Here is a 57671-nt window from a genome sequence, read left to right as displayed (position 1 = left end):
GGTTTAAGAATTTTAAATTGTAATTAATAGGTAATGGAAAAAATAGGATTTATCGGTTTGGGTATCATGGGAAAACCGATGGTATTGAATTTATTAAAAGCCGGTTTTGAGGTTAATGTTTTGAGTAAAAGCAGTTCTTCCGGGACTGTTCAGTCTGCCGGGGCAAAGGTATGTGAAAGTATTGCAGATCTTTCTGCAAATTCAGATGTCATTATCACGATGTTACCTGATTCACCAGAAGTAAAACAGGTTGTTTCAGAAATTCTTCCGGGAATCAAAAAGGGCTCTCTTTTTATAGACATGTCTACCATTTCGCCGGGTGTGAGCATCGAAATTTATAATAGTCTCAAGGAAAAGGGAGTTTCCGCGTTGGATGCCCCTGTTTCTGGTGGACAGGTAGGTGCCGAAGCTGGTACTTTATCGATTATGGCAGGAGGAACTGAGGAATCTTTTAACAGAGCCCTTTCGGTTTTGCAGGCAATGGGCAAAAATATTGTGCTTATTGGAGATGCCGGTGCTGGTCAGGTGACGAAGGCATGTAATCAAATGATTGTTGGGATTACGATACAGGCAGTGGCGGAGGCCTTTTCAATGGCCAAAAAAGCAGGGGTTAATCTCGAGAAAATGAGAGAAGTGCTTTTAGGAGGATTTGCACAAAGCCGCATTTTAGACTTACACGGCAAACGCATGATAGACGGGAATTTTGTTCCCGGATTTAAAGTAAAATTACATAAGAAAGATATGGGAATAGCCCTGCAAACCGGAGCTAATCATCAGGTTTCTTTAAAAGCCACTGAATTAGTAGCCGGATTAATGGAGCAGCTGCTTAATGAGGGTCATGGGGAGTTGGATCATAGTTCCCTTTTTCTGCTACAAGAAAAAAAGTAAATCATTTTGTTTAACCGAACTTAATAAAATTAAAATTATGCAACGTAGAAATTTTGTTAAAACAATTGCTGCCGGATCCATAGGTGCATCCGTTTTGTCTCCAATCGAGTCAATGGCAGAAGTAAAACCAAAACCGAGAAAGGTATTGATGAAAGTTGGATGCCAGTCTGGTGGAACTACCGAAGAGAACCTCCAATTGAAAGGGCGCTGCGGGGTTTATAATATTGATGGGGGAGCTCCTAAAGTTATTCCTGGAGTGGGATGGGATCTCGAAGATTCACTCCGGAAAAGAGAGGCTTGTGAAAAGTATGGAATAAGCCTGGATGCCTACCACTGGCCATTGACTTCTGCCGGTATTGACAAAGTGATTTTCCCTAACGTAATGCTTGGTAAAAGTCCGGAAAGAGACCGCGAAATCGAAATGCTCAATCAAATGATCATGGTTTCAGGGAAAACAGGAATTAAAGTAATTAATTATAATACTACCATCCTGCCAGTACTTAGAACCGGAAGAACAATTGATCCGAAACGGGGCAATGCAGAATACAGTACCTGGGATCTGCCTGAAGCATTGAGAAGGAATGACCCAAAAACCATTGCCGGGGATGTAAGCATCGATGATATGTTTGAACGGATCACCTATTTATTAGACAGAACTCTGCCGGTTGCTAAAGAATATAATGTAAAACTGGCTAACCATATTGCTGATCCACCTGCTCCTGTTGGCTACAGGGGAATCACCCGTTGGAACAGTCCGGATGTATTTGAAGGAATTAAGCGCTTCGCTCAACTTTATGACAGCAAATATCATGGCTTTAACTTCTGTATCGGTTCTATTGCTGAAGGTTTAAAGGATCCCAAAAATGATATCATTCCAATCATCAGATGGGCCGGAGAACGGAATCAGATATTTAACATTCACCTGAGAAACATCAAAGGTGGATGGGGAAATTTCCAGGAGGTTTATCCTGATAATGGGGACATGAATTTCCTTCAGGTTGTTAGGGAATTGCGTGAAGTAGGTTTTGATGGTATGGTTATGCCTGATCACGTACCTTATCACAAAGATCCTGTTGCCAGCTGGCAGTCCTTTGCATTCTGTTATGGATATATTAAGGGCTTAATTCAGGCTGTAACTGAGGAGGCCGAAGCGGCGAGCTAATATTATCTAACACAACAATATGCTCAGACAAAGAGGTCCAAGAATAAAGGATATCGTTATCACACCCATAGCGATTGTTGACCCGCCATTATTAAATGCGGCAGGTCTGCATGCCCCCTATGCCCTGAGAATTATATTGGAAATTATTACCGATGATCAGATTTCAGGTATCAGCGAGATACCCGGAACCTCTGACATTGAGCAGGCACTTTATGAAGCAAAAGAGCTTCTGATCGGACAAGACGTATTCCAGCTGAATCAGATCAGGGCGGTATTGTCTGAACGATTTGGTTCCGAATCTCCTCTGGCAAGAGGGGAAGCACCATGGGATCAAAGGAAATTGGTACATATTTTCAGTTCAGTTGAAGTTGCCTGTATGGATATTATGGGCAAAGTGCTGGGACGGCCGATAGTTGATTTGCTTGGAGGTAAAATGCGGGAAAGTGTACCCTTTTCCGCATACCTCTTTTATAAATACGAAGGTGCAGGAGGAGAATATGGGTTCAATCTAGACCCAACTGCAATTGGATGGGAGGCAGCCAAACAAAAACAGGCTATAAATCCTGAAGAAATCGTATTTCAGGCCAAAGCGATGTGCAAGGAGTTTGGTTTTAAATCCATCAAACTAAAAGGAGGTGTATTTGAACCCAGAATTGAAGTGGATACAATACTGGCACTTTATAAAGAATTTGGTCCATCTGTTCCCTTGCGTTTTGATCCCAATGCCATTTGGGCTCTGAATACAGCGATTCAATATGGAAAAGAACTTGAAGGGGTATTGGAATACCTGGAGGATCCTGTTCGTGGACAAGAAAATATGGCTGCTGTCCGTAAGGTTTTAAAAACCCCGCTCGCAACCAATATGTGTACAACCTCATTCGAGGAGATACCTGCCAGTATAAAAATTGGTTCGGAGGATATAATTTTGAGTGATCATCACTTTTGGGGCGGTTTGAAGGCATCGATGACCCTTTCGGGAATTTGCGAAACCTTTGGCCGGGATTTATCCATGCATTCTAATAGCCATTTAGGTATTTCATTAGCTGCCATGGTACATTTGGGCGCTGCACTTCCCAAGATGCCCTATGCTCTGGATACACACTATCCATGGCAATCGGATGAAGTTATACTGGGTGGCCGGATTAAATTCACCGATGGTTCGGTTCAGGTTCCGGATGAGCCGGGCTTAGGCGTTGAACTGGATAAAATTGCACTGGCAAGATTGCATCAAAACTATATTAATTGTGGCCTCAAAAAGAGAAATGATGAGATTGAAATGCAGAAGAAAGTCCCGGGTTGGAAATTTCAAGCCACCAGATGGTGAATTAATATAGTCAGCGTTTAATCACAATGTCAGGTAAAAATAAAATTTATAATTAATAATAAAATTAGTCAGCCTTTGCGGCGGAAGGGCAATCCTTTTCCCTGCTGCCCGTCCGAATGGGTTCATCCTAGCGGACTGCCAATGTAATTATTTAGTATCTTAAATATCTAATATACAGTATGTTATATCTATTCAGGGTTATAATTATTCCGTGTGATTTCAAATTTATACCGCTCATAGCCGCGGAGGCCTATTTACTTTTTCCTTGATGAAAAAGTAACCAATGCCGAACCGCCCTTGCGGTGAGACCACGAAGACCTATAAAAAACAATAATAAAAACTGAGTAAAATCAAGACAAAACGAAGCTCCCACTACTAGAGGCCATACACCCGGCCCGCCGTTTTGTCCTCCCCCCGCTCGGAAAATCTTGGTTCATTTTAAATGAATTTCTCATTATCGAGATTTAAAGGTTACTAAGATTAACGTTAAAAGTTTAGGAATGTTCATCCATCAACGGCTGCGTACAGGGCTGTGAAAGTCAGTGCGATGGCAATTTTGAATTGCCCGCCCTGTCCAATGCCGCAAAAAAAGTATATGAATGTCATTGCAAGGCGATACGCCTAGGATCCTGATAATTAATCTCAATATTTTTTTTAAACGCCACGCTAGCAGCCCCCATTAATAAGCTTTCTTCCGCATTGGCTGGTGCGGCAACTACTAGCCGGGCCTAGGCAGAAACCTTCAAAGCATCAGACGCAGCGGCGGCATTTTAATCCTTTCCTGCTGCAGGAAAAGGACTAGGCCCCGCGGCCATGAGCGGAAAATATTTCCCATAAATTGAATTGTTCATTAAAACCCAAAAAGGAATAAACTAATTCGTGACTTGCTATTTTGGATTTAGTATGAAATCAACTCTTAAATAATGACAGTGGTCGGAATGCAGGAATCTCCCGAAGGAAAGCTTGAGCACAACAGAAAAACAAAAAAAAGCGATAAAAGAGAATAATTATGAGTTAGTAATAAGATCATTATTCCTATTATCTCAATTTTTACCTGACACTACTAACTTGAATTAAATTAATTCATTCCTGAATATTTTTTCAAATTCCCCTCATCCAATAAATTTTTAAACTTAAATTGAAATGAATTTCCAGGTAATGGAGTTTATTAATATTTGAGTTCGGAAAAGTATGCGTAGTGATACCTTGATCTTTCAAAAAATAAGCACAAAATCTGGTTTGTGGCTTATTTTATTCCTGTTTATTAGTTCAGCCTGCCAGACAACAAATCAGAAACCCACTAACTGGAGCACATATAAATCAGACTCAAAAAGCAGCAGTTACTCAGCCTTAAAGCAAGTCAATAAAGCGAATGTTAATCAATTGGAACTTGCATGGACCTTTCGTTTTAAGGATGCATTGCCGGGTGCGCGAACATCCAGAATCCAGGCAAATCCTGTAATAGTTGAAGGGATCATGTATATTCCATCCAGCAGGAACAGAATTTATGCAATCAATGCGATAACAGGTGAACAAATATGGTCATTTGACCCTTTTTTTGGAGCTCAGGGTGGAGGTGTTAGCCGCGGTGTAACTTATTGGGAGGATGGAAAGGATAAAAGAATCCTGTTTACAGCTGGGAGTAATCTTTTTGCATTGGATGCGCTGAGCGGGAAATTAATTTCCGATTTTGGAAAGGACGGCAGAGTGAATCTGAACACAGGTATGCGTGGTGATCCTGATAAAATATCCGTTGTTCCTTCCTCACCAGGGATTGTTTATAAAGATCTGTATATCCTTGGCACTGCAGTTTCAGAGTTATATGGAGCAGAACCGGGCTATCAAAGGGCTTATAATATCAGAACAGGAAAACTGGTATGGACTTTCCATACAATCCCTCATCCGGGTGAGTTTGGTTATGAAACCTGGCCAAAAGAAGCCTGGAAATATGCCGGTGGCGTAAATAACTGGGCTGGAATGAGTCTCGATGAGAAAAGGGGAATGGTATTTCTTGCATTGGGATCACCTTCGTACGATTTCTACGGTGGAGACCGAAAGGGCCAGAATTTATTTGGTAACAGTGTGGTGGCCCTTGATGCTCAAACCGGTAAATATATCTGGCATTATCAAACCATCCATCATGACCTGTGGGACTATGACCTGCCGGCACCTCCCAATCTGGTTAGTGTTGTGCATGATGGAAAAAGAATTGATGCAGTAGCCCAAACATCCAAAATAGGTTTCCTTTATCTGCTTAACCGGGATACGGGTGAACCATTATTTCCAATTGAGGAGCGCCCTGTACCTGCTTCGGATGTGCCTGGTGAAGAGGCATGGCCTACTCAGCCATTTCCATTAAAACCAAAGCCTTATGCCCGCCAGCATATTTCATTGGATGATCTTAGCAATTTTTCAAAGGAGTCAAATGATGAACTATTGAAAAGATTTAAGTCCATAAGATATGAAGGACTTTTCACTCCACCTTCTATAAAGGGCAATGTCAATCTTCCCGGAACAAGTGGTGGCTCAAGTTGGGGAGGGGGTGCTTTTGACCCTGCAAGTGGGATAATTTATGTCAGGGCTACAAACACCCCCGGAGTGAGTCTCATGAAAAAAATGGAACCTGAAAATGACTCAGGCACACCATTTAGTCAGGGGAAAGCACTTTATGCTACTTATTGCCAGGCTTGTCATGGTGCAGATAAGAAGGGGGATACTGATTATCCATCATTAATTGGCCTTCAGGGCAGAATGAATGAGGAAGAAGTGCTGGGTAAAATCAGAGTTGGATCCGGTAAGATGCCCTCATTTGCCAGTATCATTGCCGGTAAAGAAGAAGCGATTATTTCCTTTTTGTTTGATATAGATACAAGGCCTGCCAGGGAGATCAATTTTTTGAAAGAAATAGCAAAAAGTGAATCAGCAAATAAGGATGCGGATAAATTCAAACTGGAAGCTCCCGTCAGGTACCTGGATATTTTATCCAATGGTAAGTTCCGTGATTCGGAAGGGCGTTTTGGAATTAAACCCCCATGGGCAACCTTAAATGCAATTAACCTCAACACAGGTGACTATGTATGGTCAATTCCTTTAGGCAATTATCCTCATTTACAGCAAAAAGGTGAACCGGAAACGGGTTCCGAAGGGAATACCGGTCCAATTGTAACTGCAGGTGGATTGCTGTTTATCGGAGCCAATATGGGCGGTTCTGATTTCAGGTTCAGGGCATATGATAAAGATTCCGGAAAATTAATATGGGATACCCCAATCCCGGGCAGTACAACTTCGAATGCATCAACCTATAAGAGTGGTAGGAAGCAATACATTGCTGTATCGGTTGCAGGTGATGCTGAGAATCCCGGAGGATATGTCATGGTTTTTGCATTACCTGATAGCCAATAATTTGAATATAATTTGTTAACATTTGAATTCAAGGATTTAATTTGACTGAAATTTCTCTTAATTTAAAAGAAATTTATACCTAATGCTATGAAAAAGATTCTCCGTGAACAGGCTAAAAAGTTTGCTTTCAATTACCAGGATACCCCATTAATTCATATTAAACCGGGCGAAGAATTTGAAATCGAAACCTGGGATGCAGGAATTGGGTTTTTTAAAAGTTCAGCAGACAAGGCTATTCCTGCCAATCGACCGGGGTTCGACCGTACACCACCTTTAGTAAACCCAATTGCAGGTCCGATTTTTATTGAAGGGCTCGACCGTGGTGATACACTTGTTGTTAATATTCTTCAGATTGAGGTTGAAAAGACTTCCTGGATTGCTGTGGGGCCAAATCGTGGGCCATTGGGCGAATCTTCCCGCTGGAATGAAATTTCTGGTGAATATAGCACGATGGTTTTTGAACATAGTCCGGGTCCAAGCGGGACTACAGTTGATGGAACACTCCATTTTAATGATAAGATCTCCTGGCCAATTACCCCGTTTATCGGTACTTTGGGTGTAGCCCCCGACAGGGATGTGGCAAACAGCCTGGATGGGCAAGGTGACTGGGGTGGAAACCTGGATATTCGTGATTTCAAACCCGGGAATAAAATTTTCCTTCCGGTATACCATCCCGGTGGGCTTTTTTATCTGGGCGATGTACACGCTAGTCAGGGAGATACCGAATTCACCGGAACTGCAGCAGAAACCCAGGCAACTGTCAGGCTTTCATTTGAGGTGATTAAGGGAAAGCGTTCTCCCGGAATCCGAATAGAAACTCCGGATTCCATTATTGCGATTCATGCTTTCAGACCGCTTGAGGATGCAGTCCATCAGGCAACGGTTTATATGATGGATTGGTTGGTTAGTACTTATGGTTTTACCCAGGTTGAGGCATATTGTTTTGTGAGTACATGCCCTGATTTCAGAATTAATGTTTATCAGATGTGTAAAATTGGCAAGCTTAATTATGTTGCCGGTGCTGAGGTTCCCAAGAAGTATCTAAAAGAGATTTAACAGAAACAAAGAAGGCGCAATAAATTGCGCCCTCAACCCTAAACTAATTATTCTTAAAAGTGGAACTGTACACCGATTTGTGGAGCGAAGAAATTTGTTCCGAATGAGAAATCTTCTCTTCCTGCACCAATTACATCATTATCATTGGCATCTTTTACTTTGTAGCTATTGTACGAAATGCCTTTTAAAGCAAACTCAATTCCAAGCTTTTTAGTTGGAAAGTAAGCGAATCCCGGAGATAAAGCAACACCTATAGATGTTGATGTTCCTGCCTTAGCACCCGCATCACCATTTGCATCAACAGCTTTTACATTACCGAAAGCCATTGGAACAGATGCCTGTCCGAAAAATTTAAACTGATCACTTAATCCGGCATAATAGCGTCCAAACGGACTTACAATTACTGCATTGTTGATTCCTGTAGGACTTGCAACAGCAGTCTTTGAAAAGCTATACCCAATGCCGGTACCTATTGCGAAATCATCAGAAACAAAGTAACCCAGATTTGGCACAATGTTAAGGTTCTCTGTTGATTTTGCATTTACCGCATCAGTTTTTGAAGTTTCATATGAAGCAGTCCCACCTAAAATGTACTTACCTTTTTCTGTTTGTGCATAGCTTGCTAATGAAAGACTGCTTAATGCAACAATTGATAGAATTAATTTTTTCATTTTCTTTAGAATTTTAGTTTTTATAATTACTTGTCTTTCGACTATAATACAAAATTAGTCTAAAAGTTTCATTTGCCAAGTTCTTGCTAATTTATAATTCAGCTTCTCATTTGCAAGTCACTGATTATCAATCGAGAGGATTTTATTGATATTTATATCTTGACAATCAGATGATTTTTAGAGTGTAAGGCAGACAGCCGGCTATAGTATTCAGTTAATAAATTAGACTAAAAGTTAAAAATAGTTTATGAAATGTCCTTTTTAATTGATATTAAGATCGAGAGCAAGGATTATGGTGAACAAAGTTCAGTTGATTGAAGTCCATGATTACACCGGTGGTTTTGTAAAGACTTCTTATTTAAGGAGTTTCATAAAAATTTTTATAGCCCCATATTTTTAATTGATTAGCTTTTAGACTATATTTAAACAATGGTCGATATGTTTTTGTGATAAATGTTGAAAGACGAATTAATCATACGAGATATACTGGAGGGCGCAAAACGTCTGTTTTCACATCATGGATTAAAAAAAACCACGATGGAGGATATTGCCGAGGCAGCCGGTAAGGGTAAAAGCACGCTCTATTATTATTTCCCTGGCAAAAATGAGATTTTTGAGGCGGTTGTCGATGATGAAATGAAGAGTCATATACAGAAAGTTAGAAAAGCCATAAATAGTGCTACAACAGCTAAGGAGAAGTTGAAAGCATTTCTCGGGACCAATCTTTCTTCAATTATTGGTTATCAGAATCTTAGCAAGATTGTCAAAGAGGAAATCTTTGATGGTATGAAGAAACTTCATGAGCTCAAGCAAAGGTATGATCAGACTCAGGTTGATATGATGAAGGAAATTATTATTGGTGGCGTGCAATCCGGTGAATTCAGGGAATTGTCGCCAGAAATGATAGAAAAGTGTTCTTTTGCTTCTATTGCAGCTTTCAGAGGATTGAGCTTACCTCTCAGCGTTACTCTATGCGACTTCAAGTCGGAAGAATATTTTGATGTACTTGTTGATATACTTGTAGATGGTATCGGGAACCGAAATGGAGGATCCCGATAAATAATCCAATTTAATTTCCCGGCTCAATATTTGAGATTCCTTATTAATAAATATCAGTTTTTTGCGATAAACACATCTTATATGTTGTTCATAAGCCTGAAAATCCGCATTTCACTATGATTAACTTGAAAAATATCCAGACAGAGGTAGATACATGCTTTCTGTATAAGATCCTCGCAGAAAACGAAAAGGATCCTAATGTGGCCAGCGTTTTCAATGAAATGAGTGAAATTGAGTACAGTCATGCACTGGCCTTTCTGAAGAAACACAAGCTGGATAGTTCTCATTTACCCCCGCCTTCAGGCCGGGCAAAGGTTTTGAGTTTTATAGGTAAAGTATTCGGGTATGATTATATACTTGGGGTATTGCTGGATACCGAAAAGAGCATTTCATCTTCAATTGTCAAGGTTAAAGGGAAAAGTAATGCAGCCCCTTCAATATCCGATACCTCGCATGTAACAATTCTTAAAAATATCTTAAATAATTATCAGGATATTTCCGGTTCAAATCTCGCCAGGTTCGAAAAGAGGCATAGGTCTGTAGGTGGCAATGCGCTCAGGGCAGCAGTTCTTGGAGGGAATGACGGACTGGTTTCAAATTTCAGTCTGGTGATGGGTATCGCTGGTGCAACAAGCGGTCAAAGTGAGGTCTTGTTAACAGGTATTGCCGGACTGATGGCGGGTGCACTTTCAATGGCCCTGGGGGAATGGATTTCGGTAAAAAGTTCTCAGGAACTCTATGAAAATCAAATGCAGCTGGAGATGGAAGAACTGGAAGCAAATCCTGAGGGTGAAGAAAAAGAACTGGCTTTGATTTATATTTCAAAAGGAATTCCGGAACCGCAGGCAAGGTCTATGGCCAAGGCCATCATCTCTGATAAGGACCGGGCTCATGAAATGCTGGTACAGGAAGAGTTAGGCATTAATGCAGAAGATTTGCAGGGTTCAGCCATGGAGGCCGCAATTACTTCCTTCATTTTATTTGCTATTGGTGCGATCATTCCAGTCATTCCTTTTTTCTTTCTTAGCGGACTCAATGCTGTATTGCTTAGTGCCGGTTTAAGTGCACTGGGTCTGTTCCTAATTGGTTCGGCTATTACTTTATTTACAGGAAAAAGTATCTGGTTTTCAGGATTCAGACAAGTATTTTTTGGCCTTGCTGCAGCTGCAATAACCTATGGAATTGGTACAATCATTGGTGTATCTCTTGGCTAAGCTGGATTTTGCTTCTGATTATGATCAATTCAGCCTGCGTATTTAATTTTACTGTTATTGCTAAATGTAACTTTTGTAACCATAAATCGGGTTTGCTATTGAGACCTTTGTGTTCAAATAAAAAGACATTATGGAAATTTTAGGTTATATATTGGCAGTACTCGTTGGGGTTTCACTAGGCTTGATTGGAAGCGGTGGTTCTATACTTACAGTACCGATTCTGGTTTATGTAATGGGCGTTAATCCTATATTGGCTACAGCCTATTCTTTGTTTATAGTCGGTTCAACCGCTTTTATCGGAGGTATTCAAAGTGCAATTCAGAAAAGAGCAGATTTTAAAACTGTTCTGATCTTTGGAATTCCATCCATTATAGCAGTTTATCTGACCAGGATGTGGCTCCTTCCTTTAATTCCATCTGAGCTCTTCACAATCGGATCATTGGTTATTACCAAATCCATCGGTATTATGGTTCTGTTCGCCATTGTCATGATTCTGGCTTCTGTAAGTATGATCAGGCCTTGTATTGATTGTGATAAAGAAGACGATGCACCCTTGAAATATAATTATCCTATGATATTGCTTGAGGGAACTTTGGTAGGTTTACTTACCGGTTTGGTAGGTGCTGGTGGTGGATTTTTGATCATTCCGGCATTGGTACTTCTGGCTCATATGCCAATGAAACTTGCAGTGGGAACTTCACTGTTTATCATTGCTGCAAAATCATTGATTGGTTTTATTGGAGATCTTCAGGGCGGCCAGATGATTGACTGGAAGCTGCTTGGAACATTTACAGGGTTGGCGGTAATAGGGATATTCATTGGTATATATCTGGCTAAGAAAATCAGCGGAGAAAAACTAAAAAAATCTTTTGGTTGGTTCGTGCTGGTTATGGGTATTTACATTTTTGTGAAAGAATTATTCTTCCCATCAGCAGGAGGAGGTCATTAGGATATTTAAAAATTCAGCTTAGATGAACAAAGACCTTAATCTTGACGAAAATTTCTGGAATGAACGTTATTGTTTAAATGACACTGGTTGGGATTTGGGTCAGGTTTCTCCCCCTTTAAAAGCCTACATAGATCAGTTAACTAATAAAAATTTAAAGATTCTCATTCCGGGATGCGGCAACTCGTATGAGGCAGAATACCTATTGGAGAAGGGTTTTAAGAACATCACTATCCTTGATATTGCACCTGATCTGGTAAAAAGATTAAAATCTAAATTTCAATTAAATCAGAATATCAAAATAGTTTTGGGAGATTTCTTTACTCACAAAGCTGAGTATGATCTGATATTAGAGCACACCTTTTTTTGTGCCCTCGACCCAAAACTTCGTAAAAATTATGTTGAGACCATGAAAGGCCTTCTTACTGAAGGGGGAAAACTTGCCGGAGTTTTTTTAATAAGGAGTTTGAAATGCAGGGCCCTCCATTTGGAGGAAGAGATACTGAGTATCTGACATTATTTCGGGATGCCTTTAATTTCAAAACTTTTGAGTCATGCTATAATTCTTTCTCCAAACGTGCTTGTTCAGAGTTGTTTGTAATTCTGGAGAATAAATTAATCTAATCAAATTTGGTTGATTGTAACCAATGTTACCAACTGTTTTTAGATTAGTCCCGACCTTTGTATAAGAAATTCAAAGAAGATAGAAACTAACTAATTAATTAAATTAAAAAATAGAACATATGTTTTTTCAACACATTTATGACAAGAGCCTTGCGCAGGCAAGTTATTTCATCGGCTGTCAGAAAGCCGGAATAGCTGCAGTTATTGATCCAAAGCGTGATGTGGATACTTACCTGGAAATTGCCCAGGCAAATAACATGAAGATCACTCATGTCTTCGAAACGCATATCCATGCTGATTTTCTTTCAGGTTCACGTGAGCTGGCCAAATTGACCGGGGCTGATATGTACCTTTCGGATGAAGGTGGTGAAGGTTGGGAGTATGAGTTTGATCATATCGGTTTAAAAGATGGGCAGATTGTAAAGATGGGTAATCTGATATTCGAGGTGATGCATACTCCTGGGCATACTCCTGAAAGTATCAGTTTTCTTTTAACGGATACTCCTGCTTCAAAGGAACCTGTGATGTTATTTACCGGAGATTTTGTATTTGTAGGCGATATCGGCCGTCCTGATTTGCTTGAAAAAGCTGCAGGTATGGTAGGTACAATGAATGCCGGAGCCATAGAAATGTACAAGTCGATCAGTAAGTTCTCAGCATTGCCTGATTATATTCAGGTATGGCCGGGTCATGGTGCAGGATCAGCTTGTGGAAAAGCTTTGGGAGCTGTTCCAAGTACAACTGTTGGGTATGAAAAGGTAAGAAACTGGGCATTTCAATATGATAATGATGAGCAGGGATTCGTTCAGTACCTATTAGAAGATCAGCCTGAGCCTCCAAAGTATTTTGCAATGATGAAGAAACTTAATAAAGTTGATCGTCCATTATTGACAGAAGTACCTGCTTTGAAAAAACTATCATCCTCAGAATTGAAAGAAGCGATGAATCAAGGTATGAAAGTTCTGGATGCCAGGGATAAAGTTGATTTTGCTGCAGGATTTATTCCGGGAAGTATGAATATTCAGGGCAACAACTCTTTTGCTACCTGGGCAGGTTGGTTCCTGAAGTATGATGAGCAATTTATTATTCTGGCTGATGAATCAAATCTGGATGATCTGACCAGAAAACTGATGCGTATTGGCCTGGACAATATCTACGGATATGTTCCATCAACTTCAGTATGGACAGAGTCTGGCGGGAAACTTGAAAAAGCAAATGTGATCTCGATTGAAGAAGCTAAAAAGCTGATGAAGGAGGATGTACAGATTGTAGATCTAAGGGGTGCTACCGAATTTAATTCGGGTCATATTGCAAATGCTGACAATGTATTTGTGGGAACATTACCACAGAATCTGGATAAGATAAGTAAAGATAAAAAGGTAGTGATTCACTGTCAGAGTGGAGACAGAGCCGCAATTGGCTACTCAATTCTCGTCAAAAATGGCTTTACTAATATCGCCAATTATTCAGGTGGTATTAATGAGTGGGTGAATAGAGGGGAACCATTAGTTTCATAATCGGGGGTTCTTTAAGGTGAGTGTTAGAATTCGCCGGATTCATTTCCGGCGAATTTTTTATTTGCAACAAATGTTACCGTTATGACTGCTAATATTCACGATTTTTGTAGTATCAAAATTAACAAAATGAATGTAGAGCAAATTTACACCGGATGTTTGGCACAAGGTGCGTATTACATCACCAGCAATGGCGAAGCTGCCATTATAGATCCACTGCGTGAGGTGGAACCTTATCTTAGCAGACTTAGCAAGGATGGGGTTAAACTAAAATACATTTTTGAAACTCATTTTCATGCCGATTTTGTCAGTGGCCACGTTGATCTGAGCCGCAAAACCGGAGCTCCGATTGTTTATGGTCCTAACGCAACCTGCGAATTTGAATGTATTTCTGCAAGCGACGGACAGGAATTTAAAATAGGTGATATTACGATCAAAGTTTTGCATACTCCGGGGCATACGATGGAAAGCACAACTTTTCTGTTGAAAGATGAGACTGGAAAAGATCATTGTATTTTCAGCGGTGATACACTGTTTCTGGGTGATGTAGGTCGTCCGGATCTTGCACAGAAGGCAGCACATATGACACAGGATGAACTTGCAGGTTTACTTTACGATAGTCTGAATAACAAAATAATGCCTTTGGCAGATGATGTGATAGTCTACCCTGCCCATGGTGCCGGTAGTGCCTGCGGCAAAAATATGATGAAAGAAACCGTAGATACTTTGGGTAACCAAAAGAAGGTCAATTACGCATTGAATCAGCCGGATAAAGAATCTTTTGTGAAAGCTGTTACGGAGGGTCTGCTTCCACCTCCGGCTTATTTTGGTCTGAACGTTGCCATGAATAAGAAAGGATACGAAAGCTTTGATACCGTTTTGAATAATGGCATGAGAGCACTGAGCTCTGATGAGTTTGAGGCAGCAGCCGAAAATACGGATGCTTTAATCCTTGATACCAGGGATAATACAATTTTTTACAAAGGATTTATCCCGCAATCAGTAAATATTGGCCTTGGTGGCGATTTTGCACCATGGGTTGGAGCACTGATTGTCGATGTAAAACAAGCAATTTTATTGGTTACTGATGAAGGAAATGAGGAAGAAGCAGTGACCCGTTTGAGCCGTGTAGGTTTTGATAATATTCTTGGACATTTAAAAGGCGGATTCAAAGCCTGGTTAGATTCAGGTAAGGAAGCTGATGTAGTTGATCGTATTACTGCTGAACAGTTTGAAAATGAATTCCGACCTGGTAAGGATATGGTACTTGATATACGCAGAGAAAGCGAATATGCTGCAGAACATATTGAAAATGCCTACAACAGGCCTTTAGCTTATATAAATGATTGGATTAAGGACGTAAATCCTAAGCAGCATTTCTTTTTACATTGTGCAGGTGGTTACCGCAGTATGATGGCGGCATCAATACTTCAGGCAAGAGGTTACAGAAACTTCACAGAAATAGCCGGTGGATTTGGAGCAATCACCAATACCAATATTCCAAGAACAGATTTCGTTTGCCAGACTAAGGTGATGCCTGCCTGATCTGTTGTATAAATTCTAAAATTTTTAAAGGGAGGTGTTTTTAAATACCTCCTTTTTGTTAATAATACATCTGAGTTTTTGAATTTATCCTTAAATTGAATTATGCAGGGTTTACATAAAAACAGGTATCAATTTGCTTTACTGGTGTTAGTGAATGCATTTGTTGGTGCAATGATTGGCCTGGAAAGATCAATCATGCCCAATTTCGGGAAACTGGAATTCGGTATCAATGCCAACACTGCCTTAATGTCTTTCATTGTTGCATTCGGTATCAGTAAATCCCTGAGTAATTATGCTGTAGCACAGCTTTCCAAAAAGCTAAGCCGTAAAACTATCCTGATCATTGGCTGGATTGCCGCACTTCCGGTACCATTTTTATTAATGTATGCTCCAGACTGGAACTGGGTTATCGCTGCTAATATTTTATTAGGGATAAACCAGGGTCTGGCCTGGAGTGCAACTGTAATTATGAAAATTGATCTTGTCGGATCAAAGAACCGCGGTCTGGCGATGGGGATCAATGAATTTGCAGGTTATCTCTCGGTAGGCCTTGCTGCCTGGCTGGCAAGTTCAATTGCACTGGATTATGGCTATGCATTTTTCCCATTTATCCCCGGAGTTATATTTTCAATAGCAGGATTATTAACCACAATTTTCCTTGTTAAGGATACTACCCATTTCGTAAATGCAGAAAGTCTGACTAGTAAAGTACCGCTGCTGGAGAATGTTTGGAAGGAAACAAGCTGGAAACATCAAAATTTGGGTTCAGTAACATTAAATGGTTTAGTAAATAATCTTAATGACGGGGTTGTCTGGGGTTTATTGCCAGTGCTGCTCATGCAAAAAGGTTTTGGAATAGGCCAGATTGGAATTATTGCAGGAATTTATCCTGCAGTATGGGGGATTTCGCAATTATTTACCGGAAAACTTGGGGACAGTCATTGTAAAAAACAGATTATCACTTCAGGTATGTTTTTGCAGGCTCTTGCCATCATCATCATGGCACTGGCAACTTCCTTACCCTTTTTAATTTTCGCATCGGTTTTGCTTGGATTCGGTACGGCACTGGTCTATCCTAACTTTCTATCGGTTGTAGCCGAAGGGACCCATCCATCACAGCGCGCCGAAAGCCTGAGTATCTTCAGATTATGGAGGGATAGTGGTTATGTTTTTGGTGCCATTTTAAGTGGGATATTAGCAGATGCCTTTGGAATTGTCAATGCCCTTTTCATTGTGGCGGTTATAACAGCTACAGCAGGAACGATAGCGAACCGGCGGATGTGCTGCACAAATAAGTTATTCTGGAAGAGTGATTATTGTGTGCCGGTTTATTAATTAAAGAGATATGAAACCGAATGAAATTTTAAACAGGGATCTTATCCTTCGTGAAAATCTGGCGATTGAAAGGACTGATATGGCCATTGACAGAACCCTTTTGGCTTTTGTGAGAACTTCCTTATATTTTGCTATCGCAGGTATGACGCTCAATAGCCTGCTAAATCTTAGCTACGGATGGTATCTGGAAATCGCTTTCTGGATAATCGCTTTGCTGATATTTTTTATCGGACTATACAGGTTTTATCATCAAAAACGAAAACTCAGAGATAGTCGAAAGCATATTGGGAATTATATCCCGGAAGACAAAAGCTAAATCTGAAATTTCATTTGTAACCTTTGTTACCCAAATCGCCGCAAGCAGTCCTTACTTTTGTTATATAATTTAGCATAACAACATATTCACATGAAAGAGATAATTTTTAGTAACTGGAACATCATCAGATTTCTACGTTTGGGAATTGGACTGGTGATCCTGGTTCAGGCCGTGATGGCTGCGGATATATTGTTTGGTCTGATAGGTTTACTTTTTACAGGAATGGCCGTTTTTAATGCCTCTTGTTGCGGTGCAGGTGCCTGTGCTGCTCCACCTGTAAAGAAGGATAATGGATCACAAGACATTAGCTATGAAGAAGTTAAATAAACAGCTATGACATTCAACGAATTAATACAATCAGACAAGCCGGTGCTTGTTGATTTTTTTGCAGAGTGGTGCGGACCATGTAAGGTTATGGCACCAATCTTGAAAGATGTAAAACAGGAAATAGGGGATGCCGTAAGCATCCTGAAAGTTGACGTCGATAAAAATCCCCAGGCAGCTGCTGCATATCAGGTACAGGGAGTTCCAACTTTGATATTATTTAAGCAGGGAAAGGTTTTATGGCGACAAAGTGGAGTCGTTCAGAAGAACGGATTAGTTGGAGTGATTAAAAAATTTACAGTTTAAAATAAGATAATGGGTATATTTAGTTGGCTATTTGGAAGATCTGCAAAGCAGGATCTTACCGGAATAATAAATGAAGGGGCATTTTTGGTTGATGTCAGATCTCCCCGTGAATTTTCTCAGAATCATGTAAAAGGTTCCGTAAATATTCCTCTTGACAGCATACCATCACAGTTGGCAAAATTCAAAAACAAGAAGCACATCATAGTCTTTTGCCGCAGCGGGAACAGAAGTTCTCAGGCAAAATCATATTTAGAGCAAAATGGTTTTACTAATGTTGTGAACGGTGGGACTGTAGAAATTGTTAATCAGTTTGTAAGTTAATTCTGAGTATCAGTGTACAGGTTTAAACACCAGACTGAAAGAATTTTAAAAAAAATAAAAAAATTATAATGAAAACAGTAATAGTTGATGTAAGAACAGCAGATGAGTTTAATCTGGATGGACATGCAGAAGGTAGTGTAAATTATCCTCTTGATAAAATTGAAACCTATGTAGATAGTTTGCGTGAGTTTGATAAAGTAATTTTGGTATGCAGAAGTGGTAACAGAGCCAATATTGCAAGAAGTATCCTTTTACAATCGGGTATTTCCAATATTGAGAATCAGGGAGCCTGGCAGAATGTTTCACTGAATTAATTTAATATTTGATCACAATGGAGACACTAAAAATTATAATTCCAACAGATTTTTCTGTTCAGGCAGAATTTGCTTACCTGATGGTGCAAAGGCTTGAAGAAAAAACCACAATAGATATTCATTTTTTGCATGTCTTGAACGTACCCGATACCGTTACATTAGATTCATCAGGAACTATTCAAACTTGTGGTGAGATTGATATTAACTATGTAACAAAGCAGAAGGATATTGCAGAAAGAAAACTTGCAAATCTGAAAGTATTGTATGGGGATCATATAAACACCCACCTGGTACTTGGAAAAACAACTGATGCGATTTTAAGATTTACAGAGTCGAATCACTTCGATCTGATTGTAATGGGGACCAAAGGTGCCACTGGGTTAAAAGAAAAACTTTCGGGTTCCGAAACTCAGATCATATCCCGTAAATCTAAGACACCATTACTTTCTCTGATGTGTGATCGCTCTGATCTTCAGATCCGGAATATTCTGCTGGTCCATAACTTTAGTCAGCCGGCTAAAGAAAATATGGATTTAATGCATAAACTAATAAAAGCATTTGATACCAAAATACACCTCCTGCAGATCACTTCGGGAAATGTTGATGCAGAAAAGGCAAAAGTTGAGTTTGAAATGGTTCAATTTGCTGAATTAAATGGTATTTCAAACTACCAATGTCATCTGATCAATGATAAAGATGTGGAGAAAGGTGTTATCCATTTCAATCAGATGATTAATATGGATATTGTTTGTATTGGTACTCATGGCAAAGGTGGTCTTTTCCATCAAAGCGCCACAGAGAAATTGATCAATCATCTCTTCAAGCCGATTATTTCTTTTCACTTAAACAACTAAAAAAAAGATAATGGAATTTATATTACAACCATGGTCCTGGTGGTTCTCGGGGATAATGATAGCAGCTATCATGTTCTTTTTATTGTATTTCGGTCAATCATTTGGATTTTCTTCAAATTTAAGGACGATCTGTGCAGCTGCAGGTCTGGGCAAATCAGCTAAATTTTTTGATTTCAACTGGAAAGCACAAACCTGGAATCTGGTTTTTCTTGTAGGTGCAATTCTGGGTGGTTTTATTACAAGGGAATTCCTTTCAACGGATGCTCCGGTTCTGATTTCTGAGGCAACTATTCAGGATTTATCCAAATTGGGTATTGCTGCTCCTGTATCCTTGCAACCTGTTGAACTTTTCGGACTTGATGCGGTTTTATCCATCAAAGGGTTTCTTCTCCTGGCTTTCGGAGGATTAATGGTTGGCTTTGGATCACGTTATGCCGGGGGATGTACTTCCGGCCACGCAATCAGTGGTTTATCGGATCTTCAGGTTCCATCATTGATAGCCGTAATGGGTTTTTTTATCGGGGGTTTGCTAATGACCTATTTATTTCTTCCTTTAATATTTTAAGATATGAAGTTTGTAAAATTTTTATTGCTGGGTATAGTTTTCGGTATCGTAATGACAAAATCTGAAGCAGTTTCCTGGTATAGGATACAGGAAATGTTCCGATTTCAGGCTTTTCATATGTACGGAATCATTGGAACTGCAGTTACCCTTGGAGTGGCAGGAGTAGCCTTAATCAAAAGGTTTCGTATGAGAGATTATCATGGTAACCCAATTATGTTCAATCCGAAAGAAAAATCCGTTTCACGATACCTTATTGGCGGATCGATCTTCGGACTCGGCTGGGCTTTGAGCGGTGCTTGTCCGGGACCTATGGTAGTGAATATCGGCTATGGTTACTGGGCGATGGCTATTGTGTTTTTCTTTGCAATAGTTGGAACCTACCTGTACGGACTAATCAAGAATAAATTACCTCACTAATATTTTAGGAAATGTCTCAGAAGCATGATGATGGCGATTTAACTAAGGATCTGTTTTCTGTTATAAGAAAGCTCATTAACTTATTGGTAATATTGATTGTAATTATTATTGCTCTTCCATTGGGCTCTTATCTGATCAATCTGCCAAAAAGACCTAAAGTCAAGCTAGAGGATACCCAGGCTGTAATAGCTGAAGTTAAATCTGTTGTTCAGGAATTTTGGATTGCACCTGAGGTCAATACTATCACTGATGCGGATCAAAAAGCAGAGGTTGAGTATGGAAAGCAACTTATCGCCCATACATCTCAATACCTTGGTCCAAATGGGTCTGTTATGCAGATCAGTAACGGGATGAATTGCCAGAACTGTCATTTGAAGGCTGGAACAGCAGTATTTGCAAATAATTATGGTTCAGTAGCTTCATTATATCCAAAATTCAGGGCAAGGAGTGGAACGGAGGAAAGTATTGAAAAGCGGGTGAATGATTGCTTTGAGAGGAGTTTAAACGGTTCGGCATTGGATACAGAAAGTAAAGAAATGAAGGCTATTGTTGCCTACATTAATTTTCTCGGTAGCAATGTAAAGAAGGGTGAAAAGGCTGCCGGTTCGGGCTTCAGGGATCTTGCCTATCTTGACAGGGCTGCTGATCCGGCTAAGGGCAAGGCGGTTTATACTTTAAAATGTGAGAGCTGCCACCAGTCAGATGGGGAAGGTTTTTTGAACTCTGATAAAACAGAGTACGCTTTCCCTCCACTCTGGGGAAAGAACAGTTATAATGATGGTGCAGGTTTATACCGCATATCAAACTTTGCTAAATATGTGAGAGATAATATGCCGCAAGGTGCTACTTATGAAAACCCGATACTGAGTGATGAAGAGGCCTGGGATGTTGCTGCCTATATTAATTCGCAAGCCCGCCCGCACGTAAATGTTCCAACTGACTGGCCCGATAAATCCAAAAAACCAATCGATCATCCTTTTGGACCTTATTCAGATAAGTTTACAGAAGAGCAGCATAAATTCGGACCATTCAAACCCATAGTGGAAGAACAAAAGAAGAGTGCAGAATTTTTAAAAAAGAATTTAGCCGTAAAGAATTAACAATATTAATTGAATTCCCAAACCAGGCAATATGGAAAATAACAGGAGGGGCTTTTTAAGAAAAATGGGTGCCATGAGTGCCGGTGCTGCTCTGGTTTCTGCAAATCCGCTTTTTGCGATTGCAAACGAGGCGTCAGAGAGTCTTGCAGTAGCAGAAAATCATGGGGAATTTACCCTTTCGATATTGCAAACTACGGATGTGCATTGTCAGATTCATCCACATGATGAACTTTTTTGGGAAAATGATCAGGCTGTTTTTCGTAAGACAGGAGGCTATGCTCATCTGGCAACTTATCTTAGAAAAGAGAAAAAAAAGAATCCAAATACCTTTATCATTGATACCGGGGATATGTTTCAGGGTAGTGAACTAGCTGTAAAAACCTCCGGTAAAGCAATGGTTCCGGTCTTAAATGAACTTGGTTACGACCTTTATTTACCGGGTAACTGGGAGGTGGTTTATTACAAAAAAGTCATGCAGACTTTATTGGGGGCATTAAATGCTCCGAAAGTTTGTGCCAATATGTATCATGATCTTGGAAATGGAAAAAAAGGGGAATTAATTTTTCAACCCTACCATATCTGGAATGTTGGAGGTGTTAAAATTGGTTTTCTTGGATATACAGATCCATTGGTTCCTGTACGTCAGTCGCCAAGTTATAGTAAAGGAATTATTTATACAAAGCCTGAAGAAAACCTGGCTCATTTTGTCGATGTTTTGCGTAATCAGGAGCAATGTGCCTATGTATTATTACTTTCCCACCTTGGCTTATCACAACAGATTCATTTGGCTAATCTGCCCGAATGTGAGGGTGTTGATTATATCTTAGGTGGCGATACGCATGAAAGGGTAAGAAAGCCAATTCAGTGTCGCTATTCAAAGGTAGTTGAACCGGGAGCTTTTGGTTCTTTTGTTGGAAAACTTGATCTCCGGATAAAAGATGGAAAGGTGATTGGGGATACCTATTCACTCGTTGAAATTGATTCACAAAAATATAAAGCTGATAAGGGGATTTCTAAATTAATAGATATTCATGAAGAGCCATTTGAAGATGATATCAATCATATTGCTGGCTATAGCACATTGCCGCTATATCGTTATTTTGTAATTGAAAATACAATAGATACCCTGATACTTGATGCCTTAAAATGGAAAATTAAAGAAGCTGATATTGTTTTATCCAATGGTTTTCGATTCTGTCCGCCGAATGCGAGTCCTGATAAAACAGGAAATATCCCGATTACAAACGGTTATATTTTTGATATGCTCCCTGTGGACAGTGTGGTTCGAACCGGCTCAGTTAGCGGGAAGCAAATATTCGATTGGCTTGAAAAAGAACTGAATAATGTTTTCGCCAAAGATGCTTCACAGCGGCTTGGAGGCTGGGTAATCAAGTTTAAAGGCATGAAAATTAGTTTTATGGCTTTTGAGGAATATGGACGTAGAGTTAAAGATGTGGAAGTTAACGGTATGCCATTGGATCTGGCTAAGACCTATAGAATCTGTGCATGTGAACGTGAAGGGGATCCTGAAGATATGCTCTGCCGTATGAGAGGGGTGGCCAACCCGATAAATACCAAATTTACATTACACTCTGTATTAAAAGAATATTTAAGTGTAAATTCACCGGTAACTCCTAGCCCTCCATTGTCTGCCAAGGTTTTAGATGCCCCTCAAACCCTTTTGACTCAGGTAACTGGTGTGGATTATCAATTTCGTTAACGAATTTAATACATAAAAAAATTTTAATCTTAATTAAAATTAATTTGATACAAATGAAAAAACTCCTTTTTATCCTTGTATTGTTTGTATTCTCAAATAGTATCAACGCTCAGAGTGTTTCTAAAGATCCCCGGGCCGATGCTTATAAAGGACTTAAGATTGTATTCCAGCTTACTTCAGCTGACACGCTTATTCATCAAACACTCATGAGTCAATTGAATAACTATTTTGGAGTAGCTCCTGATATGCAGGTAGAGGTAGTTTGTCATGGTGGGGGATTAGGAATGCTGGTGAAAAGTACTTCCGTTGTGCAGCAGGAGATCAAAGCTTATGCAGATAAGGGAGTAAGTTTTGTTGCCTGTGAGTTTGCAATGAAAAAAAGAAAAATTACACCAGACCAGTTAGTTGCCGGGGCAGGGACTGTTATTTCAGGGGTACTGGAAATAGCTAAAAAGCAGCAGGAAGGCTGGAGCTACATCAAACTCTAAAACCCTTTTAAATCATCTTATTTTAAACATTTTGAATATGAAAAATTTCATATATAGAATCCTTTTGCTAATATTTTTCCTGATTCCAACTATTGTATTAGCCCAGCATCAGGAAGTTTCTGAGCGTCCTGAAATGTACAAAGGCAAGGGGATGGATTCGGCAGACAGCAAGTCTGTATTAGGTGCTTTCAAAAATGGAAATGTGCAGGGTCATTTCAGGTATTTCAATATGATAACCCTGAATGAAAAGGATTTAACTGATTATTATGCGAATGCAGCCGGTGGGGGCCTGCGGTTCGAAACGGCAAAGTATCATAATTTCCAGTTCGGGATCAGCGGTTTTTATATTTTCAATATTGGATCTTCAGACCTGACGATTCCTGATCCACAGAGTGGACAGTATAATCGTTATGAAATAGGTCTTTTTGATCTTGAGGATGCTTCAAACAAGAAAGATATAGATCGTTTAGAAGAATTTTACCTGAAATATAATTACAAAAAGTCTTCTCTGATCTTTGGCCGGCAGTTGCTGAATACACCATTTATTAATCTTCAGGATGGAAGGATGCGACCAACCGGTGTGGAGGGCTTATGGGCAGAGATAAATGAAATAAAAGGAACCAAAATTGAAGCAGGCTGGTTATATGGTATTTCTCCGAGAAGTACTACTAAATGGTATAGCGTGGGTGAAACTATAGGGATCTATTCTACCGGTGTGAATCCAGATGGTACCCCATCACTATATAGCGGACAAATACATAGCAATGGAGTGGCTTTGGTAGGTGTAACTACAACGATTAACAAACAGATTAAACTGCTGGGCTGGAATATGTTCGCTGAGAACGTGTTTAACACGGCTATGTTGCAGACTGACATCTCATTACCTCTTAAAGATAATTCAACTCTGATGGCTTCGGCACAGGTTATTAGACAGGATGCTATAAATAATGGAGGTAATTCAAATCAGTCAGAAACCTATTTTTTAAAAGGAGCAAAATCATTGAGTTTCGGAGCAAAGTTAGCCTGGAAAAACAATGGATTAGAGACTTCTCTCAACTATAATCGTATCACAGCTCAGGGACGTTATTTAGTCCCAAGGGAATGGGGAAGGGATCCATTTTTTACTTTTCTACCACGCGAGCGAAATGAAGGATTCGGAGACCTGGATGCTGTAATGGCTAAAGTGAATTACAGCTTCCCAAAATCTGGATTCAAAACTTCTGTTGCAGCAGGATATTATCATTTGCCTGATACAAAGAATTATAACTTGAATAAGTATGGGATGCCCTCATATACTCAGATAAATACCGATATTAGATATACCTTTACAAATACCTTAAAGGGGTTAGAAGCTCAGCTTCTGCTCGTTGCCAAATTAAACAATGGTGAAACTTATGGTAACAAGCGATTAATTATCAATAAAGTAAATATGGTACAGTCTAATTTTGTATTAAACTTTCATTTTTGATGTTAGCAAATCTGGATATATTCAAGAGTATTTTCGAACCTCAGTTAATACAGGAAATACAACAGTTCGGAATCCTTCAAACCTTTAAAGAAGGGGATTTAATCATGGACTATGGTAAATATGTCCGGATGATGCCTATTGTACTGAAAGGGACAGTGAAAGTTTATCGTTTGGATGAGAAACAAAATGAAATCCTGCTTTATTATCTCTCAAGTAATGACAGTTGCTCTATGGCATATAGCTGCTGTCTGGAAGCAAAAAAAAGTGAGGTAAAAGCTGTTGCCGAGGATAATGTTGAGCTGATTGCGATCCCGCATATTAAGCTGGATGACTGGCTTTGTACCTATCCAAGCTGGAAGAACTATATCATGCGTAGTTTTAATGAACGTTTTATAGAGTTATTAAAATCGATCGAGAGTATTGCTTTTCATAAGCTTGACGAACGTCTGATTGGATACCTGAAAGAGAAGCAGCGTTTGAGCGGTTCAAGTGTGATTAAGACATCCCACGGACTAATTGCAGATGAGCTGGCGACTAGTCGTGTGGTGATATCACGTTTATTAAAACAACTTGAAAACGATAAAAAAATTATTCTTTATCGCAACGAAATTAAATTGCTCGCTTCGTTTAGCTGATATTATCCCAAATAATGAAGTGCGCTCAATAAGCCTGCATAGAGAAGTATCATTATTATCGCATCTATCCCTAAAGCAAATCGTTTTTTTGGTGATCCAAATAATATACTGATACTAATAACACAAGTCATCAATAATGCCACCAAAGCACTTAGTGCATGGTTAGGATTTGTTGCCAACAATATCGGTCCATCAGTATAAATCAAATCGTCAATAGCCAGAATGAACATATTGAATATATTGGCACCCAGCAAATTCCCTACCGCCAGATCAATACTTCCCATTCTGACAGCGGCAATACAAACCACCAATTCTGGTAATGAAGTAGAGCCGGCAACGAGCAATGTCCCAATAAATGACTCGGAAATTCCTGTTTCCTGTGCTAATTTTTCAGCAAAATATGGCAGAGCCAGAGCAGCAGCTACGATAAGTACTGCATAAATCAGAAATTGAAGTATTGCCTTTTTTAATAAGATTTTTGTCTCTTGTGTTCGAGTTGCGTTTGAGGAGCTATCAACTGCTCTTTTTTGATTCTTATCATTTTCAAAAATGATACGTATAGAAATTAGATAAATGATGATTATGATTACTGGAAAAATCCCGAACCATTCGTTCTCTGGTAATAATTTACCAAAATTGATTTCAATTACTGATAATGTAATCAGGATCATTCCTAAGAATCCAGCCAGAATATGACTTTTAGTAACTACTGAAGAGATAGGTTTCCCAGGAACAAAATAATCCAGAAAGGCAAGAATAGCGAGATTTAATGCACAACTTCCAAACACAGCTCCCACAGCAATATCAGGCTTTTCTAGAATAAGTATAGAACTGAATCCAGAAAATAATTCAGGCAGGGTTGTAACTGCCGACATTAGAATTAATCCAATCCAGGCTTTTCCAAGTCCACTTAAATCAGCAATTAGATCTCCATATTTTGAAAGTCTTACCCCTGAAAAAACAATTAATAGTGCGCAGGAAAGAAAGCCAGCAAAGCTTAGAATAATTGAGTCCAATTTAAATTTTATATTAAGCGGTAAAATTTAAGAATTCTTTCCAAATTAAGATATTCTATTTATTTGACCTATACTTTAAGAATATAATTTCAGATATTGCTATTCGCTATTGAAAGGATAAAAGGAATAATTATAAATGAAGAATTTTTTAGATCAGAATTTTTTACTGGAGACCAGTACTGCCCAGATATTATTTCAGGAATATGCCGCTGCTTTACCAATTATAGATTATCATTGCCATCTCCCCCCTGATCAGATTGCTGCAAATTCAAATTTTGAAAACCTTACCCAAATCTGGCTATATGGGGATCATTATAAGTGGCGTGCCATGAGGGCCAATGGCATCCCTGAAAAGTATATCACTGGTGATGCCAGCGACTGGGAGAAATTTGAAAAATGGGCAGAAACTGTACCTTTTACTTTCAGAAACCCTCTCTATCACTGGACCCATCTGGAATTACAGCGTTATTTTGATATTTACGAAATTCTTTCGCCTGCAACTGCAAGACAGATTTATGATGAATGCAGTGCAAAACTTAAAACACCCGAATATTCAATTCAACGGATGATTGAAAGAATGAATGTAGAAAGTATAGGAACCACCGACGATCCGCTGGATGACCTGGTTTTCCATCAGAAAATCAAAGCCGATGGCTTTTCTGTGAAAGTTCGGCCCTCTTTCAGGCCTGATAAAGCTATGAATGCAGATAATTTGGGCGAGCTTCAGGCATACATCCTAAAGTTGGCAGCTGTTTCTGGTTTTGAAATAAATACTTTCAGTCAGTATTTGCTTGCATTAAAAAGTAGACACGATCATTTTGCAGAGAATGATTGTGTTGTTTCAGATCATGGTCTGGAACAACTCTGTTATGAAGATTATACAGATTCAGAAATAGACCAAATATTTATTAAAATCCTTAACCGGGGGGCTCTCAGCCCCATCGAGATACTTAAGTTTAAGTCATGTATGCTTCTCAATCTGGCTCATTGGGATCATGAAAAAGGCTGGGTTCAGCAATATCACCTTGGGGCTATACGGAATAATAATTCAAGATTACTTTCCGAGCTAGGCCCCGATACCGGCTTTGATTCCATGGGCGATTTCTCACAGTCGCGAGGCATGTCCAGATTTTTAAATAAACTTGATTCAACCAACAGACTTGCAAAAACCATAATTTACAATCTCAATCCTGCTGATAATGAGATGTTTGCTACAATGGCGGGCAATTTCAATGATGGAACTGTGCCGGGTAAAATCCAGTTCGGTTCAGCCTGGTGGTTTCTGGATCAGAAATTCGGGATGGTTGATCAGATTAATTCACTCTCAAGTATGGGTTTGTTAAGTCGTTTTGTTGGAATGATTACTGATTCCAGAAGCTTTATGTCCTATCCAAGGCATGAATATTTCAGAAGAATTTTGTGTAATCTGATTGGGAATGATGTTGAGAACGGGGAATTGCCCAACGATATTCAATGGTTGGGGAAAATGGTTCAGAATATTTGTTACTTTAACGCTAAGAATTACTTTAAATCATAGGGGATTGGATACCCCATTTTAACGAGCTTAATTATCGATCTGTATGCAAAAAATGACTAACTATCGCTGGACGATATGCTCATTGGTGTTCTTCGCTACTACTATCAACTATCTTGATCGTCAGGTAATCAGTCTGTTAAAACCATACCTTGAAAAGGAATTTAATTGGTCTGAAACTGATTATTCAAATGTTGTAGCTGCTTTTCAACTGGCCTATGCTCTTGGAATGCTGGGGGTTGGAAGTATCATCGACAGGATTGGGAGTAAAATGGGTTATGCGGTATCACTTATATTATGGAGTATAGCCGCAATTATGCATGCATTTGTAAAGACCACTTTCGGATTTGTGATGGTACGCGCATTTTTAGGGGTCACCGAAGCTGGTAACTTTCCGGCAGCTATTAAAGTTGTCGCAGAATGGTTCCCAAAACGCGAAAGAGCATTTGCAACAGGTATATTTAATAGCGGTACGAACATTGGGGCTGTCATTGCACCTCTTATTGTTCCCTGGTTGGCTGTAACTTACAGCTGGCAAATGGCCTTCATTATTACAGGAGCGGTTGGTTTTCTATGGTTGATTTTCTGGTTCCTTCTTTATGAAACACCGGAAAGGCATAAAGGTATCTCAGCTTCAGAACTTGCGCATATAAATAGCGATGAGGAATCTGCAATCCCCAATGAAGGTGAAGCCGAAGCAGTAATTCCCTGGAAACAACTTTTAACGTATAAACAAACATGGGCTTACGCTGTTGGAAAATTTCTTTCAGATGGAGTATGGTGGTTTTTTCTGTTTTGGCTTCCGGCATTTTTGATTTCAGAGTATGGATTGGTAGGGCTTGAGGTGAGTATTCCTGTTGCTGTGGTCTATTTGATTGCGGGAATCGGGAGTATAGCTGGAGGATGGTTGCCAATGTGGTTCAGTAAAAATAAGGGTTGGTCTATGGTCAGATCACGTAAAACCTCTATGCTTATCTATGCTACCATCCCTTTAATGGTCATGTTCTCGCAATGGGCAGGTTCATTTAATATGTGGTATGCAGTAATCATTATTGGAATCGGAATGTCAGCACATCAGGCATGGTCGGCTAACATTATGACTACGGTTTCGGATATGTTCCCCAAAACTTCCATTGGTGCAGTTATAGGAATTGGTGGTATGTTCGGAGGTTTTGGAAATATTATGGTTGCAAAGAGTGCAGGTTATTTGCTTGATTATTATAAGGCTGCCGGAGATATTCAAACTGGCTATTATATGTTGTTTCTCTTTTGTGGAACTGCCTATCTGATCGCCTGGTTTCTAATGTTCAGGGTTTTGGTTCCTAAAATGACTCCAATAAAGCCTCATATGAAGAAGATAGAGTAACATTATTCCACACCTCATTACATTATTTGTATTATTGAGCTATTTATTTTACTTTTCGATATGCCGACCGTGTTAAACATCTCGGAAGGGTATAAATCATAAAGAACATTATTTATTAATATGAAAACAGATCAGAACCGTAGAACGTTCATCAGAACAACAGCACTTGCTGCTGCAGGAATTGGAATTGGTGCTAATAGCTTTGCAGAAAGTCTTTACACCTCATCAAGGTATGGAGCTGCAGTTGGTAGCCGGGTTGGGATCATTGGCTTAGATACTTCCCATGTAATCGCTTTCACTAAAGCCCTGAATAGCCCAAATCCTGGTCCGGAGTATAGTGGATTTAAAGTCGTAGCGGCATATCCGTATGGCAGCAAGGATATAAAAAGTAGTTATGAACGCATACCCGGTTACATTGAAGATGTAAAAAAAATGGGCGTTGAAATTACCGATTCAATTGCGAGTCTCTTAGATAAAGTGGATTTTGTACTTCTTGAAACCAATGATGGACGTTTACATCTTGAACAGGCATTACAGGTGATCGCTGCTGGTAAGCGCTTCTTTATTGATAAACCGATAGCAGCTTCACTTGCAGATGCTTCTGCAATATTTTCTGCGGCTAAAAAGGCTAATGTAGGCGTATTCTCTGCTTCTTCATTAAGATATTCTGTTGGGGCACAAGAGATTGCCGGCGGAAAGTACGGAAAAGTACTGGGTGCTGAAACTTTTAGTCCGTGTCATTTGGAGAGTACACATCCTGATCTTTTTTGGTATGGTATCCATGGGGTGGAAACACTGTTCACCGTAATGGGACCAGGATGTAAGCAAGTGGTCAGAGCAAGTTCACCTGACGTGGATGTTGTTGTTGGAACCTGGAATGATGGAAGGGTTGGTACTTTCCGTGGACTACGTTCAGGGAAACTTGGTTATGGTGGTACTGTATTCACAGAAAAAGCAACTGTTCAGATTGGTGAATATGGAGGGTATAACCCGTTATTAAAACAGATAACAGATTTTTTCAAAACCGGGATAGTTCCAGTAAGTTCAGTGGATACTCTTGATATGTGTGCTTTCATGGAAGCTGCAGATGAAAGTAAACGTAAAGGTGGAAAGCCTGTAAGTCTGGCTGCGATGTATGCCAGAGTGCCAAAGAAAAGCAGATAATTCACAACAGAAAAATGGAGAATAAAGATCAATCGCGAAGAAAGTTTATCGCTACTGGTGCTTTGGCATTGACAGGCCTTACGGCCTTTGGATCTGAGGGATTTGATTTCAATCAGCCGGCTCAAACTGATAAGGTACGTGTCGGACTGATTGGCTCCGGTAGTCGAGGTTTGGGACTTGCCCAGACTCTGGCAAACGTTCGTAATATTGAGCTTGTAGCTTGCTGCGATATTGTCGAAGCACATCTAAAAGCGGGCTTGAGGCTTGCAGATAAAGATGCCAAAGGATATTTTGATTATCAGAAACTGATAGATGATCCAAACGTTCGTGCGGTGATCATTGCAACACCACTTCATTTACATTTTCCAATGGCTGTAGCTGCTTTAAATGCTGGGAAGCATGTTTATGTAGAGAAAACGATGGCTTATGATATACCTCAGACTCTTCATCTGGTAAAATTGGTAGATCAATCAAAGCTGGTATTTCAGGTTGGGCATCAATACAGGTATTATTCCTTGTATCATAGGGTTAAAGAGATCATTAAGGAAGGATGGATAGGAAAGGTATTTCATTATGAGTGCCAGTATAACCGGAATGATAGCTGGCGTAAACCTGTCAGTGACCCCAAAATGGAGCGTGCTATTAACTGGAAGATGTATAAGGAATATTGCGGGGGACTTCTTTCTGAGCTTAGTGCACATGAAATCGACATGGTTAATATGATTGAGGATAGTCATCCTGTTAAAGTTACCGGATTCGGGGGAATTGATTTCTGGAAAGACGGCCGGGATAATTTTGATAATATCCGATTGGTTTATGAGTATCCGGGCGGTGTAAAATCCAGTGTTACATCAATACTTACAAATGAATACAAAGGTTATTCCATTCGTATTCTTGGAACTAAAGGCACGATTGAGATATTAAGGGACAGGGCATTCATTTATCCTGAAGCAAAAACTAAAACCATCGGAACAGTTGATGGGGTAACAGGGGCAACTGTTGAAGTTTCACCGGGAGGTACAGGACAGCCTGTTGTTTTTCATAAAGATAGTCTGGTGCTGGATCCAACAGTTTATGCCCTTCGTGATTTTGCTGAATGTATTTTAACAGGTAAGAAGCCAGCCTCTAATGTCAGAACCGGCAAGGATGTAGCTATTGCTGTACATATGGGAAATAAAGCTGCTGAAACCGAAACAACACAGTACTGGAAAACTGAATATGATATTTAGCTTCCAATAGAAATAAAAAAATATTAAACATAGGTTTGATCGCCATTAATTAATAAACATGAAAAATTCAGATTCCCGCCGGGATTTTATTAAAAAGACAGTCACCGGTGCTGCCGCAATATCTTTTGGAGGTGTTTTGCCCGGATTTAGTGCAAGCAGCTATTCAAAAATTATGGGCGCAAATGAGCGTATTCAGGTTGCAATGATGGGTGTGAATAGTCGTGGACTTGCACTCTCGTCAAACTTTGCTGCTCAAAAGAATTGTGAAATTCGTTATGTCTGTGACGTAGATAAACGTGCAAGCGAAAAATGTATCAGCACTGTAACGAAGATACAGAACTCGCAGCCGATGGATCAGCCTGACTTTAGAAAGGCTCTTGAAGATAAACAGCTTGATGCCCTTGTGATTGCTGCACCTGACCACTGGCATGCGCCGGCAGCTCTGCTTGCCTCGGCAGCCGGAAAACATGTTTACCTTGAAAAGCCTTGCAGCCATAATCCGCACGAAGGGGAACTTCTTGTGGCAGCTGCCAATAAATATAAAAATGTGATTCAGATGGGTAATCAGCGCCGTTCATGGCCGAATGTTGCTGCCGGTATCGCTGAATTGCACGGAGGAATTATTGGTCGACCTTATTTTGCAAAAACCTGGTATACTAATAACCGGCCATCCATAGGAGTGGGTAAAATTACCGCTGTTCCTGAATGGCTGAATTATGATCTTTGGCAGGGCCCTGCACCACGACGTGAGTTTAAGGATAATCTTATCCATTATAACTGGCATTGGTTCTGGCACTGGGGTACCGGAGAAGCCCTGAATAATGGGACACATATGATCGATCTTGCCCGTTGGGGCCTTCAGGTTGAATATCCAACGAAAGTAAGTTCTGCCGGTGGAAGATATCGTTACCAGGATGATTGGGAAGCTCCTGATACTCAGAATATTAATATAGAGTTTGGGAATAAGTCAACCATAACATGGGAAGGCAGAAGTTGTAATCCATTTCCAATTGAAGGCAATACTGTAGGTGTTATATTTTATGGTGAGAATGGCACCTTAGTGATAGGGGGTGGTAATGCATATAAAGCTTTTGATTTGAAAAACAATCTTATTAAGGAAGCCAAGAACGAAATAAAAGTTGATACCAGCAGTCTGACCAGTCCTTCGCAGCAATTGGACGCTTTTCATATTCAAAATTTCTTTAGCGGTATAAAGAGCGGAACCCCGCTGGCAGCAGATATTTATGGTGGACACCAAAGTACTCTGTTATGTCAGCTTGGTAATATTGCTCAGCGCACCGGCAGGACATTAAATATTGATCCTAAAAATGGTCATATTTTAAATGATAGGGGTGCGATGAAACTTTGGAAAAGAGAGTATCAGAAGGGCTGGGAACCGAAAGTATAAACTGAAGCCCCAGAGCCGAATTAAAGATCTAAGCCTTATTTTCTCAATTTTTGATAGTGGTAAATCATGATTTTACATTTCAGCTTCATTTCATTGAAATGATTTGGTATTAAAAATTAGGAAATAATGACTATAATTTCAAAGCCAGGAATTGGAATTTACCGCTGGAAGATCTGCGCAATGCTGTTCCTGGCTACCACAATTAATTTTGTAGACCGACAGGTTCTGGGTATTCTGGCACCGCAGCTTCAAAAGGAATTCGCCTGGTCTGATTCAGAATATGGTTTTATTGTTTCCTCCTTTCAGGCGGCCTATGCAATAGGTTTCCTTCTTATGGGACACCTGCTCGATAAAATCGGAACCCGTATGGGAGCTACAATTGCGATAGGATTCTGGAGCATCGCCACAATGATGCATGCGCTTGTTGCTTCCCTTTTTGGATTTGCAGCAGTTCGTTTTCTCCTTGGCTTAGGTGAGGCCGGAAATTTTCCTTCAGCTTTAAAGGCCGTTTCTGAATGGTTTCCAAGGAAGGAACGGGCTTTGGCAACAGGTATTTTTGTTTCCGGAGCGAGTGTTGGTGCAATTGTTGCCCCTCTGGTCGTTCCATTTATCGCTATTAATTACGGATGGCAGATGACTTTTGTCATTACCGGAGCAATAGGTTTTGTCTGGATAATCTTCTGGATGATGATGTACCACTTACCACAGGATCATCCAACACTTGGAAAGGCAGAACTGGAATACATAACAAGTGATCCTGTGGAACCTCAGATAAAGATTCCCTGGCTGCACTTATTGAGGTACAGGCAGACCTGGGCTTTTGCCTTTGGTGCATTCATGACTCACCCTATTTTTTCCTTTTTCCTTTTCTTTTTGCCAAAGTTTTTTTTTAGTAACTACGGAATTGGTATTGAGAAAATTGGCCCTATCCTGATCATAATCTATCTGATGTCTGATTTTGGCAGCATAATTGGCGGATGGGCCTCCTCTGCTTTAATTAAGCGTGGATGGTCTGTCAATAAAAGTCGTAAAACTACCATGTTTGCATCAGCATTATGTGTTATTCCGGTTTACTTTGCAGCACAGACTTCGGAAATGTGGCTTGCTGTAGGCCTCATAGGGCTGGCTCTGGCAGCACATTCTGCCTGGTCTGCAAACCTGTTTACACTTACTACCGATATGTTTCCCAAACAGGTAGTGGGTTCTGTTGTGGGCATAGGCAGTATGCTGGGTGCAGTTGGCGGGATGTTCGGTGCTACTATAGGCGGCTTTCTGTTACAAACGACCGGAAGCTATGTTTCCTTATTCATTTTCGCAGGGTGTGCCTACCTGATTGCCTTTACAGGAATACAATTACTTTCGCCTAAATTAAAATCAATAAGCTTAGAGAAAATTATATAATAGGTAAGAGAAATTTTAGGCTAATCTGACTTACAATCAAAAAATTGAATAAATTTAATTTAAAGCTATACAAATGATAAAAACTGATTTCAATAATTTAAAAAAGCTGCTGTTAATTAATTGTATGATCCTGTTTGGTACATCCTGTGTAAACAAACCTGAAAAAATTCAGGAACCTGAAATTCGCCTGATTACACTGGATCCCGGACATTTTCATTCCGCTCTTTTACAGAAGTCAAAGTTTCCGGAAATTGACTCATTAGTGCATGTATATGCCCCTTATGGGGATGAAGTCAAGGCTCATCTGAATCTGATCAGCTCTTATAACAAAAGAAAAGAAGATCCTACAAACTGGAAACAAAAGGTATATACCGGTGATGATTACCTTGAAAAGATGTTTCAGGAAAAGGCTGGTAATGTCGTAGTTATTGCCGGAAACAATAAGTTTAAGACCAATTATATCAAGCAGTCGATTGATTCGGGTTTAAACGTACTGGCCGATAAACCGATGGCCATCGATACCGAAGGTTTTAATACGCTGGTTCAGGCTTTTGAATCAGCCGAGAAAAATAAAGTGCTGCTTTATGATATTATGACCGAGCGCTTTGAGATCAATAGCATCCTTCAAAAGGAGTTTGCGCATCTTCCGGCATTTGGAGAGCTGGAAAAGGGCAGTCCTGAAAACCCATCGGTTACGAAAATTAGTGTTCATTATTTCTTTAAGAATGTTTCCGGAAAACCGCTTGTAAGACCAGCCTGGTTTTTTGATGTTAAGCAACAGGGAGAAGGAATCACTGATATTACGACCCATCTGGTTGATCTGGTACAATGGGAATGTTTTCCTGATCAGGTATTGGACTATAAAAAGGATATCGAGATTGTTTCAGCCAAAAGATGGAGTACTAAATTAACAGCCCCGCAATTTGAAAAGGTTACCTTGAAGAAAGAGTTTCCGGAATATCTGAAAGCTGATGTCAAAGATGGCGTATTGTATCCTTACTCAAACGGTGAAATAAACTACCGCCTGAAAGGAATACATGCAAAAGTTTCTGTAACATGGGATTTCCAGGCACCTGAAGGAACCGGAGATACTCATTTCTCAGTAATGCGTGGCACTAAGGCCAGCGTTATTATAAAACAGGGTAAGGAGCAGAATTTTAAGCCGGTATTGTACATTGAGCCTGCTGCAGGTTCCGATATGAAAGCATTTGAAATTGCCATCATGGATGATCTTAAAAAGATCAACGACAAATATCCTGGAGTTGAATTAAAGAAAAATTCAACAGGCTGGGAAGTAATTATACCTGAAAAGTATAAAGTTGGACACGAAGATCATTTTGCTCAGGTAGCCAAAGCATACTTTCAGTATTTGAGAGATGGAAAGTTACCGGCATGGGAAGTACCGAATATGCTCGCTAAATATTATACAACAACTAAGGCAAGGGAAGTAGCTTTAGGAAAATAATGAATTTGACCTGATTTCGATCTAAGGAAGGGTAAAAATACGTTTATAAATGATTTGATGCGGCTCTGGACCCGCAATAATTGATTTTTGAAACCAATACCTGTGTGTTATTGGCTATTTCAGCCCTTTCCTAAGGAGTATTTCCGGCAAGAAATCGCGTTTTATTTCAAATTACTAAATAGCCGGAAGATACTTCCTCCGGCAAGGTTTATTTTACCTGGGGCTGTTTTTCATCGGAAGGGGCAGCCCGGCACTGCTGCTGCCCCTTCCAGAAATCGAACTCATGTTAATTTAGGGGCTTTAACATTCCCTTTTTTTTATAATAGGCCATAGTCAGTATGATCATCCGGTTATAACTTTTCATTCCATCGGGTTGTTTATTGGCCTTGAGGTAATTATCGTAAAAGATATTACTGAATTTCCTGGTCATACCCCTGTATTCCTCCCAATAGGCTCTTTCATTGTTCAGATCAGCCAAAAAAGATTCTGAAATCCGGCTTTTCAGAGTTTGAAATACCAGGGTATCCAATCTGCCAGTTTCAAACATAAATTCCTGTGCAGCCAGGTAGTAAGCCGAATATCTGAGCATTGGATTATCCGACCCACTTGCACTTATAAAGCCAATAAAATTAGCCTCATCCTCGGCACCATAGCCCATAGAATGTGCCGCTTCATGGCAGGCAACAAAGGGTTTTAAATATATTGGCATTCCTGAATTGATCTGAGCTTCGCCGGTGAATGGATTAAAGTATCCGGCAGTCCCGAAATAATCCAGAAGCGGGCTAAGAAGGGAATTCTTTGTTTTGGGAATCGGGTATACAGCTGCATTATATGGTGGAGGAAGGTTTTTTATTGCTATGGCAGATGCATTGTAAAGCTCATGTTCAGTTTGCGGCCATTGTTCCGGATTTATTTTCGAGCGGATGGAATTAGCAGAATCAATAAGAATGGTGGTAACTTTGTAAAGCTCCTCATTTGAATATTCCGGGCCGGTCAGTTTCAGTCTTTCTACTGCTGACAGACGGAAATAATTTAGCCCCCAGAATAAATAGAAAACAAGTATGAGTAATTCCAGGGAAATAATCATATTAAGACCAATTATTGCTCCGTCTAAGCGTCTTTTCTGAAAGAAAAATAGTTTTAAAAACTTAAAAATGGATATTATTATTGCGATGCTCAGTAGCAAATAGAGCAGATCTCCCAGACTGAAAGGGATAGGATTGAAAATGAATTGAAGTCCGCTGCGAATTTGTGGATAGATCCAGTTAGAATAGTATTTTTCAACCAGCTCAGGTTGAGATTTTTGCTGGAAAATGAGTATGATTAATGACAGCAGAAGTAAGCTGCTGATTAATTTTAGCTTCGGATTCCTATCTGAGTCTTTCTGAATCATGCTATAAATATGCAATTTATATCCCGAAGCAATTTTCCTGTTTCAGACAGGGGAGTAATCATCGCTTAATAAATATTAACTTTGGAATAATTGCTTAAATAAAGAGCCGATTTACCGATAAATGCCTTCTAAATATGCTTATAATTAATAACTATACTGAATTTGAATCTTATCTGGGACAGGAACTGGGTGTTTCTGCCTGGCATAAAATTACTCAGGATCAGATTGGAAAATTCGCTGATGCCACTCTTGATCATCAATGGATACATATTGATACGGAGCGGGCGGCTACTGAGGGGCCTTTTAAGGCAACGATTGCTCATGGTTATCTTACCATCTCCCTCACTCCATATCTGTGGAAACAGATTGCTGATATTAGAAACCTGAAAATGGAGATCAACTATGGTATTGAGAATCTCAAATTTGCGCAAGCTGTTGTTGTGAATTCTCAGGTAAGGCTGAAAGCGAAATTGGTTTCAATTGCAAACCTAAGAGGTGTAACCAAGGCTGTCCTAGGTGTTGAACTCGAGATTCAGGGTCAAATTAAACCTGCTTTTAAAGGAGAACTAGTATTCCTATACCATTTTATTGACTAATGTCTATTTGCATGAGGATAAATATTTTCCCTGAATTATGACTAAGTTCGCCGCCTAACAATCTGAACAGGAAATTATGCCCAAATCCCGTAAAGCTGCTGTCAGTTTTATTTTTATTACCCTATTGCTGGATGTTATTGGGCTGGGTTTAATTATCCCAGTTTTCCCACAATTAATAGAAGAATTGATTCAGGGGAGTATTAGCGAGGCTTCCCAATGGGCTGGTTTGCTAACTTTTGCTTATGCTGTTATGCAGTTTGTGTGCGCCCCGATAATTGGTAATCTGAGCGACAAGTATGGACGAAGACCTGTTTTATTATTATCCCTCTTAGGTTTCGGAATTGATTATATATTTCTTTCAATGGCTCCTACGATATGGTGGCTTTTTGTCGGAAGGTTAATTGCCGGGCTATTTGGTGCAAGTTTTACCACAGCTACGGCTTATATTGCCGATATCAGTACTCCTGAAAACCGGGCCAAAAATTTCGGAATGATTGGGGCTGCATTCGGATTGGGATTTATTATTGGTCCAGGTTTGGGCGGACTTTTAGGGGAGTTTGGACCAAGGGTTCCATTCATGGCAGCAGCAGGACTGACATTCCTGAATTTGATCTATGGCTATTTTGTACTTCCTGAATCCCTTGCAAAAGAACACCGGAGACCTTTTGAATGGAAGCGAGCTAATCCACTCGGTTCTCTGATCCAGCTAAAGAAGTACAAAGGTGTGGGTGGCTTGATTGTTTCCCTGATATTTGTCTATATCGCAGGCCATGCTGTTCAAAGTACCTGGACCTTTTTCAACATAGAGAAATTTCAATGGAGCAATACCCTAATGGGGATTTCATTAACTGTTATTGGTTTGCTTATTGCGATAGTACAGGGTGGCTTAATCCGGTATATTAATCCAAAACTGGGTGATGAGAAAAGTATCTATGTCGGTTTAGGGCTATATTCCCTGGGTCTGTTCCTGTTTTCTTTCGCTACAGAAGGCTGGATGATGTTTGTCTTTTTAATTCCCTACTGTCTGGGTGGTATCGCTGGCCCTGCTCTGCAATCTATTATTTCAGGCAATGTTCCTAAAAATGAACAGGGTGAGCTGCAGGGAGCATTAACCAGTTTAATGAGTGCGACTTCTATTGTAGGGCCTTTACTCATGACCAATTTATTTGCCTGGTTTACAAGGCCCGAAGGGGATGTTAAATTTGCGGGTGCTCCATTTTTTGCCGGAGCAATATTAATGCTTATCAGTGCTGTTGTTGCAGCGAGAAGCATGAAAAAGGAGGCCTTTTTGAACAGAAAAACTATCCATAACGAAGAACCAATAAGCCCGGCTCATTAACTATTTAACACAAGGACCGCTTAGTTTTTCTGCGGCGGACTGATCATGATATGCGCCCTGTGTGTTCCCGGATCCATAAGCCAGGGCATACCCGGTACATCAGGTTTTAGTGGAAGTCCTGTGCTTTCTGCAGTAGCATAAGGGATGTAAACCACATATCTCAGATATCCATCCTTAACAGTTCCGGTCATTGGATCAAAATTTTCAGCTTTGGCGGTATAAACAAATAAGCTTGCAGGTTGTTTGGGCATAGGAAACCACCCGCTCTTTGCCTCATGATCACGGATATCAGTCACTTCCTTAGGAGTCTTACCCTGACTCTTTAATTCACGTCCCCTTTTCATAAAGGGTTCAAGATCCTGATGATAACAGGCCACATTTAAGCCCGGAGTTTTGGGATCATCTGCCAGACAGATCATTTCATTAGTCCCTTTTCTGAGCAGAATAAATTCTCCCTTTTCAGAATAGCCATAAACACTTGAAGCCCCGCGCTTGTCGGCAGGAGCGGCTAATTCAGCAGTTTTTATTTGTATTGCGGCAGATGGAATTGCATTTTGAGCTTTTAGTGTAAGTCCCAGACTTATAAGAGCAATGACAAAAATCGTTCTTTTCATTTCAGTTTTGAATAGATGTTGAGTTTACCTGAATATAATAATAATGCTTTTTATTGAGAAAAACAAGCAATTATAGCTCCATGGTTCAGCCTTTTTCTTGCGGGACTAGTTTTATCTCATGATCGGCTATGCTAATGAGACGTTCTTTATAGAGGCTTCCAATGGCTTTTTTGAAGGCTTTTTTACTAATTTTTAACCGATTGTAAATATCTTCAGGTGAGCTCTTGTCTCCCAGGAGAATTGATCCATTGTTTTCCTGAAGATCGATCATCAGGCTGTCTTTCAGGTCAAGTATATGTTTGAATCCAATCACCTGCAGACTGAGATCAATTTTATTACCTTCACGAATCTTCTTTATAAATCCCCGTTTCTGATCTCCGGGTTTAAGGTCTTCAAAAACCTCATTCCTGTAAATAAGTCCCATGAACCGTTGATTAATGACGGCACTGAACCCGAGGTCACTTTCATCCGTGATCAGTAGTCTGACCTCATCCCCCTCTTCAAAATCATGTTCATCCTGATTAATGAAATCATTAAGGTACGACGATGCCGTAATGCGTTCAGTTTTTTCATCATTATAAAGGAAAACAACGTATTTCTGGCCAATCTTCATTGGGCGCCTTTGCTCTTTGCTCGGAACAAATACATCTTTACCTATGCCCATATCCATGAAAGCACCGTTTTCATTTTCGTCAACAACTTCAAGAAAAGCAAATTCATCAACCTGGGCAATTGGAGTTTCTGTTGTAGCCATTAAACGGCCATCGCTATGGATATAAACAAAAACATGAAGGTTATCACCAATCTCTGCCCCTTCCGGAGCATAGAGGTAGGGCAGCAGAACTTCTTTCTCTCCTTCAGTCAAAATGAGACCATTTTCAGTCTTTTTTATAAACCTTAGTTCATTGAATTTGCCGATCTCTATCATGGTTGTAATTTAATATTTTTCAAAGATACTAAACTGTTAACGATTGAAATGATCTATGCAAACTGCAATCATAAACCTAATTCCTGAGCCGGGTATTTAATCGTAATTTTGCATGTTTAAGGATTAAACACAAAATATAAATCATCATTGCTTTTGGAGCAAATTGCACGGTTTAACATTTCAGGATTTGGCAACTAAAGTATTTTTAATAACTCCACCCTTCACTCAGTTAAATACGCCATACCCTGCTACGGCATATCTGAAGGGTTTCCTTAATACAAAAAGCATTTCTTCACATCAGGCTGATCTTGGAATTGAAGTTATTTTGAAACTGTTTTCAAGCGTCGGATTGGATGACATGTTCAATCAAATCATTCACACCAATACTATTTCAGAAAATTCAAAGCGAATCATTGCCCTCAAATCACATTATATTAATACTATTGATGCAGTGATATCTTTCTTGCAGGGACATAATCCAACACTTTCACACCTGATTTGTCAGGAAGATTTTCTGCCCGAAGCCTCACGATTTAAGCAGTTGGACGAGCTAGACTGGGCATTCGGTACCATGGGTACCCAGGATAAGGCTAAACACCTGGCCACCCTATATCTGGAAGACATCTCTGATCTGATTGTAGAATGTATAGATCCCCATTTTGGATTCAGCAGATATGCTGAGCGTTTGGGACGTTCTGCATCCAGTTTTGATGAATTATACGAAGCCTTACACCTTGATAAGACATTTATTGACAATATGCTTATGCTTATTCTGGATGAGAAAATGAAAAATTTGAATCCTGAACTTGTGTCATTATCAGTACCATTTCCCGGAAATCTTTATTCCGCTTTTCGGATTGCCCAATGGATCAAGTTGCATTATCCTGAAGTTAAGATCGCAATGGGTGGGGGCTTCCCAAATACCGAATTGCGATCAGTTTCGGATGTAAGAGTATTTGAATTCTTCGATTTTATCTGTCTGGATGATGGGGAAGCTCCTATCGAGCATCTATGTGAATATGTTGACGGGAAGCGTGGTCTGGATGAGCTGAAACGGACCTTTGCAATTGTCGATTCAAAGCTGAAGTATTGCAATAGCAGTATTTCTCCCGACTACAAGCAATTTGAGGTAGGTACACCTGATTATAGTGATCTGCTGCTTGATAAATATATTTCAGTTATTGAGGTAGCCAACCCCATGCACCGGATGTGGAGCGATGGGAGGTGGAACAAACTGACTATGGCTCATGGCTGCTATTGGGGAAAATGTACCTTTTGTGATATTTCATTGGATTACATTAAGGTTTATGAGCCTGTTGCTGCCGCACTGCTTTGCGACAGGATGGAGGAAATGATTCAGCAGACTGGTGAGCGGGGTTTTCATTTCGTCGATGAAGCGGCACCACCGGCCCTGATGCGCTCACTTGCTTTGGAGATTATCAGGAGAAAATTAACTGTAAGCTGGTGGACAAACATTCGCTTTGAGAAGAGTTTTACAAGGGATCTTTGTTTACTGTTAAAAGCTTCAGGCTGTATTGCCATTTCGGGCGGACTCGAAGTAGCATCTGATCGTCTGCTGGAGTTAATCCAAAAAGGGGTTACGGTTGAACAGGTAGCCAGGGTCTGTCATAATTTTACTGAAGCAGGGATTATGGTTCATGCTTATCTGATGTATGGTTTCCCAAGCCAAACTGCTCAGGAGACCATCGATTCACTGGAAATGGTAAGACAAATGTTTGAGGCAGGTGTGCTTCAGTCGGCATTCTGGCATCAGTTTGCGATGACAGCTCATAGTCCGGTGGGAATGTACCCTGAAAAATTCAAAGTTGAAAAAGCCTGCAGCACTGGTGGCACCTTCGCAAATAATGACATTGTTCATCTTGATAAAAGTGGAACTGATCATGAATTGTTTAGTTATGGCTTAAAAAAATCCTTGTTTAATTATATGCATGGAATTTGTTTTGATTACCCTTTGCAGGAATGGTTTGAACATAAAGTACCTGAAACTAAGGTTGATCCTGAATTTATTCTAAAGTCCCTGTCGAAAGAAGAATCATTGCTGATAAAACCCGATGCAAAAGTAGTTTGGCTCGGAACCAAGCCTGTAGTGGATTATTTCAGCAAAAGTAAAAAGGGCAGGCAATGGGAAATGGCCGAGCTAAAGTTCTTTGATAAGAAAGGGAGCTTTAACCTTCAGATCGAAAAAGCTCAGGCTGATTGGCTGATGGATTTTTTAACTAATGCAGGTCCTGAAAATAAAGAACTTATGACATTTAAAAAGGCAAAAGCCGATTTTGAAAATTGCCTAAAAATAGATTTCGAACCTTTTTGGTACGGAAAAGCAATTAATACTCTCAGGCATGGCGACCTGTTGATACTCTAAATTTTCACTTTTTGAAGCGCGAGCCGCATGCTTCGATACAAGCTCCATTTATTTCAAGTGAATTTCCATTGAGTTTATAATTAAGAATTGTTGCTGTGCCATTCTGATGAACGAATTCAATCTTTTGATCATCGATTACCCTGTACTGCTTATAATTAGTAAAATTATTACCAGAGAGGGATCCATCTGCATTTATTTGGATGTATGAATCACTATTTTTTACGGATACCCATTTTCCACTTCCATCACCCGGATCGGCTGTCCGACATGTTCCGCAGCGCATGTCGAATAATAGATGATGCGGGTTTGAAACCCGCTTATATTAGTCCAATACTTTCAATTAATCATCGAAGGGATATGTCTTGTTTTCAGTTTTTAAAATTTATAAAATAAGATTAAACAAGAATCCTGAAAAAATGATAAAGAATGCAACAATCCCAAAATATATAGCTATCAGTTTCAATGACATTACTTTTTTAAGTAATGTCGCCTCCGGAATGGATAAGCCAACTGTTGCCATCATAAATGCAAGGGCAGTTCCAAGCGGAACACCTTTGGCCACAAATACCTGAATAACAGGTATTACCCCTGCCGCATTAGCATACATGGGTATTCCAACTAATACGGCAAGCGGAACTGTCCACCATTGACCACCTCCTAAGTATTGACCGAAGAAATTTTCAGGCACATATCCATGCATGGCTGCACCAATGGCAATACCAATGATTACGTATAAAACAACACCTTTTACTATTTCCCAGGCTCCCCGGGTTATTTCAGGTAAGCGTTGGCGAAAAGTCAATTTTGCTTCTTCATATTCGCTTTGCTGCATTTTGTTTTCCAAAATTTTCTTTACCCAATCCGATAGAAGGGGTTCAAGATTGAATTTTCCTAATAACCAACCGCCAATTGTACCCAGTAAGATACCTGAGGCAGCATAAATTAAAGTTGCTTGCAGACCAAACATTCCAATAAACATCGCAATGGCCACTTCGTTGACTAATGGCGAGGTTATAAGAAAAGCAAAGGTTACCCCTAATGGAATGCCACCCTGCACGAAGCCAATAAATAAGGGGACGGAAGAGCAGGAACAGAATGGTGTAATTGCCCCGAAAACAGAAGCAAAAAAGTATTCTAAACCGTAAAGCTTTTTTCTGTTCAGGAAATTTTTTAACTTTTCAATGGGCAAATACGCATTCACAATGCCCATCAGGAAAACAATCAAAAACAGAAGAATTAGAATTTTCAATGTATCGTAAACAAAGAAATTCAGGGCAGTACCGAGGTGGCTATCTGCTGCAATTCCAAAGACTGAATATATCAGCCAGTCGGCAAAATGTTGAATCCAATCGAACATAAAAAATTTTTAACAACAACCTGAAGTGGAACAACAAGAGTCGTTACCTGTTACAGCAGAAATATCCCCTTTTGTCGGAAATCCTTTTTGTACCCAACGAATAATACCGTGTTGCATATTTACTACGTTCGTGTAACCTTTGTTTACCAAAAAGCCTGCTGCTCTTAAACTCTTAATACCACTTTTGCAAACCATAATTACCTCTTTATCCTTAGGTATTTCAGAAAACCGATTTTCAAAATCACTTAAAGGTATATTGATGATATTAGGTACTTCATACGCTAGCTGATCTATTTCTTCTTTTTCACGAACATCAACTAATAATGCTCCGTTTTTTATCCACTCCTGGGTAGTTGTGGGGCATATTTCTTTGACTAAAGTTTGATTTTCCATTAATTTACTTTTTCAGGAGTTCAATAATTTCATTTACCTGGGCTATTCTGCCTTTGATTTTAATTTCTTCATCAATCATCAAAACCGGAGTCATCAGAATATTGTATTTCATCATTTCTTCAATATCTTCCACTTTCTCCACATTGGCTTCAATGTTGGTTTGTTTCAGTGCTTCAAGCACATTGCTGTAGGTGGTTTTGCATTTTGGGCAACCCGGCCCTAATACTTTTATCTCTTTCATTTGGTCTGGTTTAAGGATTCAATTCGTAAATTTACGAACAAATATTTCATATTCGTTAATCTACGAACTAATTTTAAAAAAAATTAGTTTAAAACCTTGTTGAGCAGGGTCTTAGCGAGATTGAAGTTCTCCCGGTTGATGCAATACTTTGTTGATGGAGGTGTAATTTCGCCTTGTATGAGCCCCGCTTCTTTAAGTTCATTTAAATGCTGAGAAAGGGTTGACTTTGCTACGGGAAGTTCGTCTGCCATATCCCCATGATAACAGCAGGCCTGAGAATTAAGCAATTCTAAAATGGCTATCCGAACAGGATGACCCATGGCTTTAGCAAATCTTGCTGCTAGTTCTTGCTCAGAGGTAAAATAATCGGTTTTGATACTGCCTGACATTCTTTCGATAATTTATTGTTCGTAAATATACGAACATTATTTGAAATAATATCTTCATTTTGCTGCTCGACATGCCCTGCGGAACATGTCGAACAGCGAATTGGTTTTTAATTCACACCACCCTTACGAATCGGGCTACGTTGGGCAGGCCATGACATTGGCTGGCCGGTACGCGGACTTATCGGCAGAATGCTTTTTTCGCGTGATGCCGGTGTTGGATCTTCACTTGCTTTGTAAGCCATGATCGCTGTCAGAATTGCATTTTTTTGAACATCATCAAATACTATCTTATCATAGGTATCACGGTTGGTATGCCAGGTATAAGTACCATATGCCCAGCTTAATGAACTTAATGAAAAAGCAGGAACACCTGCAGCTACAAAGGATGCATAATCAGACCCGCCAGCTCCGGGACTACCTGGGAAGTTGGTTTTAATTTCTGATCTGATATCATCTGGTACTGCCTGTAACCATTTGCCCAAATAACTGTAAGCATGTAAAAATCCCTGACCCGAGAGATCAACAACCCTTCCGGTTCCGTTATCCTGATTGAAAAGTGCCTGAATATTTCTGACAATTTCCGGGTGGTCTTCAACGAATGCTCTGGAACCATTCAAGCCCTGTTCCTCGCTACCCCAATGGCCAACAAGAATAGTTCTCCTTGGATTTGGATAAACTTTTTTAAGGATTCTCATCGCTTCGAGCATGGTTACTGTTCCGGTTGCATTATCTGTAGCTCCAGTTCCTCCATCCCATGAATCGAAATGCGCAGATAGAACAACATACTCATCTGGTTTTTCAGTGCCTTTGATTTCAGCTATGGTATTGAATACGGGTACCATTCCCAATTGTTTTGAATCGGCTCGCAAATTAATTTTAGGTTTAACTCCTGATTCAGTTAGACGAAAGAGCATTCCGTAATCTTCAAGAGAAAGATCAATTGTTGGGATTTTTGTGCTCTGAGCACCAAATATTTTATTAACACCAAATCCGGCAGACCAGTTGGAGGAAAAAATACCTGCGGCTCCCGCATTTTCAAGCGCTATTGCCAATGCTTTTGGATTTAGACCGGTTTTAGCAAGTCGGTTACGCCATGCATTTGTAGCATCAGTACGTTCGGTCTTCATTTTTTCAAGAGATTCTTTGGTAGCAAATTCTTCCCAGTTTCTGTCATCCCTTCCTGTAGGCTGCTGCATTGAGATCATAACGAATTTACCCTTGACATTAGGTAACCAGTTTTGAAATGCAATCGAGTCGGAAAGATCGGCCAGTATAATCGTTTCTGCAGTAACCGTTTTACCGTGCGTTGAAGCACTCCATGCAAGTTGCATTCCCTCAAGCGACTCTGTACGCGGGTGAATCATATCAATATGGGTTATGCCTCTTTCCCATCCACGCCATTCTCCCCATTTTTCATTTCTTGCAGGAATACCCCAGCTCTCATATTTTGCTATAGCCCAGTCGTGGGCCTGTTTCATTTGCGGGGTTCCAACTAACCTTGGGCCGATTCCATCAGTCAGCTCATGGGCAAGCTTTTTCAATTGTGAGTTTTCATACGCTTCTTTAATAATCCTTTGCACAACCGGATCATTATTCTGGGCATAAGTTATGCCACTTGAAAATAAAAGAACTATAGCTAAGAGCTTAATTGATTTTCTCATGAATTTAAGATGTTTTAAAATTGGTTCTGGACTGCGAAGATATTAAAAAGCAAGAAGAATGAAAATTATACGGGCTTGAACATCAGTTTTTTGGCAGCCCGATAATTCATGTCTTTTTTTCTTATTTATAGAATTCCTTTAAATATTTAGAATGATTCATATCTTACGTCATACATCTTAATTATGAAGAATAAACTTCGCTGTTTTTGAAATTTATAGAATTACTACAATGCCCATCAAAATTTTTTATCCTCAAAAGGTTTTTTATTTACTGTTTACATTCCTTCTCACTTTCTTAATTATTTCCCCCGGGAGTGCACAGCCGAAATTTACAGGTAAAGCAGATTTGCTTTCTACTCCAAAAAAATATACCGTGTTCTTTAATGCGGAGTCTCCAAAAATTGATGGTAAACTGGATGATGAGGCCTGGAGAAATGTGGAGTGGACAGATAATTTTCAGGACATCGAAGCTGACCGAAAACCCCGGCCAATCTGGAATACCCGCGCAAAGATGACCTGGGATAGTAAAGGATTATACATTGCAGCCGAACTTCTGGAGCCTCATGTATGGGCATATTTAAAGAACTATGACGATATCGTTTTTTATGACAATGATTTTGAAGTATTCATTGATCCCGATAATGATACACATCGCTATTATGAATTTGAAGTTAATGCCTTGAATACTATGTTCGATTTGTTTATGCCTAAGCCATATCGGAATGGAAGTGGAGCTTTGATTGCTTATAACGCTCCCGGAATGCAATGGGCAGTAGAAATTCAGGGAACATTAAATAATCCATCAGATATTGATAAAGGCTGGACTGTAGAGATGTTTATCCCTTTTGGGGCAGTGACTATGGGCAATTCTCCAAAAATACCTGCTGACGGTGATTTTTGGCGGATCAATTTTTCCAGAGTACAATGGAAGACTGAAGTGGTAGATGGAAAATATGTCAAATTGAAAGGAGCAGATGGCAGGAATTTACCAGAATACAATTGGGTCTGGTCGCCACAAGGTGTGATCAATATGCATTTCCCTGAGCGCTGGGCTTATCTTCAATTTAGTAATAAGCCATCCGGTAGTTCTAAAAATTCATTTACTATCCCATATAGTGAAGAGCAAAAAAAATATCTTTGGTATGTATATTATCTGCAGCAGGATTATTATCAGAAACATAAGGTATATGCTTCTGACTTGGGTAAATTGGGAATCAGTGAACCTATATTTCTGGTCGGGGGAAAGGAAAACAAATTATGGATGGAGGCAGGTACTCATCAGTTTATGGTATTTATCAGTAGTGATGATCTTGTTTACAGTGTAAATAACGAGGGACTGGTACAACTGAGGAATCGGACGTCTAAATAACAACTTCCTATCCCTTCAAATTAATTATATCCCTGCAATTTATAGATAATTGTTCCTGCTACTTCATGCATTAGATTCTCCCATCGAACAATATTTCTGGTATTAGGGATAATGAGATCAGATGGTGAAAACTCCTGGCTATGGTACATCCCATCAGTAGGATGAATATCAACATCCAGCCCTACTTTCTTAAAGCAGCCTTCCGCCCTTCTCATATGCCAGGCAGAAGTGATCATAATTGCGGATTTCAGGCCTCCTGCAATCATAATTTTTTTTGATTCTACAGCATTTTCATAGGTGTTTCTCGAAACGGTGTCAATAAGGACAACTGAATCGGGTACACCGCAATTTTCTATTAAAAAGGCTTTTGCAAGCCTTGATTCGCGCGTATCATTTAACAGACTGCCACTTCCACCACTAATTATTATTTTTTTTATTCTGCCTTTTCTATATTGTATCAAACCCTCTGTCAGCCTGTCTGCACTTTCCCCAAAACTCAGGCTTCCATCTTCTTTATTCCGGCTCATAAACCCGCTGAGGATTATCCCTGCATCATAAACTTTCAGTGTATTCATATTGCTTTTGGATTCCCAGTAATTAAGCAATTGATTAATAATTAAAGGATTACTGAAAAAAAGTAGCATGCCCAAAGAAAGGATGAACAATTTTCTTCTTTGGTCAGTCTTCTTTACGATTAATGCCAGAATCATGACACAAAGAATCAAGACTGTTGGAGAGATAAGGAAGGTAAGGATCTTGGATAAATAAAAAAACATGTCTTTTAAATTAAAATATAGTAGGTAAAATTCTCCTATCAAGCAGACAAATTAAGAAAAAATATAAGGATTTATCTCAAGGTTAAAATCAGAATCAGAGTATCTATAATATCCTTAATCCGAAACCATTTACCCTGTTTAACGTATAAAAATACATATTTCAACCCTGGAATTAAATTAGCTTGAACTCAAAGCAATTCTTTTTCTCATCAAATTGCTAATAGGGGTAGTTAATGTCGGGGCCAGAACACTAACAATTGTCAATAGTTGAGTCAATGAAATTCCAGACTAAGGAGTTTATAGCTGTATTACTAGTATTACTACTTTTTATTGGGGGTACAATTTCTGTATTGGCTCAGCAAAAGGCTATGTTTACACAATATATGTTTAACGGTTTGATAATCAATCCGTCATATTCATCCATGGATGAAGCTCTTAATGTCACTGCCCTTGTCAGGCAGCAATGGGTAGGATTTAAAGGGGCTCCCAATACCCAAACAGTATCGGTACACAGCCCGATAAAGCAATCACGAACTTCCCTTGGATTAATTCTTATGAGAGATCAGATAGGTGAGGTAATTAGCGAAAATGGGGTTTTGGGGACTGCAGCCCATAAAGTTGCGATAGGAGATGATACCTATTTTGCCCTTGGCCTGAATGCCGGAATAGGGAAATATGTTGGTCAGTACAGCCAGTCAGGCAGTCCTTCAGCAGCTCTGGATCCAGTTTTTGCGGATCAGAATTCCCTGAGGGCCAATCTTGGATTTGGCTTAATGTTATTCTCTCAGAAATTTTATGCCGGCTTTTCATCACCGTTTTTTTATTACAGAGATATGGGGGCCAGCACCTATACAGTTACAGCATACAAGCCACATTACATATTACAGGGCGGATACCTGGCCGATTTAGGAGAAGATATTAAGTTTAAACCCAATGTGCTATTGAAATATGTTAACGGTTCCCCTGTTCAGATTGATTTGAACGCCAATTTCCTGTTTAAAGAAACGCTTTGGCTTGGGGCTTCATTACGTTCTATGGATTCAGTGGATCTGCTTGCCGAGATACAATTAAGTCCAAATGTGCAGCTAGGTTATTCCTATGATTTTACAACCACCAGATTAGCGGCAGTGGAAAGGGGATCACATGAAATTGTACTGAATTTCAGAATTTCTACCAGAGGGAATTCAAGTTCAACACCAAAATGTTATTTTTGACTTGCCTGATATAATGGGAACTTATTTGTTTTAATTACAGATTTTATGCATCCTATTCTATGCTGACTGTTAAGCCTTCCTGTTGGAGAATTTTACGGTAAACCTCAACTTCGGTAAATGAACCTTCAAGAATAGTACATTTCCCGTCATTATGGACTGTCCAGGCGATTCTTTCGGCTTGTTTTTCGGTATAGTCGAGGTATTTTATGAGACAGTGGATAACATGCTCAAATGTATTGGTATCATCATTCCAAAGAATCAGGCGATGGTTAACTTTTAACGCTGCTAAAACTTCTTCAAGTGTTAGTGTTTCTTCCTGTACCTCTGTTCCCATCTTACAAAAATACAGAATGGATATCGATTACAGAATGAATATTTTAATAAGTATGTTGTTGAATTACTGCCGATACCTCAATTTCTATAAGCAAATCAGGATGGATAAGGTTGCTTACTTCCACCATAGTTGTAGCCGGTTTTATGATTCTGAAAAATTCAGCATGTGCTTTCCCGGCTTCCTCCCATTTACTGATATCGGTAACGTACATTCGTGTTCGAACCACATCGGTCATTTGAGCTCCGGCCTCCTGCAATGCTTTTTCTATTTTATGGAGGATGAATTTTGTCTGGGCGTACAGGTCATTTTTCCCGATCAGAATATCTCCATCAACAGAAGTGGTTCCTGATACTTCAATGATGTTTCCGATACGTACAGCTCTGCAATAACCAACTTGATCTTCCCAAACGGCTCCTGAAGAAATATTAATACGTTTTTGCATCCCGAACCGATTGAAATTAACTTCCTTTGGCCGACCGGGTCATCATCTCAAGCATATCCCACATTTCTGGTGTAATGGCTTCAAGACCGTTGAATTGCCCTGCTCCCTGCAACCATTCGCCACCATCAATAGTGATTACTTCACCATTGATATATCCCGAAAAATCAGACATCATAAAGGCAGCAAGGTTTGCCAGTTCCTGATGATCTCCAACCCTTTTGAGAGGCACCCGGTTTTTAAAGTCGAATTTTTTGGCCATATCGCCTGGAAGCAGTCGGTCCCATGCGCCTTTCGTTGGGAAAGGACCGGGTGCGATTGCATTGTTTCGGATACCATATTTGCCCCACTCTGCCGCCAGAGACCGGGTCATGGCCAAAACTCCGCCTTTTGCGCAGGCCGATGGAACTACATATCCTGAACCTGTAAATGCATAAGTTGTTACTATATTCAATATGGTTCCGGCTTGTTTCTCTTTAATCCAGTGTTTTCCAACAGCCATTGTGCAATTGGCCGTACCTTTTAAAACGATATCAATGATCGTGGAAAATGCATTTGGAGATAGTCTTTCTGTTGGAGAAATAAAGTTTCCGGCTGCATTATTCAGTAAGCCGTTCACCTGGCCAAAAGTTTCGAGTGTTTTCTTTAATACCTCATCAACCTCCTCAGGTTTACGTACATCACATTGAACCGGAAGTACTTTTGCCTTCAGTTCCCTGCCATCGGCAGATGCTTCCTCCTGCATCTCGGCCGCAGTTTGCTCAAGAACATCCATTTTGCGACTTGTGATAACCACATTGGCACCGAGTTTTAAAAAATAAGTGCTCATTGCCCTGCCTAAACCGGTTCCGCCACCGGTAACAATGATTGTTTTTCCACTCAGGGCATCATCCCGTAACATGGGTTCATTATACATATCAGGAAGATTTTTGTTTAAGGTTTTGGATAATTGTTTTTAATATGGAACGTGTTGAGGTTGACCACCATTGTTCAAGCATATGCCCAAGCATTTCAGTCTGATCAGCATTCACCTTTTTGAGCAGTTCTTCGCGTATATTCATTTTGCTTTGTTGCCAGGTTTTTCGTTCAAGCTGTATGTAGGTCAGCATTTTACGTTCGGCGGCATGCAAGATGCTTTCAGGGCTTACTACCTCGTCAACCAGGCCTGCACTTAATGCTTCCTGGGTATTCATTAGCTTGCCTTCAAGCAATGCACGATAAGCCGGAGCATTGCCAAGCCAGAATGCGTACAGATGGAATATGCTTGCCGGGACAATGATACCTACTGGTACTTCATTTAGTCCTATAATAAATTTTCCTTCTGCCATTATCCTGTAGTCACAACAAATTGCCAAAACACATCCACCTGCCGGACTGTGTCCACTGATAGCTGCGATCATCGGCTTTTTAAAAGAGACCATAGAGCTAACCAGACTTAAAAATTCTACCCAAAACTCTCTGATCTGAACTTCATCATATTCATATAGTTCAATAAGATCCAGTCCTGCCGAAAAAAAACCATCTTTTCCGGTAAGGATAAGTCCGGCAATTGAATCATCATTTTCAATATTACGTATCATTTGATGCAGTTCAGCTACCATTTCTGAATTGATAGCATTTGAACGACCGCGATCCAATGAAAGCACGGCAATTTTATCTTTTATCTGGACTTTTATCGTATTCATCTTTTTATTTGACGTTATATCTGAAAATTTTTCTTCCTATTGATCCATTGATATTAATTCCTTCAACAATGGCTTTATAATTGCCTGTTCCATCAGAGTTGAAGAATTCAACACTTGCTTTACCAGTAGAATCGCTGACAACATTTGGATTCCAATAAATGGTTGTCCGAAGATCTGGTATCTGTACATTAATTGCAGGATCGTCATAATCAGGAGAATAAAACTCGCGGCCTTTAAAGAATCCCTGAGGTTTATAACTCATAATTCCGGGTGAGTATGATCTGTAATTATTATTGACTTCCCCACGTTTGGTAGTTATAATTAGCAACCCACCTCCACCCATTGAACCGTATATGGCAGTGTTTGCTCCACTTCTGAGTACTTCAATAGTTTCTACATCCTGGACGTTTATGGACGATAAAAATTCAGCTCCCAAAAACATCCCATCTACAACCACTTCCATAGGGATGGGCCCCCTGAATGATGCACTCATATTTCTCATCAGATAGGCCATTCCATTCCTGATTATTAAACCGGCCACTCTGCCCTGTAAACATATAGCAAGATCAAAACAATTCTGAAGCTGATCGGCTTTAATTATTGCATCGGCTCTTCCCGGACTATTCAGATTTGCAGAATGCTTTACTTCCTGCTTACGTTCAACTATTCTTACTTCATCAAGGAGGATATTTCTTCCAATCACGCCATACCTTCTAAATTCATCGTACTGGGTACGACTGTTCTTTAAGTAGGAAAGCATGGAGCGGTTAACATTTACCTCCAGCATTGCTTCGTTTTTATTTTTTGTAACCAACTGAGGTGGAATCCTGTCGAGCAAAATTTCTACATTTTTTCGGTCTTTTTCATTTCTTGCCTGAATTACAAATTTCGTACTATCGTTAAAATACAGGTTGTCAAATTTGAATTCTCCGTTCGCGTTGGTAAGCGTATCCAGCATAAATACATCCCCGGATGCGGAAAATAATGTAACTTTTCCTCCGACTACAGGCCTGCCTGTCACGGTGGTAACCTTGCCACTAACCTGTAAATTGGTTTCAGGTTGATAAACCAATGTAGGATAATTATCTGATAAAATATTTCTCCATTCAAACCTACGCCAGCCCTGGGTTAACAATAAGATATCGAGTTGCCTGATCTTATCTTCATTAATTTCATCAAAATAATAATTGGGTTGCTCAATAAAACCTTTTAAATCTGAACTGAGAAGAAGATTTGACATTATTGTGGTTTCATCAGCCTCATGAAAAGGCACTTTTGATTCATCAAGGATCGCAATTGAAAAGCTTCCCATTGTAGCTTTACCCAGAGGATCTTTTGTGTCTAATGTCAGTTTGACTTTTTCCCTTTTTTTATACTCAGGCTTGTCTGTACTCAGATCGATTTTCAAAAAGTCAGAATGATTGATAAATACCAGTCGCTCGGCAACCGGTTCATTTTGAGCAGAAAAGAGTGTTAGCTGAAGTATTCCGCTTGGGAAACGATTTTTTGGAATGCTTGCATTGAACGTTTTTGAAGAAAGCTTGTTTTTCGAAACGAAATGAACCTGTCCGTTAGTTTGCGCAATAAGGGTTATTTCTTCATCCGGTTTGGCAACTTCGTTGGTTGATACGATAATTTTGAGATCATCTGTATTGGTATTACTCACAGATAAAACATATCCGTTTGCTTTTACTTGCGGCAGGGGGTATGACTTTTCTGAGCCATCTTCAAAAATAATATGTGCAGTATAGGTATCAGTAAGATCAGGCCTTAATCTAAAATGTCCCATTCCTGCATGTTCTGATTTAAAATCAACCATCCGGACATTATTTTGATTGCTGATATACCCACCGACATTAATTCCAAGTCCGTCTGAACTCACAGCCTTGAATCCAATTCTTGAGCTGATCCCATTGACCAGATCGCCACTTTCAGGGAAGAACTGAACAACAGATTCATTTGATGTTGATTTAACAGGAAAGTTTTTATTTGCACTGTTCTTTTCATCCAAACGGATAGTGGTACTGATTCTTCCTGATTTTAACACGAAGGGCTGATTGTTTACAAAACTGACCTGAAGATTTCCCATTGCATCAGTAATGCCTTTCCCTTTCAGAATACTTCTGAAGTCCAGTTCAACATGATAGCTAACCTCTTTATTAGCGAGCGGCTGGCCGGCCATATCGCTATAATTGATCAGGGCTGATACTTTTTGTCCTCGTGCGTCTTTACTGTAAGTGTAATCTACCTGAGTTAAAACTGTATTGGAAATAGAGTTACCAATGGTGATGGTTTTATCAAAAAAGTATTCTTCTCCAAAATTCCTCATCCAGGTTGTATATGCCCGTATTCTGTAGTTACCCTCTCTCAGTGAGTCAGAAAGTGTAAAATCCCCCCAGGTTAATCCCATTTCCAAGGGTATTTTCAGGGATTTCTTAATTGAATCTTTGTCGTTGATTAGCTCCACATACAATATCTTACTCAAGTTAGATAATTCATTTTTCTCAGCGTTAACGACGTATGCTTTAAACCAGATATTATCCCCAATGGCATAATATGGTTTGTCAAGATGTAAATGAACTTTCTCCTGCGGGAATTGTAATCTGTATTTTTCTATCTGCGTAAGAATTTTCTTCAGTGGCTCATCCTCAATGATAAATCCCAACATTAATGCTGAGAATAGCATAGAAAAAATGATAATGAAATACTTTTTCATAAAGAATGTTACTGAATCAATATCTAATGCCGGTATAATTGAATGCCGGGATTACCCCGCAAAATTGGTTCCATTAAAAATTTAAACCCCGGTTTTTGAATTGAGGCTTAATATGTATTAATATACGATTTATTTTATAGCTGATGCTTAGAAGGAATTCTTCCACATCATACTTTCAACGGGTTTTGTGGTCTTATTGTTGTATTTGGCATTGAGTTTTGTATTGTACATGGTTTCTACATCACCATCAACTACGAAATAGATTAATTGGCCTATAGGCATACCGGCATATATTTTTACCGGTTGCGTACATGATATTTCAAGAGTCCAGGTATTACAAAATCCTACATCTCCTTTTCCGGCTGTTGCATGGATGTCGATCCCCAGTCTGCCGGTACTTGATTTTCCTTCCAGAAATGGCACATGCCTGTGGGTTTCTGTATATTCGAGGGTTACTCCGAGATAAAGGGTATTGGGTTGAAGGACAAAACCATCCTTAGGAATCTCGAAATGGTCAATCTCATTATGAAGTTTAGCATCTAAAACCCTGTTTCTGTATGTTGCCAGGTATTTGCCCAGATGAACGTCGTAAGAATTGGTGCCAAGACACTCCTTATTGAAAGGTTCAATTATTATATTTCCTCTTTCAATTTCTTCCAGAATGAGTTTATCAGAAAGTATCATAAATAAGCGTAAGATTTGGCCTAAATTATGATTAATTTGAGATAGTTTTGCAGGTATTTTATTTTTAAAAATGGCTCTTGCTTATCACCGGGAAATTGACCTTACTACATCATTTGCAATCTGGAAGATCGAAGAAAGTGCAGATGAATTACTGGCTCAGTTACAGTTGAAGGAACATGAATTGTCGTATCTGGATACTTTGAATAACGGCAAGCGTAACATGCATTGGCTGAGCACCCGTGTACTGCTTCGCAGGATGATGGATACTGAAAGTTATATTGACTGTAAGGTTGATTCAAGTGGCAAACCATATTTAAGTAATTTTCCTCATCATATTTCACTAAGCCATTCTTATGATTATGCTGCAGTAATGGTGAGTAAGAGTAAGGCAGTTGGAATAGACATTGAACTGGTTAAGGATAAAATTGAACGAATTGCCCACAAGTTCCTGAGTAAAGAGGAGATTGAGTTTATTCATGATAAGGATCGCATAGATCATCTTTACGTTACCTGGTGCGCGAAAGAGGCTATTTATAAGCTTCACGGTAAAAAGAATATTAGTTTTCTGGAGCATATTAAGCTTGAACCGTTTACATATGAAGTCAGCGGCTCTTTTGAGGCCATGCTGAATACCGACACTCGTCAAAGGAAATTCAGGGTACACTACGAAAAATTTGATGGGTATATGATCGGATTTGTTGCGGATGATTATAATGAAGAATAAGAAGGTCATATTTCAGGATTGGGGGTTAGTTGATTATCAGCAGGCATGGGACAGGCAAGAACAGGTTTTTGCAGAGACTGTTATGGCCAAAACTCAGAATAGAAATAACAACACGGATGATCCTGTCCATAACCACCTCATTTTCGTCGAACATCCGCATGTTTATACCCTCGGAAAAAGTGGTAAGCCCGAAAATTTACTTCTTGATGAAGCCGGATTAGCAAATAAACAAGCCACATATTATAAAATTAACCGGGGTGGTGATATTACTTATCATGGTCCGGG

Annotated in this window: 58 protein-coding genes (2 of these 58 cut by a window edge); 40 read left to right on the top strand and 18 right to left on the bottom strand. The window is 39.7% G+C overall.

Translation table 11 applies throughout. The features are described 5' to 3' along the window. The 6 genes from Q8S11_RS01065 to Q8S11_RS01040 all read left to right on the top strand — a co-directional run. On the top strand, positions 1–7 hold the 3' portion of the coding sequence (locus tag Q8S11_RS01065) for a GntP family permease (RefSeq protein ID WP_305660224.1). It extends 1442 nt beyond the left edge of the window; 7 of the gene's 1449 nt are visible here — the last part of the coding sequence; its start codon lies off the left edge, out of view; it ends in the stop codon at positions 5–7. Between the two features lie 26 nt (positions 8–33). Continuing rightward, positions 34–888, top strand: coding sequence for an NAD(P)-dependent oxidoreductase (locus Q8S11_RS01060; protein WP_305660223.1), 855 nt, complete (start codon positions 34–36; stop codon positions 886–888). A 37-nt stretch (positions 889–925) separates the two neighbouring features. Continuing rightward, positions 926–2050: a mannonate dehydratase gene (locus Q8S11_RS01055; protein ID WP_305660222.1), complete on the top strand. Its 1125-nt coding sequence runs from the start codon at positions 926–928 to the stop codon at positions 2048–2050. A 19-nt stretch (positions 2051–2069) separates the two neighbouring features. Further along, complete coding sequence (locus tag Q8S11_RS01050) at positions 2070–3374, top strand: enolase C-terminal domain-like protein (protein WP_305660221.1); 1305 nt, start codon at positions 2070–2072, stop codon at positions 3372–3374. 1191 nt (positions 3375–4565) lie between these two features. Next, positions 4566–6776 (top strand): PQQ-binding-like beta-propeller repeat protein, encoded by a 2211-nt coding sequence (locus Q8S11_RS01045; protein WP_305660220.1) that lies wholly within the window; start codon positions 4566–4568, stop codon positions 6774–6776. An 87-nt stretch (positions 6777–6863) separates the two neighbouring features. Next, positions 6864–7832 carry an acetamidase/formamidase family protein gene (locus Q8S11_RS01040; protein WP_305660219.1) on the top strand — a complete coding sequence of 323 codons (969 nt, stop codon included), beginning with the start codon at positions 6864–6866 and terminating at the stop codon, positions 7830–7832. A 53-nt stretch (positions 7833–7885) separates the two neighbouring features. On the opposite strand, the gene Q8S11_RS01035 is transcribed toward Q8S11_RS01040, so the two are convergent. After that, positions 7886–8503 (bottom strand): outer membrane beta-barrel protein, encoded by a 618-nt coding sequence (locus tag Q8S11_RS01035; protein WP_305660218.1) that lies wholly within the window; start codon positions 8501–8503, stop codon positions 7886–7888. 453 nt (positions 8504–8956) lie between these two features. Between Q8S11_RS01035 and Q8S11_RS01030 the strand changes: the two genes are divergently transcribed. From Q8S11_RS01030 to Q8S11_RS00935, 20 genes are all read left to right on the top strand, one after another. Beyond that, positions 8957–9562: a TetR/AcrR family transcriptional regulator gene (locus tag Q8S11_RS01030; RefSeq protein WP_305660217.1), complete on the top strand. Its 606-nt coding sequence runs from the start codon at positions 8957–8959 to the stop codon at positions 9560–9562. A gap of 116 nt (positions 9563–9678) precedes the next feature. Continuing rightward, entirely contained in the window at positions 9679–10776 is a 1098-nt protein-coding gene (locus Q8S11_RS01025; protein ID WP_305660216.1) for a VIT1/CCC1 transporter family protein, read from the top strand. 130 nt (positions 10777–10906) lie between these two features. Continuing rightward, a complete protein-coding gene (locus Q8S11_RS01020; RefSeq protein WP_305660215.1) occupies positions 10907–11725 on the top strand; it encodes a sulfite exporter TauE/SafE family protein in 819 nt (272 codons plus the stop codon). Positions 11726–11747: 22 nt separating this feature from the next. Continuing rightward, on the top strand, positions 11748–12236 hold the full coding sequence (locus Q8S11_RS01015; RefSeq protein WP_305660214.1) for a methyltransferase domain-containing protein: 489 nt from the start codon (positions 11748–11750) through the stop codon (positions 12234–12236). A gap of 229 nt (positions 12237–12465) precedes the next feature. Then, entirely contained in the window at positions 12466–13863 is a 1398-nt protein-coding gene (locus Q8S11_RS01010) for an MBL fold metallo-hydrolase (RefSeq protein WP_305660213.1), read from the top strand. A gap of 126 nt (positions 13864–13989) precedes the next feature. Further along, complete coding sequence (locus tag Q8S11_RS01005) at positions 13990–15405, top strand: rhodanese-like domain-containing protein (protein ID WP_305660212.1); 1416 nt, start codon at positions 13990–13992, stop codon at positions 15403–15405. 102 nt (positions 15406–15507) lie between these two features. Beyond that, a complete protein-coding gene (locus Q8S11_RS01000) occupies positions 15508–16740 on the top strand; it encodes an MFS transporter (protein WP_305660211.1) in 1233 nt (410 codons plus the stop codon). Between the two features lie 10 nt (positions 16741–16750). After that, on the top strand, positions 16751–17056 hold the full coding sequence (locus tag Q8S11_RS00995; protein ID WP_305660210.1) for a DUF202 domain-containing protein: 306 nt from the start codon (positions 16751–16753) through the stop codon (positions 17054–17056). 90 nt (positions 17057–17146) lie between these two features. After that, positions 17147–17383 carry a hypothetical protein gene (locus Q8S11_RS00990; RefSeq protein ID WP_305660209.1) on the top strand — a complete coding sequence of 79 codons (237 nt, stop codon included), beginning with the start codon at positions 17147–17149 and terminating at the stop codon, positions 17381–17383. A 6-nt stretch (positions 17384–17389) separates the two neighbouring features. Continuing rightward, complete coding sequence (gene trxA, locus Q8S11_RS00985) at positions 17390–17686, top strand: thioredoxin (RefSeq protein ID WP_305660208.1); 297 nt, start codon at positions 17390–17392, stop codon at positions 17684–17686. Positions 17687–17695: 9 nt separating this feature from the next. Then, positions 17696–18007 (top strand): rhodanese-like domain-containing protein, encoded by a 312-nt coding sequence (locus tag Q8S11_RS00980; RefSeq protein ID WP_305660207.1) that lies wholly within the window; start codon positions 17696–17698, stop codon positions 18005–18007. Between the two features lie 68 nt (positions 18008–18075). Further along, entirely contained in the window at positions 18076–18321 is a 246-nt protein-coding gene (locus Q8S11_RS00975; RefSeq protein ID WP_305660206.1) for a rhodanese-like domain-containing protein, read from the top strand. Between the two features lie 17 nt (positions 18322–18338). Beyond that, on the top strand, positions 18339–19175 hold the full coding sequence (locus tag Q8S11_RS00970) for a universal stress protein (protein ID WP_305660205.1): 837 nt from the start codon (positions 18339–18341) through the stop codon (positions 19173–19175). 10 nt (positions 19176–19185) lie between these two features. Beyond that, complete coding sequence (locus Q8S11_RS00965; protein ID WP_305660204.1) at positions 19186–19740, top strand: YeeE/YedE family protein; 555 nt, start codon at positions 19186–19188, stop codon at positions 19738–19740. A gap of 3 nt (positions 19741–19743) precedes the next feature. Next, positions 19744–20157, top strand: a complete 414-nt coding sequence (locus tag Q8S11_RS00960; protein ID WP_305660203.1) for a DUF6691 family protein — start codon at positions 19744–19746, stop codon at positions 20155–20157. A gap of 11 nt (positions 20158–20168) precedes the next feature. Then, entirely contained in the window at positions 20169–21257 is a 1089-nt protein-coding gene (locus Q8S11_RS00955) for a c-type cytochrome (protein ID WP_305660202.1), read from the top strand. Positions 21258–21288: 31 nt separating this feature from the next. Then, positions 21289–22977, top strand: coding sequence for a bifunctional UDP-sugar hydrolase/5'-nucleotidase (locus Q8S11_RS00950; protein ID WP_305660201.1), 1689 nt, complete (start codon positions 21289–21291; stop codon positions 22975–22977). A 53-nt stretch (positions 22978–23030) separates the two neighbouring features. Then, positions 23031–23465 (top strand): DsrE family protein, encoded by a 435-nt coding sequence (locus Q8S11_RS00945; RefSeq protein WP_305660200.1) that lies wholly within the window; start codon positions 23031–23033, stop codon positions 23463–23465. Between the two features lie 37 nt (positions 23466–23502). Next, complete coding sequence (locus Q8S11_RS00940; RefSeq protein WP_305660199.1) at positions 23503–24933, top strand: OprD family outer membrane porin; 1431 nt, start codon at positions 23503–23505, stop codon at positions 24931–24933. Then, complete coding sequence (locus Q8S11_RS00935; protein WP_305660198.1) at positions 24933–25568, top strand: Crp/Fnr family transcriptional regulator; 636 nt, start codon at positions 24933–24935, stop codon at positions 25566–25568. Before Q8S11_RS00940 ends, Q8S11_RS00935 begins: the two co-directional genes overlap by 1 nt. Positions 25569–25570: 2 nt before the next feature. Here Q8S11_RS00935 and Q8S11_RS00930 read toward each other — a convergent pair whose 3' ends face one another. After that, the gene (locus Q8S11_RS00930; RefSeq protein ID WP_305660197.1) at positions 25571–26584 is read right to left on the bottom strand and encodes a sodium:calcium antiporter; all 1014 of its coding nucleotides are present in this window, start codon (positions 26582–26584) and stop codon (positions 25571–25573) included. A 136-nt stretch (positions 26585–26720) separates the two neighbouring features. Here Q8S11_RS00930 and uxaC point away from each other — a divergent pair, with 136 nt between their 5' ends. From uxaC to Q8S11_RS00895, 7 genes are all read left to right on the top strand, one after another. Next, on the top strand, positions 26721–28121 hold the full coding sequence (gene uxaC / locus Q8S11_RS00925; RefSeq protein WP_305660196.1) for a glucuronate isomerase: 1401 nt from the start codon (positions 26721–26723) through the stop codon (positions 28119–28121). A 52-nt stretch (positions 28122–28173) separates the two neighbouring features. Continuing rightward, positions 28174–29484 carry an MFS transporter gene (locus Q8S11_RS00920; RefSeq protein WP_305660195.1) on the top strand — a complete coding sequence of 437 codons (1311 nt, stop codon included), beginning with the start codon at positions 28174–28176 and terminating at the stop codon, positions 29482–29484. A gap of 120 nt (positions 29485–29604) precedes the next feature. Continuing rightward, a complete protein-coding gene (locus Q8S11_RS00915) occupies positions 29605–30648 on the top strand; it encodes a Gfo/Idh/MocA family protein (protein ID WP_305660194.1) in 1044 nt (347 codons plus the stop codon). A gap of 14 nt (positions 30649–30662) precedes the next feature. Beyond that, a complete protein-coding gene (locus Q8S11_RS00910; protein WP_305660193.1) occupies positions 30663–31877 on the top strand; it encodes a Gfo/Idh/MocA family protein in 1215 nt (404 codons plus the stop codon). 58 nt (positions 31878–31935) lie between these two features. Continuing rightward, a complete protein-coding gene (locus Q8S11_RS00905; protein ID WP_305660192.1) occupies positions 31936–33285 on the top strand; it encodes a Gfo/Idh/MocA family protein in 1350 nt (449 codons plus the stop codon). Between the two features lie 126 nt (positions 33286–33411). Next, a complete protein-coding gene (locus Q8S11_RS00900; RefSeq protein ID WP_305660191.1) occupies positions 33412–34686 on the top strand; it encodes an MFS transporter in 1275 nt (424 codons plus the stop codon). A 73-nt stretch (positions 34687–34759) separates the two neighbouring features. Then, a complete protein-coding gene (locus Q8S11_RS00895) occupies positions 34760–36151 on the top strand; it encodes a putative oxidoreductase C-terminal domain-containing protein (protein ID WP_305660190.1) in 1392 nt (463 codons plus the stop codon). A 286-nt stretch (positions 36152–36437) separates the two neighbouring features. On the opposite strand, the gene Q8S11_RS00890 is transcribed toward Q8S11_RS00895, so the two are convergent. Then, positions 36438–37544, bottom strand: a complete 1107-nt coding sequence (locus Q8S11_RS00890) for a DUF3810 domain-containing protein (RefSeq protein ID WP_305660189.1) — start codon at positions 37542–37544, stop codon at positions 36438–36440. Positions 37545–37678: 134 nt separating this feature from the next. On the opposite strand from Q8S11_RS00890, the gene Q8S11_RS00885 reads away from it, so the two are divergent. Continuing rightward, complete coding sequence (locus tag Q8S11_RS00885) at positions 37679–38140, top strand: MaoC family dehydratase (RefSeq protein ID WP_305660188.1); 462 nt, start codon at positions 37679–37681, stop codon at positions 38138–38140. 76 nt (positions 38141–38216) lie between these two features. Further along, positions 38217–39479 (top strand): TCR/Tet family MFS transporter, encoded by a 1263-nt coding sequence (locus tag Q8S11_RS00880; RefSeq protein ID WP_305660187.1) that lies wholly within the window; start codon positions 38217–38219, stop codon positions 39477–39479. A 20-nt stretch (positions 39480–39499) separates the two neighbouring features. On the opposite strand, the gene Q8S11_RS00875 is transcribed toward Q8S11_RS00880, so the two are convergent. After that, the gene (locus Q8S11_RS00875; protein ID WP_305660186.1) at positions 39500–40093 is read right to left on the bottom strand and encodes a hypothetical protein; all 594 of its coding nucleotides are present in this window, start codon (positions 40091–40093) and stop codon (positions 39500–39502) included. 85 nt (positions 40094–40178) lie between these two features. Beyond that, positions 40179–41021: a S1 RNA-binding domain-containing protein gene (locus Q8S11_RS00870; protein WP_305660185.1), complete on the bottom strand. Its 843-nt coding sequence runs from the start codon at positions 41019–41021 to the stop codon at positions 40179–40181. Positions 41022–41208: 187 nt separating this feature from the next. On the opposite strand from Q8S11_RS00870, the gene Q8S11_RS00865 reads away from it, so the two are divergent. Then, positions 41209–43404: a radical SAM protein gene (locus Q8S11_RS00865; RefSeq protein WP_305660184.1), complete on the top strand. Its 2196-nt coding sequence runs from the start codon at positions 41209–41211 to the stop codon at positions 43402–43404. Between the two features lie 4 nt (positions 43405–43408). Here Q8S11_RS00865 and Q8S11_RS00860 read toward each other — a convergent pair whose 3' ends face one another. From Q8S11_RS00860 to Q8S11_RS00835, 6 genes are all read right to left on the bottom strand, one after another. After that, positions 43409–43687, bottom strand: coding sequence for a hypothetical protein (locus Q8S11_RS00860; protein WP_305660183.1), 279 nt, complete (start codon positions 43685–43687; stop codon positions 43409–43411). 99 nt (positions 43688–43786) lie between these two features. Continuing rightward, the gene (locus Q8S11_RS00855; protein WP_305660182.1) at positions 43787–44761 is read right to left on the bottom strand and encodes a permease; all 975 of its coding nucleotides are present in this window, start codon (positions 44759–44761) and stop codon (positions 43787–43789) included. A 9-nt stretch (positions 44762–44770) separates the two neighbouring features. After that, positions 44771–45154 (bottom strand): rhodanese-like domain-containing protein, encoded by a 384-nt coding sequence (locus Q8S11_RS00850; RefSeq protein ID WP_305660181.1) that lies wholly within the window; start codon positions 45152–45154, stop codon positions 44771–44773. Between the two features lie 4 nt (positions 45155–45158). Next, positions 45159–45395, bottom strand: a complete 237-nt coding sequence (locus tag Q8S11_RS00845) for a thioredoxin family protein (protein WP_305660180.1) — start codon at positions 45393–45395, stop codon at positions 45159–45161. An 83-nt stretch (positions 45396–45478) separates the two neighbouring features. Beyond that, on the bottom strand, positions 45479–45784 hold the full coding sequence (locus tag Q8S11_RS00840; RefSeq protein WP_305660179.1) for a helix-turn-helix transcriptional regulator: 306 nt from the start codon (positions 45782–45784) through the stop codon (positions 45479–45481). A gap of 107 nt (positions 45785–45891) precedes the next feature. After that, positions 45892–47445 (bottom strand): M20/M25/M40 family metallo-hydrolase, encoded by a 1554-nt coding sequence (locus Q8S11_RS00835; RefSeq protein WP_305660178.1) that lies wholly within the window; start codon positions 47443–47445, stop codon positions 45892–45894. 229 nt (positions 47446–47674) lie between these two features. On the opposite strand from Q8S11_RS00835, the gene Q8S11_RS00830 reads away from it, so the two are divergent. After that, on the top strand, positions 47675–48814 hold the full coding sequence (locus tag Q8S11_RS00830; RefSeq protein ID WP_305660177.1) for a carbohydrate-binding family 9-like protein: 1140 nt from the start codon (positions 47675–47677) through the stop codon (positions 48812–48814). A 20-nt stretch (positions 48815–48834) separates the two neighbouring features. Here the strand turns inward: Q8S11_RS00830 and Q8S11_RS00825 are convergent, their stop codons facing one another. Continuing rightward, complete coding sequence (locus Q8S11_RS00825; RefSeq protein WP_305660176.1) at positions 48835–49590, bottom strand: YdcF family protein; 756 nt, start codon at positions 49588–49590, stop codon at positions 48835–48837. 275 nt (positions 49591–49865) lie between these two features. Here Q8S11_RS00825 and Q8S11_RS00820 point away from each other — a divergent pair, with 275 nt between their 5' ends. Then, entirely contained in the window at positions 49866–50804 is a 939-nt protein-coding gene (locus tag Q8S11_RS00820) for a type IX secretion system membrane protein PorP/SprF (protein WP_305660175.1), read from the top strand. A 52-nt stretch (positions 50805–50856) separates the two neighbouring features. Here Q8S11_RS00820 and Q8S11_RS00815 read toward each other — a convergent pair whose 3' ends face one another. The 6 genes from Q8S11_RS00815 to dcd all read right to left on the bottom strand — a co-directional run bounded on the left by Q8S11_RS00815 (position 50857) and on the right by dcd (position 56662). Next, the gene (locus Q8S11_RS00815; RefSeq protein ID WP_305660174.1) at positions 50857–51138 is read right to left on the bottom strand and encodes an ATP-dependent Clp protease adaptor ClpS; all 282 of its coding nucleotides are present in this window, start codon (positions 51136–51138) and stop codon (positions 50857–50859) included. Positions 51139–51181: 43 nt separating this feature from the next. Then, positions 51182–51580 (bottom strand): RidA family protein, encoded by a 399-nt coding sequence (locus Q8S11_RS00810; protein ID WP_305660173.1) that lies wholly within the window; start codon positions 51578–51580, stop codon positions 51182–51184. Positions 51581–51596: 16 nt separating this feature from the next. Continuing rightward, positions 51597–52493 (bottom strand): SDR family oxidoreductase, encoded by an 897-nt coding sequence (locus tag Q8S11_RS00805; protein WP_305660172.1) that lies wholly within the window; start codon positions 52491–52493, stop codon positions 51597–51599. Between the two features lies 1 nt (position 52494). Beyond that, positions 52495–53262 (bottom strand): enoyl-CoA hydratase/isomerase family protein, encoded by a 768-nt coding sequence (locus Q8S11_RS00800; RefSeq protein WP_305660171.1) that lies wholly within the window; start codon positions 53260–53262, stop codon positions 52495–52497. A 4-nt stretch (positions 53263–53266) separates the two neighbouring features. Beyond that, positions 53267–55978: a TonB-dependent receptor plug domain-containing protein gene (locus Q8S11_RS00795; protein WP_305660170.1), complete on the bottom strand. Its 2712-nt coding sequence runs from the start codon at positions 55976–55978 to the stop codon at positions 53267–53269. Between the two features lie 147 nt (positions 55979–56125). Continuing rightward, positions 56126–56662, bottom strand: coding sequence for a dCTP deaminase (dcd, locus tag Q8S11_RS00790; RefSeq protein ID WP_305660169.1), 537 nt, complete (start codon positions 56660–56662; stop codon positions 56126–56128). Positions 56663–56732: 70 nt separating this feature from the next. Between dcd and Q8S11_RS00785 the strand changes: the two genes are divergently transcribed. Then, positions 56733–57386: a 4'-phosphopantetheinyl transferase superfamily protein gene (locus tag Q8S11_RS00785; RefSeq protein WP_305660168.1), complete on the top strand. Its 654-nt coding sequence runs from the start codon at positions 56733–56735 to the stop codon at positions 57384–57386. Continuing rightward, positions 57376–57671, top strand: the start of a protein-coding gene (gene lipB / locus Q8S11_RS00780) for a lipoyl(octanoyl) transferase LipB (protein ID WP_305660167.1). It continues 409 nt past the right edge of the window; 296 of the gene's 705 nt are visible here — the first part of the coding sequence; the start codon lies at positions 57376–57378; the stop codon falls past the right edge of the window. Before Q8S11_RS00785 ends, lipB begins: the two co-directional genes overlap by 11 nt.

This window comes from Daejeonella sp. (genome assembly GCF_030695525.1).
In the GTDB taxonomy this organism is placed as follows: domain Bacteria; phylum Bacteroidota; class Bacteroidia; order Sphingobacteriales; family Sphingobacteriaceae; genus Daejeonella.
Note: the sequence above shows the minus strand (reverse complement) of the source record. Positions and strands in the feature narration are given on the sequence as shown.

Coding starts and splice junctions, on each gene's coding strand:
- Q8S11_RS01060 (WP_305660223.1), top strand. CDS start 34: ATGGAAAAAATAGGATTTATCGGTTTGGGTATCATGGGAAAACCGATG.
- Q8S11_RS01055 (WP_305660222.1), top strand. CDS start 926: ATGCAACGTAGAAATTTTGTTAAAACAATTGCTGCCGGATCCATAGGT.
- Q8S11_RS01050 (WP_305660221.1), top strand. CDS start 2,070: ATGCTCAGACAAAGAGGTCCAAGAATAAAGGATATCGTTATCACACCC.
- Q8S11_RS01045 (WP_305660220.1), top strand. CDS start 4,566: ATGCGTAGTGATACCTTGATCTTTCAAAAAATAAGCACAAAATCTGGT.
- Q8S11_RS01040 (WP_305660219.1), top strand. CDS start 6,864: ATGAAAAAGATTCTCCGTGAACAGGCTAAAAAGTTTGCTTTCAATTAC.
- Q8S11_RS01035 (WP_305660218.1), bottom strand. CDS start 8,503: ATGAAAAAATTAATTCTATCAATTGTTGCATTAAGCAGTCTTTCATTA.
- Q8S11_RS01030 (WP_305660217.1), top strand. CDS start 8,957: ATGTTGAAAGACGAATTAATCATACGAGATATACTGGAGGGCGCAAAA.
- Q8S11_RS01025 (WP_305660216.1), top strand. CDS start 9,679: ATGATTAACTTGAAAAATATCCAGACAGAGGTAGATACATGCTTTCTG.
- Q8S11_RS01020 (WP_305660215.1), top strand. CDS start 10,907: ATGGAAATTTTAGGTTATATATTGGCAGTACTCGTTGGGGTTTCACTA.
- Q8S11_RS01015 (WP_305660214.1), top strand. CDS start 11,748: ATGAACAAAGACCTTAATCTTGACGAAAATTTCTGGAATGAACGTTAT.
- Q8S11_RS01010 (WP_305660213.1), top strand. CDS start 12,466: ATGTTTTTTCAACACATTTATGACAAGAGCCTTGCGCAGGCAAGTTAT.
- Q8S11_RS01005 (WP_305660212.1), top strand. CDS start 13,990: ATGAATGTAGAGCAAATTTACACCGGATGTTTGGCACAAGGTGCGTAT.
- Q8S11_RS01000 (WP_305660211.1), top strand. CDS start 15,508: ATGCAGGGTTTACATAAAAACAGGTATCAATTTGCTTTACTGGTGTTA.
- Q8S11_RS00995 (WP_305660210.1), top strand. CDS start 16,751: ATGAAACCGAATGAAATTTTAAACAGGGATCTTATCCTTCGTGAAAAT.
- Q8S11_RS00990 (WP_305660209.1), top strand. CDS start 17,147: ATGAAAGAGATAATTTTTAGTAACTGGAACATCATCAGATTTCTACGT.
- trxA (WP_305660208.1), top strand. CDS start 17,390: ATGACATTCAACGAATTAATACAATCAGACAAGCCGGTGCTTGTTGAT.
- Q8S11_RS00980 (WP_305660207.1), top strand. CDS start 17,696: ATGGGTATATTTAGTTGGCTATTTGGAAGATCTGCAAAGCAGGATCTT.
- Q8S11_RS00975 (WP_305660206.1), top strand. CDS start 18,076: ATGAAAACAGTAATAGTTGATGTAAGAACAGCAGATGAGTTTAATCTG.
- Q8S11_RS00970 (WP_305660205.1), top strand. CDS start 18,339: ATGGAGACACTAAAAATTATAATTCCAACAGATTTTTCTGTTCAGGCA.
- Q8S11_RS00965 (WP_305660204.1), top strand. CDS start 19,186: ATGGAATTTATATTACAACCATGGTCCTGGTGGTTCTCGGGGATAATG.
- Q8S11_RS00960 (WP_305660203.1), top strand. CDS start 19,744: ATGAAGTTTGTAAAATTTTTATTGCTGGGTATAGTTTTCGGTATCGTA.
- Q8S11_RS00955 (WP_305660202.1), top strand. CDS start 20,169: ATGTCTCAGAAGCATGATGATGGCGATTTAACTAAGGATCTGTTTTCT.
- Q8S11_RS00950 (WP_305660201.1), top strand. CDS start 21,289: ATGGAAAATAACAGGAGGGGCTTTTTAAGAAAAATGGGTGCCATGAGT.
- Q8S11_RS00945 (WP_305660200.1), top strand. CDS start 23,031: ATGAAAAAACTCCTTTTTATCCTTGTATTGTTTGTATTCTCAAATAGT.
- Q8S11_RS00940 (WP_305660199.1), top strand. CDS start 23,503: ATGAAAAATTTCATATATAGAATCCTTTTGCTAATATTTTTCCTGATT.
- Q8S11_RS00935 (WP_305660198.1), top strand. CDS start 24,933: ATGTTAGCAAATCTGGATATATTCAAGAGTATTTTCGAACCTCAGTTA.
- uxaC (WP_305660196.1), top strand. CDS start 26,721: ATGAAGAATTTTTTAGATCAGAATTTTTTACTGGAGACCAGTACTGCC.
- Q8S11_RS00920 (WP_305660195.1), top strand. CDS start 28,174: ATGACTAACTATCGCTGGACGATATGCTCATTGGTGTTCTTCGCTACT.
- Q8S11_RS00915 (WP_305660194.1), top strand. CDS start 29,605: ATGAAAACAGATCAGAACCGTAGAACGTTCATCAGAACAACAGCACTT.
- Q8S11_RS00910 (WP_305660193.1), top strand. CDS start 30,663: ATGGAGAATAAAGATCAATCGCGAAGAAAGTTTATCGCTACTGGTGCT.
- Q8S11_RS00905 (WP_305660192.1), top strand. CDS start 31,936: ATGAAAAATTCAGATTCCCGCCGGGATTTTATTAAAAAGACAGTCACC.
- Q8S11_RS00900 (WP_305660191.1), top strand. CDS start 33,412: ATGACTATAATTTCAAAGCCAGGAATTGGAATTTACCGCTGGAAGATC.
- Q8S11_RS00895 (WP_305660190.1), top strand. CDS start 34,760: ATGATAAAAACTGATTTCAATAATTTAAAAAAGCTGCTGTTAATTAAT.
- Q8S11_RS00890 (WP_305660189.1), bottom strand. CDS start 37,544: ATGATTCAGAAAGACTCAGATAGGAATCCGAAGCTAAAATTAATCAGC.
- Q8S11_RS00885 (WP_305660188.1), top strand. CDS start 37,679: ATGCTTATAATTAATAACTATACTGAATTTGAATCTTATCTGGGACAG.
- Q8S11_RS00880 (WP_305660187.1), top strand. CDS start 38,217: ATGCCCAAATCCCGTAAAGCTGCTGTCAGTTTTATTTTTATTACCCTA.
- Q8S11_RS00875 (WP_305660186.1), bottom strand. CDS start 40,093: ATGAAAAGAACGATTTTTGTCATTGCTCTTATAAGTCTGGGACTTACA.
- Q8S11_RS00870 (WP_305660185.1), bottom strand. CDS start 41,021: ATGATAGAGATCGGCAAATTCAATGAACTAAGGTTTATAAAAAAGACT.
- Q8S11_RS00860 (WP_305660183.1), bottom strand. CDS start 43,687: ATGCGCTGCGGAACATGTCGGACAGCCGATCCGGGTGATGGAAGTGGA.
- Q8S11_RS00855 (WP_305660182.1), bottom strand. CDS start 44,761: ATGTTCGATTGGATTCAACATTTTGCCGACTGGCTGATATATTCAGTC.
- Q8S11_RS00850 (WP_305660181.1), bottom strand. CDS start 45,154: ATGGAAAATCAAACTTTAGTCAAAGAAATATGCCCCACAACTACCCAG.
- Q8S11_RS00845 (WP_305660180.1), bottom strand. CDS start 45,395: ATGAAAGAGATAAAAGTATTAGGGCCGGGTTGCCCAAAATGCAAAACC.
- Q8S11_RS00840 (WP_305660179.1), bottom strand. CDS start 45,784: ATGTCAGGCAGTATCAAAACCGATTATTTTACCTCTGAGCAAGAACTA.
- Q8S11_RS00835 (WP_305660178.1), bottom strand. CDS start 47,445: ATGAGAAAATCAATTAAGCTCTTAGCTATAGTTCTTTTATTTTCAAGT.
- Q8S11_RS00830 (WP_305660177.1), top strand. CDS start 47,675: ATGCCCATCAAAATTTTTTATCCTCAAAAGGTTTTTTATTTACTGTTT.
- Q8S11_RS00825 (WP_305660176.1), bottom strand. CDS start 49,590: ATGTTTTTTTATTTATCCAAGATCCTTACCTTCCTTATCTCTCCAACA.
- Q8S11_RS00820 (WP_305660175.1), top strand. CDS start 49,866: ATGAAATTCCAGACTAAGGAGTTTATAGCTGTATTACTAGTATTACTA.
- Q8S11_RS00815 (WP_305660174.1), bottom strand. CDS start 51,138: ATGGGAACAGAGGTACAGGAAGAAACACTAACACTTGAAGAAGTTTTA.
- Q8S11_RS00810 (WP_305660173.1), bottom strand. CDS start 51,580: ATGCAAAAACGTATTAATATTTCTTCAGGAGCCGTTTGGGAAGATCAA.
- Q8S11_RS00805 (WP_305660172.1), bottom strand. CDS start 52,493: ATGTATAATGAACCCATGTTACGGGATGATGCCCTGAGTGGAAAAACA.
- Q8S11_RS00800 (WP_305660171.1), bottom strand. CDS start 53,262: ATGAATACGATAAAAGTCCAGATAAAAGATAAAATTGCCGTGCTTTCA.
- Q8S11_RS00795 (WP_305660170.1), bottom strand. CDS start 55,978: ATGAAAAAGTATTTCATTATCATTTTTTCTATGCTATTCTCAGCATTA.
- dcd (WP_305660169.1), bottom strand. CDS start 56,662: ATGATACTTTCTGATAAACTCATTCTGGAAGAAATTGAAAGAGGAAAT.
- Q8S11_RS00785 (WP_305660168.1), top strand. CDS start 56,733: ATGGCTCTTGCTTATCACCGGGAAATTGACCTTACTACATCATTTGCA.